Consider the following 57,671-nt stretch of genomic DNA (forward strand, 5'->3'; position numbering starts at 1 on the left):
GCCATGTTTTCCCGAAGCTGGTTTTTATCGATATCACCGTATTCCGCCAGACGCGCGCGGAACTGGTCCAGCGTGTAGCCTTCTTCAGCACCCGGCAGCCCGGCAATGATGTTGCGGGTTAGCTTTTCAATATCCGCTTCACTTGCCGCGTGGAACCACGCAAGCGCCTGCTGCTGCTCTTCTGCGGTGTAATCCGCTTCTGCGCCTGGACGCTTCAGAATGTGCAGTTCAAACGCGGCAAACGCGATCTGGTCGAAACGCAGCGCTTTTGAACCATCCGCCATCTGGTACTCGAGATCGGTTCGCGTCCAGTCCAGGATAGGCATAAAGTTATAGCAGACCGTATCAATGCCGCAGGCCGCCAGATTACGGATACTCTGCTGATAGTTGGCAATCCAGGCCTGGTATTCACCCGAATGGGTTTTGATATCCTCGTGGACCGGAATACTTTCCACGACTGACCAGGTTAACCCCTTCTCCGCCAGCAACGCCTGACGCTTTTGAATTTCCTCAACCGGCCACACCTGCCCGTTAGGAATATGATGCAGTGCCGTGACAACGCCTGTCGCGCCAGCCTGACGTACATCATCAAGAGAAACCGGATCGTTCGGCCCGTACCAACGCCAGGTTTGTTCCATTGCCTCACCCTCTCAAGTTGTTATACCAATATGATTTACTGCAATGACGACTACCATACATGTTTACCGCGAAGGGTCAACACAGCGCCACACATTGATTGATCAAACTCACAGAACGGGGATAATTACGGCTTACCAATTCAATTTGTTGTCATATAACTTTACACTGCCGTTGTTAATTAATGGTTAATCAGGTGTGTATTTCATGAAGACAATTGCCTCCACCTCGCTTCCTGCCCGCGTGCAGCAGCCTCGCTACGATCGCCAGCAATTACGCTCGCGCATTGTTCATTTTGGCTTTGGTGCCTTTCACCGCGCGCACCAGGCGCTGTTAACAAACCGGGTGCTGAATGAAAAAGGCGGCGACTGGGGGATTTGTGAAATTAGCCTCTTCAGCGGCGATGTGCTGATGAGCCAGCTGCGTGCGCAGGATCATCTCTTTACCGTGCTGGAGAAAGGTGCGGAGGGGAACCAGGCTATTGTTGTCGGCGCGGTACATGAATGTCTGAATGCCAAACTCGATTCGCTGGCGGCCATTATTGAGAAATTTTGCGAGCCGCAGGTTGCGATTGTCTCCCTTACCATCACGGAAAAAGGCTACTGCATCGATCCCGCGACCGGCAAGCTGGATATGCACAATACCCGCATCCTGCACGATCTGGAAAACCCGACCGAGCCGCATTCCGCACCGGGGATACTGGTCGAAGCCCTTCACCGCCGTCGCGAACGTGGCCTGCCGCCGTTTACCGTTCTCTCCTGCGACAATATCCCGGACAACGGCCACGTCGTAAAAAACGCCGTGCTTGGGATGGCGCAAAAACGTTCTGCTGAGCTGGCCGGGTGGATTGATGCTCACGTGAGTTTTCCGGGCACGATGGTCGACAGAATTGTCCCCGCCGCAACGGAGACCTCGCTTGCGGAAATCACGCAGGAACTTGGCGTTGAAGATCCTTGCGCCATCAGCTGCGAGCCGTTTATTCAGTGGGTGGTCGAAGATAACTTTGTCGCCGGACGCCCTGAATGGGAAGTTGCGGGCGTGCAGATGGTGAAGGATGTTCTACCGTGGGAACAAATGAAGTTGCGGATGCTCAACGGTAGCCACTCTTTTCTGGCTTATCTGGGGTATCTCGCCGGATACGCACATATCAATGAATGCATGGAGGACGCGAGCTTCCGCGAAGCCGCCCGCCGCGTAATGCTGTATGAGCAGGCTCCCACTTTGCGCATCACAGACGTCGATCTCACGGCCTATGCCGACAGCCTGATCGACCGTTTTGCGAATCCCGCATTGCAGCATCGTACCTGGCAGATCGCGATGGACGGCAGCCAGAAGTTGCCTCAGCGCATGCTGGATGGGATCCGTGTTCATCTTGAACGTAACAGCGCGTGGCCGCTGCTGGCGCTGGGGGTTGCAGGCTGGATCCGCTACGTCAGCGGCACGGATGAACGTGGTGACGCGATTGATGTTCGCGACCCGCTTAGTGATAAAATCCAGTCAATCGTCAAGGCCAGCAGTGAAGCGGACCGCGTGAACGCCCTGCTGACGCTGAGCGAAGTCTTTGGGCAGGATCTGCCTCATAATAGCGTCTTTGTCAATGCGGTAAACGAAGCATATCAGCGCCTCACCCGCTCCGGTGCGCGTCAGGCTGTTATTGAAACGTTAAAAATTTAACGTTTCTTGCCCTTAAGGCGAACGGAAAACCTCTCCGTTCGCCCTTCCCCCTTCTCATAACGCCTTTTTTTCGCCAGGATGATGGTTAATTGTTATAGCATCACAGTAAGTCATCGGAGCGCATGTGACCAAAACCAACCTCATTACCGGTTTTCTCGGTAGCGGAAAAACCACCTCAATTTTGCACCTGCTCGCGAATAAAGATCCGGCAGAAAAGTGGGCCGTACTGGTCAACGAATTCGGCGAAGTGGGCATCGATGGCGCATTGCTGTCTGACAGCGGGGCAGTGATCAAAGAGATCCCGGGCGGCTGTATGTGTTGTGTGAATGGTTTACCCATGCAGGTCGGGCTGAACACGCTGCTGCGCCAGGGTAAACCGGACCGTCTGCTGATAGAACCGACCGGGCTGGGCCACCCTAAGCAGATCCTCGATTTGCTGACCGCACCGGTTTACGAGCCGTGGATCGACCTTCGCGCCACGCTGTGTCTTCTGGACCCGCGCCAGCTTCTGGACGAGAAGGCTGTGGCCAATGAAAACTTCCGCGATCAGCTCGCCGCGGCAGATATCATCGTGGCGAATAAAGAGGATCGTGCAACAGCTGAAAGCCAGGCCGCGTTCGATGCCTGGTGGCAACGCTTCGGCGGCGATCGTCAACGGGTTCGCACCACTCAGGGCAAAATTGACGGTGCCCTGCTCGATCTCCCCCGTCTGAACCTGGCGGAACTGCCCGTCAGCGCGGAACACGCCCATCACCACGCGGTGAAGCAGGGTCTGGCAGCCCTGAGCCTGCCGGAACATCAGCGCTGGCGTCGTAATCTCAACAGCGGTCAGGGCTACCAGGCTTGCGGATGGATCTTTGATGCCGATACGGTTTTCGACACCATCGGTATTCTTGAATGGGCCAGACTTGCTCCGGTCGATCGCGTCAAAGGAATTATGCGAACCCCGGACGGGCTGGTACGCATCAATCGACAGGGCGCAGATTTCTTTATCGAAACGCAAAATGTTGCCCCCCCGGACAGTCGGATAGAGTTAATTAGTGCGGTTAACGCCGACTGGAACGCGCTGCAGACCAGCCTGTTGAAGCTTCGTTTAAGTTCAGACGGCTAACGTTGCCCCAGATTTCAAACGATGCTGAACGTTATGACGACTCGATATCCCTTAATACTGCTGCTGAATGCTGCCGGTCTGGCACTCTTTTTATCCTGGTATCTGCCGGTGAACCATGGTTTCTGGTTCCCGCTGGATTCCGGTATTTTCCACTTCTTCAACCAGGCGCTGGCGAAGAGTGAAACCTTCCTCTGGCTGGTCGCGATTACCAACAACCGCGCCTTCGACGGCTGTTCACTGCTGGCCATGGGCTGCCTGATGCTCTCTTTCTGGCTGAAAGAAGATAAAACAGGACGACGTCGCATTGTGATCACAGGTCTGGTCATGCTGCTGACTGCGGTGGTGATTAACCAGCTGGCGCAACATTTGATGCCGGTAAAACGCGCAAGCCCTTCGCTCTATTTCCCGGATATTCACCGCGTCAGCGAATTACTGCATATCCCGACTAAAGATGCGTCAAAAGACAGTTTCCCCGGCGATCACGGTATGATGCTGCTTATTTTTTCAGCATTCATGTTGCGCTATTTTGGCAAGAAAGCCTTTGCGACGGCGCTGGTAATTGTGGTGGTGTTTGCTTTCCCGCGCGTCATGATCGGCGCTCACTGGCTGACGGATATTGTCGTGGGTTCGCTCTCTGCGGTGCTGATTGGTTTGCCGTGGGTGCTGATGACGCCGTTAAGCGATCGATTAATCGCCATTTTTAATCGTTATCTGCCCGGCGATAAGTAACAAGTTCTAAACAAATAACCCATCGTAATTAACGCAAACTATCAGGGATCATTTCGTTCCCTGATAGTCACCCCTCTTCAATTGCCCCTCGCCGTCATATTCTTGTCATCTCATTCATGATGAAAATGAAGCGATTGCATGATTTGGAGCCGCTTCTGACGGCATTTTGGGGCATTTACGTTTTTTTACTCTCGGTATCACAATTTCTTATAAAAAAACGGACTTTTTTGCTCGCAATGCCCTTTGCAATCGGTTAACCTCGAACTCGTTTTGCCCCACTGAGATAATTATTATCATGGTGAATAAATTTGTGCACTGCGCCACAAATCTGACCAGAAAGAATTGTCTCAATGTGAACAGCTAATTAGTCTCGTCACGTTTGGCATTTTTATAACGATATTTATCGTTAAGGACTTCAAGGGATAATAAACAAAATGGTCAAATCTCAACCGATTTTGAGATATTTCATGCGGGGGATCCCGGCGATAGCAGTAGCGGTTCTGCTTTCGGCATGTAGTACATCGAACACCGCTAAGAATATGCATCCTGAGACGCGTGTTGTGGGAACAGAAGATTCCTCGTCACTGCAAGCCTCTCAGGATGAATTTGAGAATATGGTGCGTAATCTGGACGTGAAGTCCCGTATTATGGACCAGTATGCTGACTGGAAAGGCGTGCGTTATCGTCTTGGCGGCAGCACGAAAAAAGGCATTGATTGTTCCAGTTTCGTACAACGAACCTTCCGCGAACAATTTGGGTTAGATCTTCCGCGTTCAACTTATGAACAGCAGGAGACAGGCAAGTCGATTTCACGTTCCAAACTGCGTACCGGTGATTTAGTTCTGTTCCGTGCGGGTTCTACGGGTCGACATGTTGGCATCTACATTGGCAACGACCAGTTCGTTCATGCTTCCACCAGCAGCGGTGTGACCATTTCCAGCATGAATGAACCGTACTGGAAGAAGCGCTACAACGAAGCGCGCCGTGTATTGACCCGCAGTTAATATGATGATTGTATCGTTGGTTATCCCTTGGCTGGCGATATAATAAAAAAAAGCACTGCTTCGGCGGTGTTTTTTTTTGCCCGTTACACTGAATACATCCAGCGGCATTTCAGGAATCACGACGTTTATGCTCACCCGCTACTTCTCCAGTCACAGAAAGATACTGATCCTCAGCATTATTACCGGCCTGGTCACTGCCCTGCTCCTGGGTTCATTGCAATTTTTTTGGAGCTACCACAAGCGGGAAGTCCGGTTTGATACGCTAATTAAGGATGTGCGCATTTACATGGAGAACTATTTCGAGGAGCTAAAAACCTCTGTCGACGTGCTCCAGCCGCTCACGCTGAATAATTGCCAGGACGTTAACGCAGAGCTCACCTCGCGTGCGGCCTTCAGCATCAACGTGCGCGCCTTCCTCCTGGTGAGAAACAAACTGGCCTTCTGCTCGTCAGCCACAGGGCCGATGAATGCCCCGATGGAGGAGTTGATACCCGAACTGCATATCAACAAGCCGGTTGATATCGCCCTGCTGCCCGGCACGCCCATGCTGCCCCATAGACCTGCAATCGCCATCTGGTATCGTAATCCTTTAGTAAAAGACGGCGGCGTGTTCACCTCGGTGAATCTCAATCTGACACCTTACCTTCTTTATACCGCGCGCCAGGACGAGTTTGCCGGCATCGCGATTATCATCGGCGACAATGCGTTATCCACCTCGTCGAGCAGCATTGTCAGGGCGAGTGATTTACATCAAAGGCCTGCGCGAACCGCGACGCTCAAAGAAGTCCCTCTGACCATCAACCTGTACGCCAGGGAGTGGACAAGTGATGAGATCCTTTTTGCCCTGTTCTTCGGGCTGGTGTGCGGTATAGCCGCCGGAACGCTCAATTTTTATATCCTGACCATACGTCTGAATCCGGGTAAGGAAATTTTAACCGCGATTAAGCACAATCAGTTCTATGTGGTGTATCAGCCCGTGGTCGATGCTAAAGAGCTGAAAATGCGTGGTGTGGAAGTGCTGATGCGCTGGAAGCACCCGACGATGGGTGAGATCCCGCCGGACGCCTTTATCAATTTTGCCGAAGCGCAAAAGCTGATTGTCCCGCTGACGCTGCATCTTTTTGATCTCATTATTCGTGACGCCCCCGTATTACAAAGCGTATTACCTGCGGGAGCCAAGCTGGGGATAAACATTGCGCCTGGGCATTTGCATGCGGAGAGTTTTAAAGAAGATATGCAAAACTTCAACGCCTCGCTGCCGCCCGATCATTTCCAGACGGTGCTGGAAATCACCGAGCGCGATATGATTAATCAGCGCGAGGCCAACCAGCTTTTTGAGTGGCTGCACAATGAAGGCTTTGAAATCGCGATTGATGATTTCGGGACCGGCCACAGTGCTCTGATTTATCTCGAGCATTTCACAATGGACTACATCAAAATCGACCGGGGTTTTGTCAATGCCATTGGAACCGAAACCGTTACATCGCCCGTACTTGATGCCGTATTGACTCTCGCAAGGCGACTGAATATGTCCACCGTCGCCGAAGGGGTGGAAACGCCTGAGCAGGCGGCCTGGCTGCGCGAGCATGGTGTTAACTTCCTGCAGGGATACTGGATCAGCCGCCCTATGCCGCTGGCGCAGTTTCGCACATGGCGACCCGATATGATGTCCGGTGAATAATTTCACAATGGCGGCGACGTCACTTATTATTCAGTTTTAATGTGAACGAAGGATCCGCCACGAGATGTTTATGCGCGTCGTAGTGATGTTAATGGCAGTGGTGAGCCTGTCCAGCCAGGCGCAAACCATCAAAGAGAACACGGCATTCGCGGTGATTGGCGAACCTAAGTACGCGGTTAATTTTACCCACTACGATTACGTCAACCCCGCCGCGCCTAAAGGCGGAAACGTGACGCTCTCGGCCACGGGCACCTTCGATAACTTTAACCGCTTTGCCCTGCGCGGCGTGGCAGCGGCGCGAACGGAATCTCTCTATGACACGCTGTTTGTGACGTCAGACGATGAGCCGGGCAGCTACTACCCGCTGGTGGCGGAAAACGTACGTTACGCGGATAACTTCGCGTGGGCCGAAATTTCACTCAACCCGCAGGCGCGTTTTCATGATGGCACGCCGGTTAGCGCCCGCGACGTAGCCTTCACCTTTCACAAGTTTATGACTGAAGGGGTCCCGCAGTTCCGTCTGGTGTACAAAGGCACCACCGTGAAAGCTATCGCCCCGCTGACCGTGCGTATCGAGCTGAGCGAACCAAACAAAGAGAATATGCTGAGTCTGTTCTCGTTGCCCGTCATGCCTGAGTCCTTCTGGAAAAACCACAAGCTAAGCGACCCGCTCTCCACGCCGCCGCTGGCGGGTGGCCCGTATCGCATTACCGACTGGCGAATGGGGCAGTATGTGGTCTATTCCCGCGTCAAAGACTACTGGGCTGCAAATCTTCCGGTAAACCGTGGCCGCTGGAACTTTGACACCCTTCGCTATGATTATTACCTTGACGATAACGTGGCGTTTGAGGCGTTCAAGGCGGGTGCGTTTGATTTGCGCGTGGAGAGCAGTGCCAAAAACTGGGCTACGCGCTATATCGGGAAAAACTTTGCCAACGGTTACATCGTTAAAGACGAGCATAAAAATGAATCAGCCCAGGATACCCGCTGGCTGGCGTTTAACATCCAGCGCCCGGTATTCAGCGACCGTCGGGTGCGCGAGGCGATTACCCTGGCGTTCGATTTCGAGTGGATGAACAAGGCGCTGTTTTACGGCGCCTACAGCCGCGCTAACAGCTATTTCCAGAACACTGAATATGCCGCTCGAGACTATCCTGATGCCGATGAGCTGGTCCTGCTGGCTCCGCTGAAGGCGGAACTCCCGCCAGAAGTCTTTACGAGCGTGTTTGAACCGCCTAAATCGGACGGTAAGGGCTTTGACCGTGACAACCTTCTGAAAGCCAGCGCGCTGCTGGATGAGGCGGGATGGCACCTGAAAAATCAAAAACGGGTGAACGTGCAAACGGGCAAACCGCTGAGTTTCGAACTGCTGCTCGCTTCAGGGGCGAATGACCAGTGGGTACTGCCGTTTAAGCAGAATCTCGCCCGACTGGGGATCACCCTGAACATCCGCCAGGTAGATATTGCGCAGCTCACCAACCGTAAACGCAGCCGGGATTACGATATGATGCAGAGCCTGTGGGCCGCGCAGCCGTGGCCAAGCTCAGACCTGCAGATTTCATGGGCCTCCAGCTATATCGACTCCTCCTACAATGCCCCCGGCGTTAAGAGCCCGGCGATCGACGCGCTTATCGCGAAAATCGTCGCCGCGCAGGGCGATAAAACGAAACTTCTGCCGCTTGGCCGCGCGCTCGACAGGGTGTTAACCTGGAACTACTACATGCTGCCAATGTGGTACATGGGCGAAGATCGCCTTGCCCGTTGGGACAAATTCTCGCTGCCTTCTGTACGCCCTGTCTATACGCTGGGTTTCGATACCTGGTGGTATGACGTGAACAAAGCCGCCAAACTTCCCGCAGAGCGGCGTTGAGGAATAACAATGGGTGCTTATCTGATCCGCCGCTTGCTGCTGGTTATCCCGACGCTGTGGGCCATCATCACGATTAACTTTTTCATCGTCCAGATTGCCCCTGGCGGGCCGGTGGATCAGGCTATCGCCGCCGTGGAATTTGGCCACAGCGGGGGAATGCCCGGTGGCGGCGGTGAAGGGATGGGCGCGAGTCACGCAAGGACCGGCGTGGGCAATATCAGCGAAAGCCACTACCGCGGCGGGCGCGGGTTAGATCCAGAGGTGATCGCCGAGATCACCCATCGCTACGGCTTTGATAAACCGCTGCATGAGCGTTATTTCAAGATGCTCTGGGATTACGTGCGCTTTGATTTTGGCGATAGCCTGTTTCGCAGCGCATCCGTGCTGACGTTAATTAAGCAAAGTCTGCCGGTTTCCGTCACCCTTGGTCTGTGGGGGACGTTGATTATCTATCTGGTCTCCATTCCGTTGGGCATTCGAAAAGCGGTCTATAACGGCAGCCGCTTTGATATCTGGAGCAGCACGTTCATCATCATCGGCTATGCGATTCCAGCATTTCTGTTTGCGGTTCTGCTTATCGTCTTTTTCGCCGGGGGGAGTTATTTCGATATTTTCCCGCTCCGGGGATTGGTGTCAGCTGATTTCAGCACCCTGCCGTGGTATCAAAAAATCACCGATTATTTCTGGCACATCACGCTGCCGGTGCTCGCGACGGTTATTGGCGGTTTTGCAGCGCTGACGATGCTGACCAAAAATGCCTTCCTTGATGAAATCCGCAAACAGTATGTTGTCACCGCGCGTGCAAAGGGCGTGGGTGAAAAACAGATCATGTGGAAGCACGTTTTCCGCAACGCGATGCTGCTGGTGATTGCCGGATTCCCGGCCACCTTCATCAGTATGTTTTTTACCGGCTCGCTGCTGATAGAGGTGATGTTCTCCCTGAACGGTCTGGGACTGCTGGGCTATGAGGCCACCGTCTCGCGCGATTACCCGGTCATGTTTGGCACACTCTATATTTTCACCCTGATTGGCCTGCTGCTGAATATCATCAGTGATATCAGCTATACGCTGGTCGATCCCCGAATCGATTTTGAGGGCCGCTGATGCCGCGTTTAAGCCCCGTCAACCAGGCCCGCTGGGCACGCTTTCGCCACAACCGACGCGGCTACTGGTCGCTGTGGATCTTCGCCGTGCTGTTTATCTTAAGCATGTGCGCCGAGCTGATTGCAAACGATAAGCCGCTGCTAGTGCATTTTAACGACCGCTGGTATGTGCCTGTGTTGAACAACTACAGCGAGAGTGATTTTGGCGGCCCGTTTGCGACCCCGGCTGAATATCAGGATCCGTGGCTTCGCGATCAAATCGACACGCACGGTTGGGCGCTCTGGGCACCCATTCGCTTTGGCGCAAACAGCATAAACTTTGCCACCTCAACCCCCTTCCCTTCACCTCCCTCCGCGCAGAACTGGCTGGGAACCGACGCGAACGGCGGTGACGTGCTGGCACGCATTCTCTACGGCACGCGGATCTCCCTGCTCTTCGGGCTGATGCTGACGCTCTTTTCCAGCGTGATGGGCGTCGTCGCGGGTGCCGTTCAGGGCTATTACGGCGGGAAGCTCGATCTCTGGGGGCAACGCATCATTGAAGTCTGGTCGGGTATGCCAACGCTGTTTCTGATCATCCTGCTTTCCAGCGTAGTGCAGCCTGGCTTCTGGTGGCTGCTGGGGATCACCGTCCTGTTTGGCTGGATGGCGCTGGTGGGCGTGGTGCGTGCGGAATTTCTGCGCACGCGGAACTTTGACTATATCCGCGCCGCACAGGCGCTGGGGGTCAGCGATCGGGCGATTATTATCCGCCATATGCTCCCCAACGCCGTGGTCGCAACCCTGACCTTTCTGCCCTTTATTTTGTGCAGCTCCATCACCACCCTCACCTCGCTTGATTTCCTTGGTTTTGGGCTGCCGCTCGGCTCGCCATCGCTCGGCGAACTGTTGCTGCAAGGCAAGAACAATCTTCAGGCGCCGTGGCTTGGCATCACTGCGTTTCTCTCAGTGGCCGTGCTGCTTTCGCTGCTGATCTTTATTGGCGAAGCCGTGCGCGATGCCTTTGATCCCGACAAGGCGGTATAGATGACGCAACCTCTTCTGAGCATTGAAAACCTGTCTATTGCCTTTTCGAAACAGGGCGAGACCCGCACGGTGGTGAATGACCTGTCACTGCAGATCCAGCGCGGCGAAACGCTGGCGCTGGTAGGGGAATCGGGTTCCGGTAAGAGCGTTTCGGCCCTCTCCATCCTGCGTCTGCTCCCTTCCCCGCCGGTCAGCTATCCGCAGGGTGACATTCTGTTCCACGGCAGTTCGCTGCTACATACGGATGAGCAAACCCTGCGCGGGATCCGCGGCAATAAGATTGCCATGATATTTCAGGAGCCGATGGTCTCGCTCAACCCGCTGCATACGCTGGAAAAACAGCTCTACGAAGTGCTGTCACTCCACCGGGGCATGCGCAAAGAGGCGGCGCGGGGTGAAATTCTCGATTGCCTTGAACGCACGGGCATTCGCAATGCCGCCAAACGGCTGACCGACTTTCCGCACCAGCTCTCCGGTGGGGAACGTCAGCGCGTGATGATCGCCATGGCGCTGCTGACGCGCCCTGAGCTGTTGATCGCCGATGAACCGACAACGGCACTGGACGTGACGGTTCAGGCGCAGATATTGACGCTGCTGCGGGAACTGCGTGACGAGCTGAACATGAGCCTGCTGTTTATTACGCACAATCTGAGCATCGTGAGAAAGCTGGCTGACAGCGTGGCGGTGATGCAAAACGGACGATGTGTGGAGCAAAATACGGCGGCCTCGCTGCTGACGGCACCTCAACACCCCTATACGCGACGCCTGCTCAACAGCGAACCCTCCGGCGATCCCGTTCCCCTGGATGCCGACAGCGAGCCGCTGCTGCGCGTTGAGGGGCTGGGCGTTTCTTTTCCCGTTCGTAAAGGCATTTTACGGCGCGTTGTCGATCAGAACCCGGTTCTGAAAGATATCCGCTTCTCTCTGCGTCCGGGTGAATCGCTGGGGCTGGTTGGTGAGTCGGGTTCTGGCAAAAGCACCACCGGTCTTGCGCTGCTGCGCTTAATCGCCTCGCAGGGTGAGATCCTCTTTGACGGCATGCCGCTGCACACCCGGAACCGTCGCCAGATGTTGCCCGTGCGTCCACGCATGCAGGTTGTTTTTCAGGATCCTAACTCCTCGCTTAACCCAAGACTGAGTATTTTGCAGATTGTCGAAGAGGGTTTACGCGTTCATCGTCCCACGCTGAACGCTGAGCAACGCGAAAAAGAGGTCATGCTCGTCATGGCTGAAGTGGGATTAGATCCCGCCACGCGCCACCGCTATCCTGCAGAATTTTCCGGCGGTCAGCGCCAGCGCATCGCGATTGCCCGCGCGCTGATCCTGAAACCTGAGTTGATCATTCTTGATGAACCCACCTCTTCGCTGGACAGAACCGTACAGGCGCAGATCCTGACGCTGTTAAAAGGGTTACAGGAAAAGCATCGGCTGGCCTATATCTTCATCAGCCACGATTTACAGGTGGTACGGGCGTTGTGCCATCAGGTGATTGTGTTGCGGCAGGGAGAAGTCGTCGAGCAGGGAGAGTGCCAGCGCGTATTCACTGCGCCGACGCAGAGCTACACGCGCCAGCTACTGTCAGCAGACTAGCGCTCAGAAAGGATATTGACCAGAGAAAGGCTCGGCAATCGCCACGCCGAAGTTTTTCAGACGGCAGGTGGCAGCAAATTCATCCTGGCTGTTCACAAACAGGCAAGGCTCGCCTTCGCATTCCAGCACGGAGCTATCCACTTCGATATCCGTCAGCGCCTGACTGAGGCGCTCCATGACCGGCCAGGCATTTTCGTCGCTCGGACTCAGCAGTTTGAGCGCAACCAGACAATTCTCGCACCCTGCGCCGCTTTGCGGAATCGGTTCAACTTTCGAACCTGCAAAACCCGCCGACCAGCGATAGCTCTGGGGCAAGCGATGGACAATGGAGAGTTGTAATGTATTCACGTTCGTTCCCCGGAAGCAAAATTACTTCACAATTTATTTACATTTATAGTAACACATGATTGCAAGCCTGCACTCTTTAGCGGTTTTTATAGGCATTGCAGGCTCGCGTGGGCGCTATATGTACCCGTTTCTGCGATCTAACTCAACCTTTTTAAATACAATGATGTGACTTTTTACATAAATAGATTTTACATAAAAGAAACAAACACAGGGTAAACGAACAGCGCTTTGGTTGATATGCATCAACAAAAAGGCCCGATTCGGGCCTTCAGTGTGCTTTAGTGAGCGGCTTTACGCGGCCGACTGGCATAAAGATAGAAGAGAATGGAGCTGGTTGCGCAGAAAGCGATTGCCCACAACATCGGCCATGCGGTGTTAAACGTGGCCATTGAGAGCAGCGCCCCTACGATAGCGCCAATCCCAAAGCGGAACGTCCCCGCCAGTGACGACGCCGTGCCTGCCATATGCGGGAATTCGTCAAGGATAACCGCCATCGCGTTGGAAGAGATCATCGATACGCAGCCGACAAACGCCGCTACGCCCACCACCAGCGCCCAGAAGCCAATCCCCAGGAACGCGCTCACCACCATCCATAAAGCCATAATGAACTGGATCCACAGCCCGGCGCGGAACATATTGATCGCCCCTACCCGCCGAACAAAGCGGCTGTTGATGATGGTCATAACAAACAGGAACACGATGTTCAGCGCAAAGTAATAACCAAAGTGCTGCGGTGAAACGTGATTAAGTTCGATATAAACAAACGGCCCGGCGCTCAGGAAGGAGAACATCCCGGCAAAGCTGAAGCCGCTCGCCAGCATGTAGCTCAGCACGCGCTTATGGCGAAACAGCGAGGCGAAATTCCCCATTGTGGTACGAATGTGGAACTTCTGTCGACGTTCGACGGGCAGCGTTTCATCAATAAAGAAGAAAATCATCGCCGAGGCCAGCAGCGCGGCAACCGCCAGGATCCAGAAAATGGCGTGCCAGCTGAACCACACCAGCACGGCACCACCGACCATCGGTGCCACAAGCGGCGCAATGGTGGTGACCAGCATGACGAACGACATCATGCGTGAGAACTCTTCTTTCGGGTAGACATCGCGCATCAGGGCGTTGATCACCACGCTCGCGGCGGCGGCGGCCAGACCGTGGAAAAAGCGCATGATAATCAGCTGATCGATACTCTGCGCCAGCGCACAGGCGACAGCTGCGCCCGCAAAGACCAGCGTTCCGCCCAGGATAACAGGCTTGCGCCCGAGGCTATCCGCCATCGGCCCATACAGAAGCTGACCGATAGCAAAACCGAGAATATAGGTACTGAGCGTCATCTGCGCGCTGCCCGCCGGTACGCCAAACTGCGCGGAAATCACTGGCAACGCGGGCAGATACATATCGATGGAGAGCGGCATCAGCATCGCCAGCAGGCCAAGGATGAAAACGATCTTGAAAGATGAGTGTGGCCTGGTGGTCACAGAGTTCTCCTGAAATTTAGCGTGAAGGCAGACCGACGCTGGCGATCTCTTCTTCCGTTAACGGACGGTATTCGCCTGGCTCGAGTTCCGGATCAAGCTCAATCGCACCAATACGTTCACGATGCAGGCCCACAACGTGGTTGCCTACTGCGGCGAACATCCGTTTCACCTGATGATATCGACCTTCGCTGATGGTCAGACGTACTTCCGTCGGGGTGATGACTTCAAGCACCGCCGGTTTGGTCAGATCTTTTTCATTATGCAGCTGAACGCCTTTGGTGAATTGCTCTGCCGTGTCATCCGATACCGGCGACTCCAGCGTCACCCGATAGGTTTTCTCGCAGTGATGGCGCGGAGAGGTGATGCGGTGAGACCACTGACCGTCATCGGTCATCAGCACCAGACCGGTGGTATCGATATCCAGACGGCCCGCGGCATGCAGCTTGTGCGCCACTGGCTCATCGAGGAAATAGAGCACCGTCGGGTGGTCCGGATCGTCCGTTGAACAGACGTAGCCTTCCGGTTTGTTGAGCATGAAATAGCGCGGACCGTGCTGCTGGGTCAGCGGATTGCCATCATATTCAACCTGATGTTCAGGCTGGAGTTTGAAAGCGGTGTCTTTCACAATGTCGCCATCCACGGTAACGCGGCTGGCGCGAATTTCGCGCCCGGCAATAGCGCGGCTTACGCCGAGTTGCTGAGCGATAAACTTATCAAGTCGCATGAAATCTTTTTAGCCTTAGTGGTGCTGGAAGTCGGACAACGCGCCCGAAAAAGAAGCAGTCAAGAAGGGTTCAGTATAATGGTCTGGTTGCGCCACTCAAGGGAAAAAGTTTCGTGGCATACTATCTATACCCTAAATAATTCGAGTTGCATGAAGGCGGCAAAGGAGTGAATCCCTGGGAGCTTACATAAGTAAGTGACCAGGGTGAACGAGTGCAGCCAACGCACAGGCAACTTGAAGTATGACGGGTATATGTGCGGAATAACGAAACCGAGACACCATGACTTTTACACTTCGCCCCTATCAGCAAGAAGCCGTCGACGCTACCCTCGCCTGGTTCCGCAAACATCGGGAACCGGCAGCCATCGTGCTCCCGACAGGTGCAGGCAAAAGCCTTGTCATCGCCGAGCTGGCGCGTCTGGCACGCGGGCGCGTGCTGGTGCTGGCGCACGTTAAAGAGCTGGTGGCGCAGAACCATGCCAAGTATTGTGCGCTTGGACTCGAGGCCGATATTTTCGCCGCCGGGCTGAAGCGCAAAGAGAGTCACGGCAAAGTGGTGTTTGGCAGCGTGCAGTCTGTTGCCCGTAACCTGGATCTGTTTCGCAGCGAATTTTCACTGTTGATTGTCGACGAGTGCCACCGCATCAGCGATGACGACGACAGCCAGTATCAGCAAATCCTGACGCATCTGAAAGAGGTGAACCCTCACATACGGCTTCTTGGCCTGACGGCCACGCCGTTTCGTCTGGGTAAAGGCTGGATTTATCACTTCCATTATCACGGCATGGTGCGCGGAGACGAGAAAGCCCTGTTCAGCGACTGCATTTATGAGCTTCCGCTGCGCTACATGATTAAACATGGCTATCTGACGCCGCCGGAGCGGCTGGATATGCCGGTCGTTCAGTACGACTTCAGCCGCCTGCAGGCGCAAAGCAACGGGTTATTCAGCGAGGCCGATCTTAATCAGGAGCTGAAAAAACAGAAGCGCATTACCCCACACATCATCAGCCAGATTGAAGAGTTTGCGCAGACGCGCAAAGGGGTGATGATCTTTGCGGCCACCGTTGAGCATGCGCGAGAAATTACCGGATTGCTGCCCGCTGACGACGCGGCACTGATCACCGGGGAAACGCCCGGTCCGGAGCGCGACGACCTGATTGACGCCTTCAAAGCGCAGCGGTTTCGCTATCTGGTCAACGTGTCGGTGTTAACCACCGGGTTTGATGCGCCGCACGTTGACCTGATTGCTATTTTACGCCCGACCGAATCGGTGAGTCTCTATCAGCAGATAGTCGGCCGCGGCCTGCGCCTCTCGCCGGGAAAAACCGACTGCCTGATTCTGGATTACGCCGGGAATCCGCACGATCTGTACTCCCCTGAAGTCGGCACACCGAAAGGCAAAAGTGACAACGTGCCGGTCCAGGTGTTTTGTCCCGCCTGCGGGTTTGCCAACACCTTCTGGGGAAAAACCACCGCTGACGGTACGCTGATCGAACACTTTGGCCGCCGCTGTCAGGGCTGGTTTGAAGATGATGACGGGCATCGCGAGCAGTGCGATTTTCGTTTCCGCTTTAAAAACTGTCCGCAGTGCAATGCCGAAAACGATATTGCCGCCCGTCGCTGCCGGGAGTGCGACACGATCCTGGTCGACCCTGATGACATGCTTAAGGCTGCGCTGAAGCTGAAAGATGCACTGGTGCTGCGTTGTTCCGGCATGGCGCTTCAGCCCGGAGCGGATGAAAAAGGCGAGTGGCTGAAAATCACTTACTACGATGAGGATGGCGCAGACGTCAGCGAGCGTTTCCGGGTGCACACACCGGCGCAGAGAACGGCTTTTGAGCAACTCTTTATCCGCCCGCACACCCGCACGCCGGGGGTGCCGCTGCGCTGGATAACCGTTGCCGATATCGTTCATCAGCAGGCGCTGCTGCGCCACCCGGATTTCGTTGTCGCCCGCAGGAAAGGCCAGTTCTGGCAGGTGCGTGAGAAGGTCTTCGACTACGAAGGACGCTTCCGCCGGGCAAATGAATTGCGCGGTTAACGGGACTTTTCGTTGATGTGAGGGGCATTTGAGTATAAAATGCCGCCCGCTTCACATCCGTGAGGCAGAACACTCACCTGCTGCTGGGTCGCCTGTAGCAGGGTTTTAAATACAGAGAGAAATCAATGTTCACTATCGAAGCAGAAGTACGTAACGTGCAGGGTAAGGGTGCGAGCCGCCGCCTGCGTAACGCTAACAAGTTCCCGGCTATCATTTACGGTGGCGAAGCTGCTCCAGTTGCAATCGAACTGGATCACGACAAAGTGTGGAACATGCAGAACAAAGCTGAATTCTACGGCGAAGTTCTGACCCTCGTTGTTGGCGGTAAAGAAGAAAAAGTGAAAGTTCAGGCTGTACAGCGTCACCCGTTCAAGCCAAAACTGACTCACATCGACTTCGTTCGCGCGTAATCGCAAACTTGTCGAGAAAAACCCCGCAGCTGCGGGGTTTTTTTATGGCGGTTATTTACCGCCAGAGGTTCGACGCTGAAGCTGATCGCGCAGGTTCGGCGGCGTACCTTTGATGGTCAGGGTGTCGGTGGCCGGATCCCAGAAGATGCGTTCCCCCAACAGCATGGCGTCAAAGTTGATGGTTAATCCACCGCCGCTACCGGCAAATTTGGTGAGCTGACGCAGCGTACTGCGATCCGCCGGGAAGCTCTCTTCCAGTTCATAGCCTTTTTCAGCCGTAAATTCCTGGAAGCTGACTTCGCTCACACCTGCCAGCTCTTTTGACAGTGATTCCAGCTCAATCTCTTCGCCTGCCTGCAGCTGCTCGTTGCAGTAGCTGTAAACCTGCTGACGCACGGTCTGACGCTCGGATTTATCGAGCTGCGCTTCCGCCGTAAAATCATCAACCGCCTGCAGCAGACCTTTGTTCTGCGCTTTGGCGTTCAGACCTTCGCTGGCGCCGAGGAAGTCCATAAAGAAATCGGCGACTTTGCGCCCCACGCGCCCTTTCAGGAAAGTCAGATAGCGGGTCGATTCCGGATTGGTTTCCCACTCGGTCAAATCGATACGCGCCACGATATCCGCATGGTTGATATCCAGGTAGTGCGTCGAGCTGATGTCCAGCTGCTCGTTCACGCGCATGCTGCTTAAGTTATTCAGCACGGTCACCAGCAGGTATTCCACCGCCAGGTAACGGTATTGGCAGAACAGGACGATACCGCCATCGGCGAACGGATATTTTGCCAGCTCGTCACGCAGACGCCCGGTTGCGGCACGGCTGAATGCCAGGAAATCCTCTTCGCCCTGACGCTGAAGACGCAGGCTATCCGCCAGTTCGCTCTCTTCGCTGAACAGACCATAGGCTTTATTTTTAGCACTGTAGACGCGGTGCAACTCCGCCATCATTTCCACAACGGTCGCCGTGGGTTCAAGTAACGAATCGCGCAGCACCACTTCAAGGGTTTGCTCATCACGCTTGATAAGCTGGTGCAAGGCAATCTGGTTGATTTCCAGACTCATGATAAACTCTCCTTTTAGACCGGGCGGTATTCAACCACCACCAGCGCATGTGTGCAACAGAAGATAAAAAAGGGGAAAAAAAGCTGTTGCTACGGTAATATGTCGCCCTTCTCTCAACAAACTGATTTTGATTTATGCCACAACATTCCCGCTACAGTGACGAACACGTTGAACAACTGCTCAGTGAGCTGGTCAACGTACTGGAAAAACATAAAACGCCAACCGATCTCTCCCTGATGGTTTTGGGAAATATGGTTACCAACCTTATCAACACCAGCGTTGCTCCGGCTCAACGTCAGGCGATCGCCAAATCTTTCGCCCAGGCACTGCAGTCCTCGGTTAGCGACGACCAGGCACACTAAGGGAAACGAACAACAGTTTATGGTGACGAATCGTCAGCGCTACCGTGAAAAAGTCTCCCAGATGGTCAGCTGGGGGCACTGGTTTGCCCTGTTCAACATTCTGTTGGCGATAGTTCTCGGCTGCCGTTATCTGTTTGTGGCGGACTGGCCAACCACGCTAATCGGACGTGTTTACTCCTGGATAAGCCTGGTCGGTCACTTTAGCTTTCTGGTATTCGCCACCTATCTGCTCATCCTGTTCCCTCTGACGTTTATCGTCATGTCGCAGCGTCTGATGCGGTTCTTGTCCGCCATCCTTGCGACCGCGGGCATGACGCTTTTGCTGATCGACAGCGAAGTCTTTACCCGTTTCCACCTGCATCTCAACCCTATTGTCTGGGAACTGGTCATTAACCCCGATCAGAACGAGACCGCACGTGACTGGCAGCTGATGTTTATCAGCGTGCCCATTATTCTTCTGATTGAGATGCTGTTCGCCACCTGGAGCTGGCAGAAGCTGCGAAGCCTCACCCGGCGGCGCCATTACGCGAAGCCCGTTGCCGCGCTCTTTTTCGTCTCATTCATCAGTTCGCACCTCATGTATATCTGGGCGGATGCGAACTTCTATCGTCCTATCACCATGCAGCGCGCAAACCTGCCGCTCTCGTATCCGATGACGGCACGTCGTTTCCTTGAGAAACACGGTCTGCTGGATGCGCAGGAGTATCAGCGCCGCCTGGTCGAGCAAGGTAATCCGGAAGCGGTCAGCGTGCAGTATCCGCTGAGCGATTTGCGCTATCGCGACATGGGCCGTGGGCAAAACGTTCTGTTGATCACCGTTGATGGTCTGAACTATTCGCGCTACGAGAAGCAGATGCCCGCACTGGCGGCGTTCGCGGATAAGAACATCACGTTTACGCAGCATATGAGCTCGGGCAACTCAACCGACGCGGGTATTTTCGGCCTGTTCTATGGGATATCGCCGAGCTACATGGATGGCGTACTCTCTTCACGCACGCCAGCAGCATTGATTACCGGGCTTAATCAGCAAGGGTATCAGCTGGGGCTGTTCGCGTCCGATGGCTTCAACAGTTCGCTTTACCGCCAGGCTCTGCTCTCTGATTTCTCACTGCCTGCCGCGCAGAGCCAGTCTGACTCCCAGACGGCAAACCAGTGGATTAACTGGCTGCAGCGCTACGCTCAGGAAGATAACCGCTGGTTCTCCTGGGTTGCGTTTAACGGCACAACGGATGACAGCAATCAGAAAGGCTTCACCCGTCGTTACACTCGTGCGGCAGGTGATGTTGATGCACAAATTGCGCGCGTGCTGACCGCCCTGAACGACTCGGGCAAGCTGGATAATACGGTGGTGATTATCACTGCGGGCCATGGCGTACCGCTGGGCGACGATATGGAGAGCATGGCCTGGTCACGTCCGAACCTGCATGTACCACTGATCATTCACTGGCCGGGTACCCCTGCGCAGCGCATTAATATGCTTACCGATCATAAAGATGTGATGACCACATTGATGCAGCGCCTGTTGCACGTCAGCACGCCAGCTAACGAGTACTCTCAGGGGCAAGATCTCTTTAGCGCCACTCGTCGGCACAACTGGGTAACTGCCGCAGGTGGCAATACGCTGGCGGTCACGACGCCTGAGCTGACGCTGGTACTGAACAGTAACGGCAGTTATCAGACCTATAACCTGAAGGGCGAGAAGCTGAAGGACCAAAAACCGCAGCTCAGCCTGCTGTTGCAGGTTCTGACGGACGAAAAACGGTTTATCGCTAACTGATTAATAATAAACCAGTTAGCGCGTTCTTCCCCTTGCATTCAAAAAGGAATCGAGTAGTATTCCTTTCATGCGTCGGCACGTAGCGCAGCCTGGTAGCGCACCGTCATGGGGTGTCGGGGGTCGGAGGTTCAAATCCTCTCGTGCCGACCAAAAACTTTCTAAACCAGCCTTCCGGCTGGTTTTTTATTGCAGCTCGTCCGGCGTTTTATGCAAGTAAACCAGCGTAGCCAGACAAATCACCGCCCCGGCATAAAACGTATATTCTGCGCCTGCTGTTTCCCAGATCGCTCCTGCCCCCACGCTGGCAATAAGCAAGCCAACGCCACTGACCATACTGAAAATGCCGTAGGCGGTGCCGCGTAAATCCGCTGGTGCGGTTTTCGCTATCATTGCGGCCAACAGCCCCTGGGTCATCCCCATGTGCAAGCCCCACAGCGCGACACCTAAAATAATCCCGCCCCAATGGGAACTTAACGCCAGCACAACGTCGGCACCTATCAATACCACCAACCCCCACTGCAGCAGCCGGGTGTGGCTCATTGAGTCTGAGAGCTTGCCAAAAGGATATGCTGAAAGGAAATAGAGCAGGTTCATGGCCACCATCACCAGGGGGATCAATGCCAGCGGGACGCCCGACTGCTGCGCGCGAAGCACCAGAAACGCTTCACTAAAGCGAGCCAGAGTGAAGACGGCCCCCAATCCAATTACCCACCAGCAGCCTTTGCCCAGCCGCTTCAGGTTCTCTTTTTTAATCGGATTGGTTCGCTTATGTTCGACAGGGGTTTTCGGTTCACGAAGACCGAAGAAAAGTAACGCTACGGCGAGTACGCCGGGGATCACGGCGATCCAGAATATGGTGCGAAAATCGTCGTTCCACAGCAGCATTAACCCGACGGCCAGCAAGGGGCCAAGAAATGCACCGATGGTATCCATAGACTGGCGCAGACCGAACGCCGCACCGCGCAGTTCGGGCGGCGTCACGTCAGCGACCAGCGCGTCCCGCGGTGCGCCGCGGATGCCCTTCCCCACCCGGTCGATTAATCGTGCCCCCAGAATCATGCCGGATGATGAGGCGATAGCGAACAGCGGTTTGCTCAGCGCGCCCAGCCCGTAGCCCAGAACGGCCAGCCCTTTTCGCTTGCCGAGATAGTCGCTGATTGCACCGGAAAAGACTTTAATAAACAGCGCAGTGGCTTCTGCTAAACCTTCAATAAGACCGATGAAAATCACGCTGGCACCGAGCGTTGTGACCATAAACAATGGCAGCAGGCTGTGAATGATCTCCGAGGAGATATCCATCAACATACTGACTCCCCCCACAACCCAGACTCCTTTCGGGATCCGGCTGAGCGTTGCAAACCGGGATAACATCGGGCATCTCCTGCTTTCTGTAGAACAATCTCGTTCGAAACAGAATATCCTGGAAATGCGAATAAATATCATCAGACATAAAAAAAGCCAGCCCGAAGGGCTGGCTTGCTTCTCGCCGATAAAGGATCAGTGCTTATCGCGCCCGCCCAGGAAGAAAATACCCAGCGGAATGGCAAGCAGAACGGTGAACACCAGGCTGTAAACAAAGATCATCGCCGATTGCAGAACGTACATGCTGGTCGTCCATGCAGAGAGGGGAATGTTGTACTGTTCAATGACGCCAACAATGGTTGCCCGTCCAACGCATGCAGCGGCAATCATAAACACAACCAGCAGCGCCAGCAGGAATTTACGGCCTTCAGGTGTTTTCAGTTTTGCGCGAACCATCTCTCTTCCCTTTACAGATGAATAACATTATCTGACGCTTAAAATAACACGATCTCCCCACCGACTCCACACCAGCATTAAAAACCATTTTTAATGCAAAAATACAGTTTATTACACTGCTCACAATGAAAATATAAGTAAATCACTCCAGTTATTCATGGTGGTTATGTTAATCTCGGCAGGATCGTTTTGACTTAAAGGAATGACTGTGAAAAACGCACCTAAATTTGCTATCGCTCTTATCGCCGCCTGTGTCAGCACCGGGGCTTTCGCCAGCAACACGCAAAGTGAACAGCCGCTTGAGAAAGTCGCGCCGTATCCGCAAGCGGAAAAAGGGATGAAGCGTCAGGTAATTCAGTTACCGGCGCAGCAGGAAGAAGCAAACTTTAAAGTCGAGCTATTAATCGGCAAGACGCTGGAAGTAGACTGCAACCAGCACCGTCTGGGCGGTCAGCTGGAAAGCAAAACCCTGGAAGGCTGGGGTTACGACTACTATGTTTTCGACAAAGTGACGTCGCCGGTTTCCACCATGATGGCCTGCCCGGACGGCAAGAAAGAGAAGAAATTTGTCACCGCGTATCTGGGCGATAACAGCCTGCTGCGCTACAACAGCAAGTTGCCGATCGTGGTCTATACGCCTGAAAACGTGGAAGTGAAGTATCGCGTGTGGAAGGCAGATGAGACCGTCGGACAAGCGGTAGTACGTTAAAAATAAGTCGGGTGGCGGCTTCGCCTTACCCGACCCGGAAAGGGGGCGTTCTGGTGCCCTCACCCCAACCCTCAGCCCACCGGGAGAGGGAGAAAACACTAAAAACGGTAACGAATGTTACCGTTTTGCTTTTACCTTACAGCGCGATATCCGCAACCGGTTTGTTTTCCGCCTGAGGCTTCAGCTCCGCTTTTGGCGCAGCATCCGCAGCCTGCGGCTTCACGTACTGCAGCTGCAGTACACGGCTGGTGTACTCCAGCTCCTGCTCTGTCGCATCCACGTTACCGTTTAGCTTCGTACCGTAAGATGGAATGATGGTTTTCAGTTTCGCCTGCCATTCCGGGCTGGCGACTTTGTCTTTAAACACTTTTTCCATCAGGTGCAGCATGATTGGCGCAGCGGTAGACGCACCCGGTGACGCACCCAGCAGCGCGGCAATGGTGCCGTCCTTATCGCTTACCACTTCGGTACCCAGACGCAGCACGCCGCCTTCTTTCGGATCGCGCTTGATGATCTGTACGCGCTGACCCGCCTGCCATAAACGCCAGTCTTCTTTCTTCGCCTGCGGATAGTACTCTTTCAGCGCCGCGAAACGATCGTCATCAGAGAGCATCACCTGGCTAATCAGGTATTTCACCAGATCGAAGTTATCCAGCCCCACGTCCATCATTGGCTTCACGTTAGAGGTAGTGGTTGCGCTGAGCAGATCCCACAGGGAGCCATTTTTCAGGAACTTGGTGGAGAAAGTCGCGAACGGCCCGAACAGCACGACGCGTTTGCCATCAAGCATACGGGTGTCGATGTGCGGAACGGACATCGGTGGCGCGCCCACGGAAGCCTGACCGTACACTTTCGCCAGATGACGGTTCACCACTTCCGGGTTTTCAGAGACCAGGAACTGGCCGCCGACCGGGAAGCCCGCATAGTCGTCAGCTTCAGGAATACCAGACTCCTGCAGCAGCTTCAGCGCCGCACCGCCCGCACCGATGAAGACAAATTTCGCCTTGATCACGTGTTCGGCTTCATTGTTTTTCAGATCGGCAACGGTCACGCTCCAGCTGTTGTCCGCGTTGCGCTTAAAGCCGCGCACTTCGGTGCTGAGCTGCAGATTGAAGTTCTCTTTTTTCTTCAGAGACGCGACCAACTGACGGGTAATTTCACCGTAGTTGACGTCAGTACCAATTTCGGTACGGGTCGCCGCCACTTTCTGATTCGGGTCACGACCTTCCATCACCAGCGGCGCCCACTCTTTGATCTGGGCATGATCTTCAGAGTATTTCATCCCGCGGAACAGCGTGCTCTGCTGCAACGCGGCGTAGCGCGCGCGCAGGAAGTTGACGTTCTGGTCACCCCACACAAAGCTCATGTGCGGTACGGTGTTGATGAAGGAGTGCGGATCGTGCATCACGCCGCTGTTAACCTGGTGAGACCAGAACTGGCGCGAGATCTGGAACGCTTCGTTGATCTCTACCGCCTTCTCGATACTAATGGAACCGTCCTTTTTCTGTGGCGTATAGTTCAGTTCCATGAGTGCCGAGTGTCCGGTACCGGCGTTGTTCCAGCCGTTAGAGCTTTCCTGCGCCACGCCATCGAGGCGTTCAACCATGGTCATGGACCAGTCCGGCTGCAGTTCGTGCAGATACGTTCCCAGCGTGGCGCTCATGATACCGCCACCAATTAATAGGACGTCCGTTTCCTGCTCTTTGGGTGCGTCTGCTTTCGCCGCCATTGAGACGGTGTTAAGCCCCACGGCCAGAGAAAAGAGCATGGCAGTCATTTTTTTCATAATTTATGCCTTAGTGTAAAAGTGCTTGATGCGTGGAAATTGCAGGTGAAAAACGCTGCGGTGGCACGGTAACAACTTTTAAATATTGTTTAAAGGTTACGAAATTATTGTAATTGTGAAATTTAATGATGGATTGTTTGTAGGGGATTACGCTTGCAACTGGCAATCACTGAATTTTGTGGATACTATGCTGCACTTTGTGATCGCGCGCACGGAAGCCTGCCCTAACCAGCGAACTGTTATGTCCTTACTCCATTCTGCTGTTTCCCCCGAAGACCGCGTAGCTAACGTGCTGCGCTCCCCTAAGCTGCTGACGCGTGAAATGCTGGCGGGCGTGATCACCGCTCTGGCGCTGATCCCCGAGGTCATCTCATTTTCCGTGGTGGCGGGCGTTGACCCGAAGGTCAGCCTAATCGCCTCCGTGGTGCTGTGTTTTGCCCTGTCTGTACTCGGTGGTCGTCCGGCAATGGTCACGGCCGCGGCCGGTTCCGTGGCGCTGGTCATTGGCCCGATGGTGCATCAGCATGGCGTACAGTACATCCTTCCCGCCGTGCTGATGGCTGGCGTGATTCAGATTCTGTTTGGCGTACTGGGCATGGCAAGACTGATGCGCTTTATACCTCAGTCGGTCATGACCGGATTTGTTAACGCCCTGGGCATTTTGATCTTCTTCGCACAGGTGCCGCATTTCTGGAGCCGAAGCCCGCTGATTGTAGGCCTGTTCGTGCTGACGCTGCTGATCGTGCTGTGGGTGCCGCGCTATATCAAAAGCATCCCTTCTCCGCTGATTGCGATTGTGCTGTTAACCTTGTTCACCGTTTCAACCGGTCAAATCCTGCCGACAGTGGGGGATGAAGGCTCCATGAGCGGCGGATTGCCGGGGCTTACCGAGCTGCTGGTTCCGCTCAATGTGCAGACGCTGAGCATTATCTGGCCGTGCGCGTTGAGCATCGCGTTTGTCGGCCTGCTGGAATCCCTACTGACGGCAAAACTGGTGGATGAACTGACCGCAACGCCGTCGAGCAAACGCCGTGAGAGCATCGGTCTGGGCGTGGGGAATATTCTGTCTGGCTTTTATGGCGGCATTGCGGGCTGCGCGATGATCGGACAAACCATCGTCAACGTGGAGATGGGCAAAGGCCGAAGCCGTATTTCAACGCTTGCGGCGGGCATCGTGCTGCTGATCCTGGTGACGGCGCTTAGCGACGTGATGGCCAAAATCCCGATGGCGGTGCTCGCGGGGATCATGGCGATTGTCGCCGTTAAAACCTTCAGCTGGCACAGCCTTCAGCCTGCAACGGTAAAAAATGCCCCGATAGCGGAAACGGTCGTCATGCTGGTCACCGTTGCCGCCACGGTATCAACCGGTAATCTGGCGATTGGCGTGCTGGGCGGGATTATCGTCATGGTACTGCTTCCCGCCCGCATTAAGCGTCGGGCTATAGAAGAAAAATCGTCGCCAGCCCAAGAAAAATAAAGAAACCACCGGTATCGGTGATGGCGGTAATCATCACGCTCGACCCCACCGCGGGGTCGCGCCCCAGTTTGGTCATCGTCAGCGGGATAATCACTCCCATTATCGACGCCACCAGCAAGTTCATCACCATCGCCAGCATCATCACGCCACCCAGCGCCATATCGTCGTACAACCACCAGGTGATGCCGCCCATAATCCCGCCCCACACCAGGCCGTTAATTAGCGCGACGCCCATCTCTCTAAAAATGAGCCACGAAAAGTTACCAGGCTGAATGTTTTCCAGCGCCAGCGCGCGGACAATCATGGTGATGGTCTGGTTTCCGGTGTTGCCGCCAATCCCGGCCACAATCGGCATCAGCGAGGCCAGCGCCACCAGCTGCGAAATGGTGTGCTCAAAGCCGTCAATCACGCGGGAGGCGATAAACGCGGTACAGAGGTTAACCGCCAGCCACGCCCAGCGGGTTTTCACCGCCTTGCCGACCGAAGCATGGACGTCATCTTCCGCGCTGATCCCCCCGAGCGCGCGCAGGTCGTTGTCGGTCTCTTCATAAACCACGTCAACGATCTCATCGACGGTCAAACGCCCCATCAGTTTGCCGACGGAATCCACGACCGCCGCGCTCACAAGGTCGTCACGTTCGAAGGTTCGTGCCGCTTTTTCCGCATCGTCTTCCGGGGAGAAGACCATCGGCTCGGTCTCCATCACCTCGCTCACCCGCCGCTGGGTGCTGTTCAGCAGGATGGTTTTCAGCTCCAGCTCGCCGAGCAGCGTTTTGTCCCGGGAGGTAACGAACAGTTTATCGGTGTTGTCCGGCATACTGCCCAGACGTCGCAAATAACGCTGCACCGTACCGAGCGTGACGTCAGGACGCACCGTGATGACGCCGAACTCCATGATCGCGCCGACGCTGTTTTTCTCGTAGTGCATCACCTGACGTACGCGCGCGCGTTCATCGGCAGGCAGTGACGCCAGCAGGCGTCCGGTCAGGTTTCGAGGCAGATGCTGAACCAGGTAAATCTGCTCGTCGATATCCAGCGTTTGCAGGGCATCGAGAATGTCCCGGTCGCTCATCTCGTCGATCAGGTCTTCCCAGACGTTTTCGGAGGCCTCAAGCAGCACCTGTCCGCGCTCGTGATCCTGCACCAGACGCCACAGGGCGTGGCGTTCTTCCGAGGGAAGCGCTTCCAGCGTATCCGCCAGATCCGGCGGGGGTAAATGAGCAACCAGCGCACCTACCTCAGCAATATCGTCGGCCAGGGTGCCGACATCATATTGCTCAGCCAGGGTCAGTTTGCCTAATAGCGCAGAAGTGACCGCTTTATCGGTCGTGAGAAGCCAGATAAGTCGCGCACGCTCCTGGTCACGCTGTCTGGCGCTGTTTTTCTTTAATACCGACATCAATCATAAATCCATTAAATGAGTTGGCATTAAGCATAGCGCGGGGATATGTAAATAAGAATAAACAACGGGGCGAGGTGGAGAAAAAAACGGCATATCGTACAAATCATTGTGCCCGGCGGCGCTCCGCTTGCACGGGCCTACAAAATCGTAGGCCGGGTAAGGCGAAGCCGCCACCCGGCACATTGGCATCAGGCCGTGCGCGCCACCGCGTCACGCGATGCTGCATCGCGCTCGTCGCCGGTCAGCTCGCTCAGCTTACCGTCGCGCATCTCCAGCAGACGGTCGGCGTGAATGAAGTAATGATCGTCGTGGCTGATGGCGAAAATGGTTTTGCCCATCTCCTGCATCAGCGGCAGCAGCACCTGGTAAAACTCGCGGCGGAAATGCGGATCCTGATCTGCCGCCCATTCATCCAGCAGGATGATGTCACGCTCTTCCGCCAGGGCCAGCAGCAGCGCCACGCGCTTTTTCTGCCCTTTCGAGAGCTTAAGGTTCAGGATCTTGCCGCCCTGAAGCTCAAGCTTGTGCGACATCTGCAGATACCCAAGCCACTTCTCCACCAGCGCTGGATTGGCCTGCTGGCCTTCCGGCCCCAGCAGTTGATCAAACAGCCAGACGTCGGTAAATACCGCCGAGAAAAGCTTGCGGTAATCCTCCGGTTTCTCTGCGCTCAGCGCCTTACCGTCCAGCAAAATCTCGCCTGACTGCGGCTGATAAAGCCCGGTCAGCAACATCGCCAGCGTGGATTTGCCGCTGCCGTTGCCGCCAATCAGGAACAGCAACTCGCCGCGGTGAATCGTCAGGTTAACCGGCCCCACGGAGAAGGCGTTGTCCTGATAGCGGAACGTAACGTTACGCAGTTCCAGGGTCTGCCAGTTCGGGAAAGCCTGCGGACGCGGAAATTCAGCCTTAAACGGCGCGAGGTCGAACTTCTTAAGCTTGTTAAACGCCACCTGCGCACTTAGCAAGGTTGGCAATGCGCCCACAGCCGAGAGCAGCGGCGTGCGCAAAAACAGCAGCGTCAGCGAGTAGGTTGCCGCCACGTTGGTATCAGCCCACCCCAGACTGTTCGCCATCCAGAACACCAGGCCAATGGCACCTAGCATCATGATGTTCGACCAGTTCACCGCGCTCAGGTGGAAGGTATCGGCGCGAATGATGTGATGCCGGTATTCGCGCGCATCCGGGATATAGAGATTATTGAAGATATGCTCGGCGCGCTCGCGGTTCAGGGTCAGCTCTTTGCGCCCTTCCAGCACCGTCTGATAATCGTTGTAAAGTTTATCTTCGGTTTCGCGCAGTACCGCCATATGTTTGTAGACACGCGACACCAGCAGGAACCCGCCCCAGATGGTGATGACAATCCACAGCGCGGTTACTGCCAGCATTTTAGTGGAGAGCCAGGCAAGATAGGCCGCCGAACCGAAGGTCAAAATGATACCTTGCACGAGTTCAGGCAGACGCACAAAGGCAATGGTAATCGCACGCACGTCGCTGGTTAGCCCTGCCAGCAGGGAGGCACTGCCGAGCTGCTCCACGCGCTCAACCTGCGTGTCGAGGATCCGCTTGATAAATTCACTGCGCAGACGGAAAACGAAGTGGTGGCCGAGCGCGGTCAGGGCCAGCTGTGAACCAAGCGTAACCGCCATCAGCAGCAGCAATAAACCCAGGAATTCCGGCAGAACGGCCAGCGAGGTGTCGACCATTTCAATCAAACGGACGTTGATAAAGGCGATCAGGCCGATACCCAGCGCGGCGCTGGCAAGGCTTAACGCCATCACCGCAATAAAAGGCCAGCGATACTGACGCCAGACAAGAAGAAGTAGTTGCATGCAGAGCAATCCGGACAAGAAAATCAGCCCGCAGTGTAAACTGCCTTGCGTGTACATCAAGAATAATTCTTATTTTTATTCGCCATAAGACGCCTGACGGAACGTCAGGTTAAAGCGAAATGCCCCCGTTTGCGGGTGAACACCGGGTTTAAGCGGTTGAATGCCGTGATAAAAGAGCCTCGACTCGCCGCCCCAGACCACCACATCGCCGTGCTCCAGCATCAGACGCTTAAGCGGATCGTTACGACGTAATCCACCAAACTGGAAGACAGCGGGCAGACCCAGAGAGACCGAAACGATAGGCGCGCGCAGATCCGGCTCATCCTTATCCTGATGCAGCGACAGTTTTGCCCCGACGGCATAGCGATTGATCAGACAGGCATCCGGCTGAAAATCGGCATATCCGGCGGCAACCGCAGCCTCGTGGCAGAGTCGCTGAAACGCATCCGGCATCGGCGGCCACGGCCTTCCGGTGGTAGGATCATTCGGTGCATACAGGTATCCGCGTTCGTTGGTCGCCCAGCCGAGTTGACCGCAGTTGGTCATCGCCACCGACATGGTATACCCACCCGGCGTCACCATATGGCGAAATGGCGAGACGGCCGCCACCTCATCAATGCCTGTCAGTAACGCCGCTGCGCGGGAAAGCGCAAAGCGGCGCAGGATCACCGCCCCCGCCGCCAGCGGCTCCTGCCAGGGCTCCGCATCGGCAAAAAGATCGAGCATTATTCCTCCCGGCGGCTCGCCTCACGTTTAAGCAATATCGCTTTTCGTGCCGTCCCCCAACGATAACCCGAAAGCGCCCCGTCGTTTCGCACTACGCGATGGCAGGGAATGACGATCGCCAGTTTGTTTGCTGCGCAGGCACCTGCCACGGCGCGTACGGCATTGGGTTTACCCATCGCCTGAGCCACCTGTTGATAACTTGCCGTCTCACCACAGGGTATCGCGCGCAGAGCCTGCCAGACCTGCTGCTGAAAAGCGGTACCGCGAATATCCAGCGGCAGCGCAAGCGGTACGTCGCGGTTATCAATACTGGCAATCACCTGCTGGATGCGCTGCGCGAACGGACCTTCAAGCACTTCTCGCTCCGCACGGGGAAACAACGTCAATAGCTCCCTTTCTAAGGTCGCATTGTCGTCACCCAGCAGGATTGCGCAGATCCCGCGCTCGCTTTCGCCAACCAGACAACGCCCCAGGGAACAGTCGCTGATGGCGTAACGAACCGCGACATCCCCGCTGCGGTACTGCTTCGCCGTCATCCCCAACGCCTCATCGGCTTTCCGGTAATAGCTGCTGCTATCGGGAAACCCAGCCGCCAGTACAGCGTCGGTAATTTTATCCCCCTGCGCCAGCGCGCTGCGCAGACGCTGTTCCCGCACGGCCTGCTGCCAGGCTTTAGGCGTCATGCCGGTCACGGATTTAAACAGACGGTGGAAATGGAAAGGACTGCTGGCAACCTTTTGCGCCAGCGCCTCCAGCGTTAACGCCGGATCCTGCTCCAGCAGACGGCAGGCCTGTTCAACCTTCGCCAGCGTCTGCTGATGTGGGTTGAGCTTGTCCGGCATACAGCGTTTGCAGGGGCGAAAGCCGTCATGAACAGCGTGCTGAGCGTCAGGATAGAAGCGGACATTTTTACGCAGCGCGTGGCGGGCACGACAGGACGGGCGGCAATAAATCCCCGTCGTCTTAACCGCAAAGACAAACTGATTATCGGCGCGAGGATCGCGGCCAAGCACGGCTTGCCAGCGATCTTCATCGGTAGTAAAGGTTACGTTTTTCATCATCGGCTCCTCTTACAAGCATAATCCTACCTTGCCCGAGTGCCACCGAACAAAAACCCGCAACCTTGCTTTTTAATTTTTTTCGCTCACCAGGAAGCCAGTAAACTGCGGCGAGCTCCAGGTTTTGAATTCCTCGCCCTCTTTGGTGATCATGTAGACCGCGAGCTGTTCCTGCCGCGCCACCTCTTTGGCCTTTTCCGGGCCGAGAACCATCAGGCCGGTATCCCAGGCATCCGCTTCCAGTGCCGTCGGCGCGATCACCGTAACCGACACAAGATTATGGGTAATCGGACGGCCGGTCTGCGGATCGATGACATGCGAAATGCGTTTGCCGTCGAGCTCATAATAGTTTCGATAGCTTCCCGAAGTACTGATCCCGTGGCCGTTGATATCCACAATCGCCTGCACCGCGTTTTGCCGATCGGTGGGTTTTTGAATGGCCACCCGCCACGGTTTGCCGCTGGCGTTCATCCCCCGGCTGACGAGCGCACCGCCCACCGAGACCAGATAGCGCGAAATGCCTTCCCGCTCCATCAGCGCCGCAAGATGATCTGCCGCATACCCCTCACCTACCGTGGAGAGATCGACAAAGAGATCGGGAATGTCTTTTTGCAGATATTGTTGGCCGTACTGGTTAATGACCGTCAGGTGTTGCAGCCCGGTGCGCGCGCGCGCGTCATCAATCGCCGCCTGGTCTGGCGTGGTCACGGGCTGCTTGTTGGGGCCAAATCCCCACAGATTCACCAGCGGCCCGACGGTCACGTCCATCGCGCCGTTGGTTTTATACCCCACGCGCATCGACTCCGTCACAATATCGGCCATGGCTTCACTCACCGGCCACAAAGAGGTGCTGGTTGAAAGGTTAAAACGCATGAGCGCTGAGTCGTTTTTATAGGTTGAAAGCAGCTGGTCGTCAGCGTCGAGCTGGGACTGAATTTTGCCGCGAAGTTCGTCAGCCCGCGCCGTGTCGAGATGCATGACGCTCACGCGCCAGAAGGTGCCCATCGTTTTCCCTTCCAGCACCGTCGCCGCTGGCGCGTCAGTTTGTGCTGAGGGTGCAGGCGCGTCACACGCTGTCAGGAAAAAAAACGTAGCCAGAACGCTGGCGCGTAAAAAAGTCATATCCATTCATTATTATCCTCATGCCAGGGCGGCAAGAGTACACCAAAATGGTCTCGTTGTAAGACCCAAAAAAAGGGGCCAGAAGGCCCCTTAGTCACGCAATGAAGCGATTAGAACTGGTAAACCAGACCCAGCGCGACGACATCGTCAGTGCTGATGCCAGCGCTACGAGTGAAGTCGTTCTCGTCCAGCAGGTTGATTTTGTAATCAACATAGGTGGACATGTTTTTGTTGAAGTAGTAGGTCGCGCCCACGTCAACATATTTCAGGATATCCTGGTCGCCGTAGCCGTTTTCCAGATCCTTACCTTTAGACTGCAGGTAAGCCACGGATGGACGCAGGCCGAAGTCGAACTGGTACTGTGCAACCACTTCGAAGTTCTGTGCTTTGTTAGCCCAGCCCAGATCGCCCGCGCGGGTCGCGTTGTAGGTCTGGGTGTACTGTGCAGCCAGGTAGAGGTTGTTCGCATCGTATTTCAGGCCACCGGTGTAGGTGTCAGCACGATCGCCGGTACCGAAGCCCATGTCGTTCTGGGAGTTGGTACGTTTAGAGCTGGTCAGAGCAGTACCGATACCGAAGCCTTCGCCCAGATCGTAAGTGATAGAACCACCGTAGCCATCACCGTTCTGACGGAGTGCAGAACGACCGTTGTTGGTCTGATCTTCACCGCTTACGCTACCGTTTTTACCCTGATACTGCAGCGCGAAGTTCAGGCCATCAACCAGACCGAAGAAGTCCTGGTTACGGTAAGTCGCGAAGCCATTACCACGCTGCTGCATGAAGTTGTCAGAACCGTAGGTGTCGCCGCCGAATTCTGGCAGTACGTCAGTCCAGGAAGTGACATCGTAAACAACACCGTAGTTACGACCGTAATCGAAAGAACCCGCGTCAGCAAATTTCAGACCCGCGAACGCCACACGCGTCCAGGAGTTGTTTTCGTTTTCGCCGGAGTTACCCTGAATCTGGTATTCCCACTGGCCGTAACCGGTCAGCTGGTCATTAACCTGAGTTTCGCCCTTGAAGCCAAGACGCATGTAGGTCTGGTCGCCGTCAACGCTGTCGTCATCAGAGAAATAGTGCAGACCATCAACTTTGCCGTACAGATCTAATTTGTTGCCGTCTTTATTATAAATTTCAGCCGCATTTGCTGCGCCTGCTACCAGCAGTGCTGGTACCAGGAGGGACAGTACTTTAACTTTCATTTTATTAACCCTCTGTTATATGCCTTATTATTGCCACTGCTTACTGATTAACCCTCTTAACCAGTCGGCAACTTCATTCTCCTCAAAAATACAGAATAATCCAACGGGAATATGATACGAAAACTTTGAAGATGTTTCATTTCTCTACCAAGGTGTTTCAATTTGTAAATTTCAAGGAACTTTTACAAAGCACTGAGGGTTTAAAAATATAGCACTAAAAATCAAACCAAAGATATATTATCTAAAAATCAATAGATTATCTCAAACAGTATGACAGCACTGAATGACAAAACAAAAACGACCAATATCACTAAAATAACTCTCGCTATCATCATTAACTTTATTTATTACCGTCATTCAGCTTTGAATGTCTGTTTATCCCTAATTGAACCGGATGCCTCGCATTCGGTTTTTTTTTACCTTTCTTTACGCAATTATATTTTTCTTGTGCTACCGCCCCGAAATCGTAACGACTATTAACTAAATCAGTCTCTCACCCTTCGCAGACCCGCATCATTTCTACAAAACTCAATTTCTTGTTTATTCGTGCTATTCCCGGAAAGATGTCGATTTATATTTATACACTCCGCCGTCATTTGTACATATTTTACGCATAAAGCCTTGCCAACATTCTTCGTGGAAAAAGTCCGTCATTCTCAGACCATGACGCTGGAAATTCAGGTTTTACCCTTTATACTGCCGTATCCCCTTAAAGCACGGCCATCACGGGTTAACGATATCAATGAGTCAGACTGAAACTACCGCCCTGAGCAAATTCTCCCTCCTTCCGGGGAGCATCACCCGTTTCTTTCTTCTATTGATCGTTGTGCTGTTGGTCACGATGGGGGTCATGGTTCAAAGTGCGGTCAATGCCTGGCTGAAGGACAAGAGTTACCAGATCGTTGACATCACCCACGCGGTACACAAACGAATCGACACATGGCGCTATGCGACCTGGCAGATCTACGACAACATTGCCGCCGCGCCCGCCACCACCACCGGGGAAGGATTACAGGAGACACGCCTTAAGCAGGATGTGTATTATCTGGAAAAACCTCAGCGTAAGACAGAAGCCCTGATTTTCGGTTCACATGACAGCGCAACGCTTGAGATGACGCAGCGCATTTCAACCTATCTTGATACGCTCTGGGGCGCAGAGACCGTGCCCTGGTCGATGTACTACCTGAACGGTCAGGACAACAGCATGATCCTGATCTCTACCCTGCCGCTCAAAGACCTCTCATCCGGATTTAAAGAGACGACGGTAGGCAGCATTGTGGATTCACGCCGCGCAGAAATGTTGCAGCAAGCCAACGCCCTGGATGAGCGCGAGAGTTTCTCCTCGTTGCGTCGTCTGGCCTGGCAAAATGGGCATTACTTTACGCTGCGCACGACGTTTAACCAGCCGGGACACCTCGCAACCGTGGTGGCATTCGATCTGCCGATCAATGACCTGATCCCGCCGGACATGCCGCTGGACAGCTTCCGCCTGGAGCCTGACAACAGCACACAAAACCTACGCAACCCGCCGGATAAAGAAGGGGCAGAGAGCGTCTCAATTTCATTTAACGGCTCAAAAATTGAAATTGCGTCATCGTTAAATTCAACCGGCATGCGTCTGGTGTGGCAGGTGCCGTTTGGCACCTTGCTGCTTGATACATTGCAAAACATCCTGCTGCCGCTGCTGCTGAACATCGGTTTGCTGGCGCTAGCGCTGTTTGGCTACAGCACGTTCCGCTTCCAGCCGGGACGTCAGAGTGACACATCTGCTGTATCTGCGGGCACCAGTAATGAACTTCGCGTATTGCGCGCTCTGAATGAAGAGATTATTTCGGTCCTCCCGCTCGGGGTGCTTGTTCACGATCAGGAAGCCAACCGCACGGTGATGAGCAACAAGATTGCCGATCACCTTCTGCCCCACCTCAATCTGCAGAACATCACGGCGATGGCGGACCAGCACCAGGGCGTGATTCAGGCGACCATTAACAACGAGCTGTATGAGATCCGTCAGTTCAGCAGCCAGGTTGCTTCCCGTACGCAAATCTTTGTTATTCGCGATCAGGACCGTGAAGTGCTGGTCAACAAAAAGCTCAAGCAGGCGCAACGGCTTTACGAGAAAAACCAGCATGGCCGCACGGCGTTTATGCAAAATATCGGTGATGCGTTCAAACAACCGCTAAAAACGCTGGCCGCTCAGGCTGCTGGTCTGAATACGCCAGAAGGCCAGCAGTTGACGAGCCAGGCCGAGTCGCTGGTACGTATGTTCGACGAAATCCAGCTTGCAAACATGCTGGAAAATGACATCTGGAAAGGCACCCCAACGCTCTTTTCTATCCAGGATCTCATCGATGAAGTGGTTCCGGAGGTGCTCCCGGTCATTAAGCGAAAAGGGCTGCAGTTGCTGATCAACAACCGCCTCCCGGCGAATGACGAGCGTCATGGCGATCGCGAAGCGCTGCGTCGGATCCTGCTGATGCTGATCCAGTATTCGGTCACGACCACCCAGATCGGCAAGATCACTCTCGAAGTCGGCACCGACGAATCGACGGAGGATCGCCTGACGTTCCGTATTCTGGACACTGGTGAAGGCGTCACGGTAAGTGAAATTGATAATCTGCACTTCCCGTTCCTGAACGATACCCAGAGTGACCACTACGGCAAAGCGAATGCCCTCACCTTCTGGCTGTGCGATCAGCTGGCACGTAAACTGGGCGGTCATCTGAATATCAAGGCGCGTGAATCCCTCGGCACACGCTACTCGCTTCATGTCAAAATGGCGGCGAATCCACAGGAAGAAGATGAAGAACGCCTGCTGGATGATGTGGTGGTGATGGTTGATGTAACCTCAAACGAGATCCGCAATATCGTGGTTCGCCAGTTAGAAAACTGGGGTGCGGCCTGCATCACGCCGGACGAAAGGCTTGCGAGTCAAGAATTTGATCTATTTTTAACTGATAATCCGTCTAATCTTACTGCCACAGGCTTGCTTTTAAGCGATGATGAGCCAGGCGTGCGAAAAATCGGCCCAGGCCAGCTGCGCGTCAACTTTAATATAAGCAATGCGATGCAGGAAGCTGTACTACAACTTATAGAAGAGCAACTGGCGCAGGAAGAGATAGCGGAATCACCGTTAGGCGGCAATGAAAATGCCGAGCTCCATGCCAGCGGATACTATTCACTCTTTGTTGATACAGTACCAGATGATGTTAAGCGGTTGTATACTGAGTCCGCTGCGAATGATTTTGCAGCGCTGGCACAGACAGCACACCGGCTTAAAGGGGTGTTTGCCATGCTTAATCTGGTTCCCGGCAAGCAGTTATGTGAAACGCTGGAACATCTAATTCGTGAGAAAGATGCCTCTGGCATTGAAAAATACATCAGCGACATTGACACCTATGTCAAGAGCTTGCTGTAGCAAGGTAGCCTTATACATGAACAATATGAACGTAATTATTGCCGATGACCATCCGATTGTACTGTTCGGTATTCGCAAATCACTTGAACAGATCGAGTGGGTGAATGTAGTCGGTGAATTTGAAGACTCTACAGCACTGATCAATAACCTTCCTAAACTTGATGCACACGTGCTCATTACCGACCTGTCCATGCCTGGAGACAAATACGGTGATGGGATCACGCTCATCAAATACATTAAACGTCACTTCCCGGACATCTCGATCATCGTTCTAACCATGAACAACAACCCGGCGATTCTGAGCGCTGTGTTGGATCTGGATATCGAAGGGATTGTGCTGAAGCAAGGTGCGCCAACCGACCTGCCAAAAGCGCTCGCAGCGCTGCAGAAAGGCAAGAAATTCACGCCTGAAAGCGTCTCCCGCCTGCTGGAGAAAATCAGCGCGGGTGGCTATGGCGACAAGCGCCTGTCTCCAAAAGAGAGCGAAGTTCTGCGTCTCTTCGCAGAAGGTTTCCTGGTAACCGAGATTGCCAAGAAGCTGAACCGCAGTATTAAGACCATCAGCAGCCAGAAGAAATCAGCAATGATGAAGCTGGGTGTGGACAATGATATTGCGCTGCTCAACTATCTCTCCTCCGTCACGCTGAGTGCAACTGACAAAGATTGATCTCCGCTGTCCATGCCGGGTGGCGCTCACGCTTACCCGGCCTACAGACCCCGTAGGCCCGCGCAAGCGCAGCGCCGCCGGGCAAATAAAAAAGGCCCTTTCGGGCCTTTTTTTATATCCTCGTTTTTCGAACGCGTTCTGCGTAGATAGACAACGTCTGCTTCAATACGTCCAGCGTCACCGGCTTCGACAGGCAGCTGTCCATGCCAGACTCCAGACAGCGTTGCTTCTCTTCCGCCAGGGCGTTAGCCGTCACGCCAACAACCGGCAGCGTCAGGCCAAGCTGACGAATGCGCTGCGTCAGACGGTAGCCGTCCATATTTGGCATATTCACGTCGCTCAGCACGATATCAATATGGTTTTTACTCAGCACGTTCAGTGCATCGACGCCATCGTTGGCGGTTTTACACTGATATCCGAGCGAGCCAAGCTGGTCGGCCAGCAGGCGACGGTTAATCGGATGGTCGTCCACCACCAGAATCATCATATCGTCATTCATCGACGCCAGCGCATCCGGTGACGGGAGTGCCGTTGCGCCATCGCTGTCTTCAAGCTGTACGCTGTAAATGCGCGCCAATAGCCCTAACAGCTCATGCGGGGTCGCCACGCTGTGCACCCATTCCCCCGGCGCGCGCTCCAGCGGAATACCAATATGGCGACGGCAGAACATGATCACCCCTCTTCCCGGCCACGCGTGTTCCAGCATGTCGTCAGCGATCAGCATATCGTCCACGTCCGGGGTCTGGCCTTCATATCGGCATACCCGTACGCCGCTGTGGTTAAGCAGCGCCGTCAGATAATCATTGAGCGAAGCGTTATGCACCGCCAGCCAGCAGCGCTTGTCGCTCAGCCCATCGACCGTCGTTTTAGCCGGATACTGCGCCGAGTAGAGCGGAATCCGGATAGTGAACTGGCTTCCCATGCCCGGTTCGGTATCGACGGAGATATCCCCGTCCATCATGCTGATAAGCTTTTCACAAATCGCCAGACCCAGCCCGGTGCCCTGGAAGTTGCGCTGCACGCCCGTCCCGACCTGGAAGAACGGGTCGAACAGACGGACTACCTCCTTCGCCGGGATACCCACGCCCGTATCACGCACACGGATAGTCAGATAGTCCCCTACGCGGCAAACGTGAAGCACAATACAGCCGATATCGGTGAACTTGATGGCGTTGCTCAGCAGGTTGGATATGACCTGCTGCAGGCGCATCGGATCGCCGTGCAGCGTCAGCGGCACGTCCGGTTCGATAAAGCAGTACAGCCCCAGCTGTTTACGCACCACCAGCGGCAGATAGTTGGCGCTAATGTGGTTCATGACCTCGCGCGGGGAAAACTCGCGCGGCTCGATTTTCAGCTGCTCGGACTCAATTTTTGAGAAATCGAGAATATCGCTGATGATTTTCAACAACAGGCTTGAAGAGTTGTTCATCGCCGTGACCAGACGATCAACCCCTTTCGGTAACTCTTTCGTCTGCAGCAGATCGAGGTTACCGATGATCCCGTAAAGCGGCGTGCGCAGCTCGTGGCTTACGGTGGCAAGGAACATGGATTTAGACTGGCTGGCCTGCTCGGCAGCCTGCGCCATCTCCTGCAGCGACTCTTCCATTTTCACGCGTGCGGAGACATCAACCAGCACGCAAATGGCCACGTTTTCATTGCGATAGCGCGAATGCACAAAGCTGATTTGCAGGTTGGTGTGGGTGCTGGTCAGCACGTCAACAAAGTTAACCTGCTGCCCGCAGATAATCTGCGTCAACCGCTGCCTGTCCTCATGCGTCAGCATGTTCAGGTAGTTATGCGCCAGCTCGTTACTGAGGATATTGGTGCCGTCCTGGGTGCGCAGGATACAGATCCCCACCGGCGCAGAGGCGACAATCTTACGGTTGAACTGCTCATGTTCTTCGAGACGCTGGGCGTCTGCCTCTGCCGGAATAAATATCCGGCGCTCATACATGCGCGCCAGCATAAACAGCGCCACGCCCACCGCGATATTCAGCAAAATGGCATTCAGAATCAGGATACGAATGCGTTCGAGCACCATATCCACCGGCACCGAATAGACAATGCTGAGAGACGACGGCGGCAGACTTTTCTTCAACACCAGCTCGCGGAAACCGGAGGTGTAGCCAAACCACGACCGCTCCTGCATCCAGTGCGGATCAACGTTCAAACGGTTATCCGGCCCGGCGAGGGAGATCAGGGAATGACCGTTTTCATCGAGAATGGTCACCCCCATCGGCAGGCTGCCCGGCGTGAAGAAGTTTTCCATGCGGATGGTTTGTTCAATGCCCAGCAGCGCCTGAAGGCGGTTGCCCAGATACACCGGCGTCAGGGCATAGAAATAGCCCACGCCCGTGCGCGGGCCCTGGCTAATCCAGAAGATGTTATTCCCGCGCTCGTCCTGCGGCGCATTGCGGTATTTCACAATACGCTCATGCAGGCTTTTCAGCGCGTCATCGCGCTCTACGGGCATGTCGCGCAGGCCAAAATCGGCCATGCAGAGATTTTCGCTGCCAATCAGGTAGACGCGATTCAGGTCATAGGCCGCGGAGAAGTTGTCACGCCAGTAGCGCATAAACCACGCCAGCGATTCCAGCGAGCCGCGCCAGGTACTGCCCATTGCGGAACAGTCAGAGTCCGGGAACAGGGGCTCAAAGTCGGGCACTTCGGCTTTATCATTGCGCCCACGAATGGCAAGAATACCGTTTTCCGCCGTCAGGCGATTCTCGGCAATGTACTTCAGCTCCTTCATGACGTCAGAGGTGCGCTGAATGTAGCGCTGGGCCTGATCGGAGCTAAGATTAAACTCCTGGCGGATCTCCGCTTCTTTCTGGTGTAGCGCGTTAACGATGAAAAACACCGAGAACAGGGCCACCAGCAACCAAAGCAGTAGCGCCAGCGCCCGGAACAGATAGCGAGAGACTTTCAGCGTGGTACGAAAGGAGACGAGGTATTTCAAAGGGGCGAGGCTCCGCCATCGGGGTCAAAAAGAATGTGGTTAAGGTAGCGGTAAACGCGGCTTGTCGCAACGTTCACTTGTCTGCTTGTGCAAAAGAAAAGGGCCGGAAACCGGCCCTTTTAGCATCAGGAGACATTACTCGTCAGCATCATCCGCTGCATCTTCGTCGGTGTCCGCTTCCGGCGCGATTTCATCATCGCCTTCCGCTACCGTACCATCGATGGAGTCGAGTTCTTCGTCATCCACAGGCTCAGCAACACGCTGCAGGCCCACCACGTTTTCATCTTCCGCTGTACGGATGAGGATCACGCCCTGGGTGTTACGGCCTACCACGCTGATCTCAGATACGCGAGTACGCACCAGCGTACCGGCATCGGTGATCATCATGATCTGGTCGGCATCGTCCACCTGCACCGCGCCGACAACGGAACCGTTGCGCTCGGTCACTTTGATAGAGATAACGCCCTGCGTGCCACGGGACTTAGTCGGATATTCGCTTTCCGCTGTACGTTTACCGTAGCCGTTCTGCGTGACGGTCAGGATCGCCCCTTCGCCGCGTGGAACGATCAGGGAAACAACGGCGTCTTCACCCGCCAGTTTGATCCCACGAACGCCTGTTGCCGTACGGCCCATTGCGCGGACCGCGTTCTCTTTAAAGCGCACCACTTTACCGGCGGCAGAGAACAGCATCACTTCATCGGAACCGGAGGTCAGATCCACGCCGATCAGTTCGTCGCCTTCGTTCAGGTTCACGGCGATAATACCGGCCGAACGCGGACGGCTGAATTCGGTCAGCGCGGTTTTCTTCACGGTACCGCTCGCGGTCGCCATAAAGACGTTCACGCCCTCTTCGTACTCGCGTACTGGCAGAATAGCGGTGATACGTTCATTCGCTTCCAGCGGCAGCAGGTTGACGATTGGACGGCCACGCGCACCACGGCTTGCTTCCGGCAGCTGATAGACTTTCATCCAGTAGAGACGACCACGGCTTGAGAAGCAGAGGATCGTGTCATGGGTGTTCGCCACCAGCAGACGGTCAATAAAGTCTTCTTCTTTAATACGTGCCGCAGACTTCCCTTTACCGCCACGACGCTGTGCTTCGTAGTCGGTCAACGGCTGATACTTCACGTAGCCCTGGTGAGACAGGGTCACCACAACGTCTTCCTGGTTGATCAGGTCTTCGATGTTGATGTCCGCGCTGTTGGCGGTGATTTCAGTGCGACGCGCATCGCCGAACTGATCGCGGACCAGCTCCAGCTCTTCACGGATCACTTCCATCAGGCGCTCTGCGCTACCCAGGATATGCAGCAGCTCAGCAATCTGTTCCAGCAGCTCTTTGTATTCGTCGAGCAGTTTTTCATGCTCAAGGCCGGTCAGTTTCTGCAGACGCAGATCCAGAATCGCCTGTGCCTGCTGCTCGGTCAGATAGTACTGACCGTCGCGCACGCCGAATTCAGGCTCCAGCCACTCAGGACGCGCAGCGTCATCGCCCGCACGTTCCAGCATAGCGGCGACGTTGCCCAGTTCCCACGGACGCGCAATCAGGGCTGCTTTCGCTTCCGCCGGTGTCGGCGCACGGCGAATCAGCTCGATGATCGGGTCAATGTTTGCCAGTGCAACGGCCAGTGCTTCAAGGATGTGGGCACGGTCGCGGGCTTTGCGCAGTTCGAAGATAGTACGGCGAGTCACCACTTCACGGCGGTGGCGCACGAACGCGCTCAGGATCTCTTTCAGGTTCATGATCTTCGGCTGGCCATGGTGCAGTGCAACCATGTTAATACCGAAGGAGACCTGAAGCTGAGTCTGGGAGTACAGGTTGTTCAGCACAACCTCGCCCACCGCGTCGCGTTTAATTTCAATCACGATGCGCATACCGTCTTTGTCAGACTCGTCACGCAGCGCGCTGATGCCTTCAACGCGTTTTTCTTTTACCAGCTCGGCGATTTTTTCAATCAGACGCGCTTTGTTCACCTGATACGGGATCTCGTGAACGATAATGGTTTCACGGCCGGTTTTGGCGTCCGCTTCCACTTCGGCGCGGGCACGGATGTAAATCTTGCCGCGACCGGTGCGGTACGCTTCTTCAATGCCACGACGGCCGTTGATGATCGCCGCCGTCGGGAAGTCCGGGCCCGGGATGTGTTCCATCAGCCCTTCAATGCTGATCTCTTCATCGTCGATATAGGCCAGACAGCCGTTGATCACTTCGGTGATGTTGTGTGGCGGAATGTTGGTTGCCATACCGACCGCGATACCGGACGAACCGTTCACTAACAGGTTCGGGATCTTAGTTGGCATAACATCAGGAATGCGCTCGGTGCCGTCGTAGTTATCGACGAAATCAACGGTCTCTTTTTCCAGGTCGGCCATCAGCTCGTGGGCGATTTTCGACATACGGATTTCCGTATAACGCATCGCCGCCGCGGAGTCGCCGTCAACAGAACCAAAGTTACCCTGACCATCTACCAGCATATAACGCAAGGAGAATGGCTGCGCCATACGGACGATGGTGTCATAAACGGCGGTATCACCATGCGGGTGATATTTACCGATGACGTCACCCACGACGCGGGCAGATTTTTTATAGGCTTTATTCCAGTCATTGCCCAATACGTTCATGGCGTATAGTACGCGACGGTGTACCGGCTTAAGGCCATCGCGGACGTCCGGCAGCGCACGGCCAACAATGACCGACATCGCATAGTCCAGATAGGAGCTCTTCAGCTCTTCCTCGATGTTAACCGGTGTAATTTCTCTCGCAAGGTCGCTCATCTAACCGCTATCCCTCTACTGTATCCCGGATTCAAAGGTCGCAAATTATAACACAGCCGCGGTGATTGAGGTAAACCAATAAGCTTTATTCACCCGCGCGGGCTGATATACTCCTTTGTCTTGCTAAATAAGGAGTAAAAGCGCCCATGAATGCCGAAAAATCCCCGGTGGCTCACAACGTTGACCACGAAGAGATTGCCAAATTTGAAGCGGTGGCGTCCCGCTGGTGGGATCTCGAAGGTGAGTTCAAACCGCTGCATCGCATTAACCCGCTGCGTCTGGGCTATATCGCGGAGCGTTCCGGCGGTCTGTTCGGTAAGAAGGTGCTCGACGTCGGTTGCGGCGGCGGCATTCTGGCTGAGAGCATGGCGCGCGAAAGGGCCACCGTTACCGGCCTCGATATGGGCTTTGAACCGTTGCAGGTCGCCCGCCTTCACGCGCTGGAGTCCGGCATTCAGGTGGAATACGTGCAGGAAACCGTGGAAGAGCACGCGGCAAAACATGCCCATCAGTACGATATCGTGACCTGTATGGAGATGCTGGAGCACGTTCCAGACCCGCAGTCCGTGGTGCATGCCTGTGCAAAACTGGTGAAACCGGGTGGTCAGGTCTTCTTCTCGACCATCAACCGCAACGGAAAAGCCTGGCTGATGGCCGTTGTTGGCGCAGAATATGTGCTGCGCATGGTGCCCAAAGGCACGCACGACGTGAAGAAATTCATCAAGCCGGCGGAGTTATTAAGCTGGGTTGACCAGACGTGGCTCAAGGAGCAGCACATCACCGGCCTGCATTACAATCCATTAACGGATAAATTCAAGCTCGCACCGGGCGTAGATGTTAATTATATGTTGCACACAACCACCAAAAACACCTAACGTCATTCGTTATTCTTATAAAGATTGCGCGACATCATGTTGCGCAATTCTGACCTCTCGTTGAAGAAATCAGCACTCGATCAAATTTTGAATTTTTTTTCTTAATTATTGACAACTCGTCCAGGCCTTACGGTACGAGGACTTACGCTTTTTTACCCATTCACAACCTCAATTTAACGTCAAAATCAACCCTTGTGCTGAAATGATTCGATACTAGAATACTCACCATATAGCGTTTTTCTTATCGCAAACCCCCTATATGTAGTATTTATCCACAGAGTTAGTCACAAGACGGATCTGTGGATAAGCGGGGGATATTTTTTATTTCACGGACAGGTAAAACCCACATGAATCAGAGTCTGCTGGTGACAAAGCGCGACGGTACTACCGAGCGTATCAATCTGGACAAAATCCATCGAGTTCTCGACTGGGCAGCAGAAGGACTGAACAACGTATCTATCTCCCAGGTTGAACTGCGTTCTCACATTCAGTTCTACGACGGCATTAAAACGTCTGATATCCACGAAACCATTATCAAAGCAGCGGCAGATCTGATCTCCCGCGAAGCACCGGATTATCAGTACCTCGCTGCGCGTCTGGCCATCTTCCACCTGCGTAAGAAAGCCTACGGCCAGTTTGAGCCGCCGAAGCTGTACGATCACGTGGTGAAAATGGTTGAGCTGGGCAAATACGATACGCATCTGCTGGAAGACTATACGGAAGAAGAGTTCGAGCAGATGAACGAGTTTATCGATCACTGGCGCGACATGAACTTCTCCTACGCGGCGGTGAAGCAGCTCGAAGGTAAATACCTGGTTCAGAACCGTGTGACGGGCGAAATCTACGAGAGCGCCCAGTTCCTCTATATTCTGGTGGCCGCCTGCCTGTTCTCTAACTACCCGCGTGAGACCCGCCTCTCCTACGTGAAGCGTTTCTACGATGCGGTCTCCACGTTCAAGATTTCTCTGCCGACGCCAATCATGTCTGGCGTGCGTACCCCAACCCGTCAGTTCAGCTCCTGCGTACTGATCGAGTGTGGTGACAGCCTGGATTCCATCAACGCCACCTCCAGCGCCATCGTGAAATACGTTTCCCAGCGCGCCGGTATCGGCATCAATGCCGGTCGCATCCGTGCGCTGGGCAGCCCGATTCGCGGTGGTGAAGCGTTCCACACCGGCTGTATCCCGTTCTATAAGCACTTCCAGACGGCAGTAAAATCCTGCTCTCAGGGCGGCGTGCGCGGCGGTGCTGCGACGCTGTTCTACCCAATGTGGCACCTGGAAGTGGAAAGCCTGCTGGTTCTGAAGAACAACCGCGGCGTGGAAGGCAACCGCGTGCGTCACATGGACTACGGCGTGCAGATCAACAAGCTGATGTACACCCGTCTGCTGAAAGGTGAAGACATCACCCTGTTCAGCCCGTCCGACGTCCCGGGCCTGTACGACGCGTTCTTCGCCGATCAGGACGAGTTCGAGCGTCTGTACACCAAATACGAAAAAGACGACAGCATCCGTAAGCAGCGCGTGAAGGCGGTAGACCTGTTCTCCCTGATGATGCAGGAACGTGCTTCTACCGGCCGTATCTACATCCAGAACGTGGACCACTGCAACACCCACAGCCCGTTCGACCCGGTCGTCGCACCCGTGCGCCAGTCTAACCTGTGCCTGGAGATCGCTCTGCCAACCAAGCCGCTGGAAGACGTGAACGACGAAAACGGCGAAATCGCCCTGTGTACGCTGTCCGCGTTCAACCTGGGTGCAATTAAAACCCTGGACGAGCTGGAAGAGCTGGCCGTGCTGGCGGTTCGCGCGCTCGACGCCCTGCTGGATTACCAGGATTACCCAATCCCGGCGGCAAAACGCGGTGCAATGGGCCGTCGTACTCTGGGTATCGGCGTGATCAACTTCGCCTACTGGCTGGCGAAAAACGGCAAGCGTTACTCCGACGGCAGCGCTAACAACCTGACGCACCAGACGTTCGAAGCCATTCAGTACTACCTGATGAAAGCCTCCAACGAGCTGGCGAAAGAGCAAGGCGCGTGCCCGTGGTTCAACGAAACCACCTACGCGAAAGGCATTCTGCCGATCGACACCTATAAGAAAGACCTGGATGCGATCGTCAGCGAGCCGCTGCACCTCGACTGGGAAGGCCTGCGTGAGTCCATCAAGACCCACGGCCTGCGTAACTCAACGCTCTCTGCCCTGATGCCGTCCGAGACCTCTTCGCAGATCTCCAACGCCACCAACGGTATTGAACCGCCGCGCGGCCATGTCAGTATCAAAGCCTCGAAAGACGGCGTGCTGCGTCAGGTCGTACCGGACTACGAAACGCTGGGCAACAACTACGAGCTGCTGTGGGAAATGCCAAACAACGACGGCTACCTGCAGCTGGTGGGTATCATGCAGAAGTTTATCGACCAGTCGATCTCTGCCAATACCAACTATGACCCGACGCGCTTCCCGTCCGGCAAGGTACCGATGCAGCAACTGCTGAAAGACCTGCTGACCGCGTATAAGTTTGGCGTGAAAACCCTGTACTATCACAACACCCGTGACGGTGCGGAAGACGCGCAGGACGATATGGTGCCGTCAATTCAGGACGATGGCTGCGAAAGCGGCGCATGTAAGATCTAAGCACTTCGCCGGGTGGCGCTACGCTTACCCGGCCTACGGTTTTGTAGGCCCGGCAAACGCAGTGCCGCCGGGCAATAAAATCTCAACAGGACTCACCGCAATGGCATATACCACCTTTTCACAGACGAAAAACGACCAGCTCAAAGAGCCGATGTTCTTCGGCCAGCCGGTCAACGTGGCACGCTACGATCAGCAAAAATATGACATCTTCGAAAAGCTGATTGAAAAGCAACTTTCCTTCTTCTGGCGCCCGGAAGAAGTGGACGTTTCCCGCGACCGTATCGATTTCCAGGCGTTGCCGGATCACGAAAAGCATATCTTCCTCAGCAACCTGAAGTATCAGACGCTGCTGGACTCCATTCAGGGCCGTAGCCCGAACGTGGCGCTGCTGCCGCTGATCTCCATTCCTGAGCTGGAAACCTGGGTGGAAACCTGGGCGTTCTCCGAGACGATCCACTCCCGTTCTTACACCCACATCATCCGCAACATCGTGAACGATCCGGCGGTGGTGTTTGACGATATCGTCACCAACGAACAGATCCAGAAGCGCGCGGAAGGCATTGCGCACTACTACGACGAGCTGATCGAGATGACCAGCTACTGGCATCTGCTGGGCGAAGGCACGCACAACGTGAACGGCAAAACCATTACCGTGAACCTGCGCGCGCTGAAAAAGCAGCTGTACCTGTGCCTGATGAGCGTCAACGCGCTGGAAGCGATCCGCTTCTACGTGAGCTTCGCCTGCTCCTTCGCCTTTGCCGAGCGCAAGCTGATGGAAGGTAACGCCAAAATCATCCGCCTGATCGCCCGTGACGAAGCCCTGCACCTGACCGGGACTCAGCACATGCTGAACCTGCTGCGCAGCGGTACGGACGACCCGGAAATGGCTGCGATTGCCGAAGAGTGCAAGCAGGAATGCTACGATCTGTTCGTGCTGGCGGCCCAGCAGGAGAAAGAGTGGGCAGACTACCTGTTCCGCGACGGCTCCATGATTGGCCTGAACAAAGACATCCTGTGCCAGTACGTGGAGTACATCACCAACATCCGCATGCAGGCGGTCGGTCTCGACCTGCCGTTCCAGACGCGCTCTAACCCCATCCCGTGGATCAACACCTGGCTGGTGTCCGATAACGTGCAGGTCGCGCCGCAGGAAGTGGAAGTGAGTTCTTACCTGGTCGGGCAGATTGATTCTGAAGTCAACACCGACGACCTGAGCGACTTCCAGCTCTGATGAGCCGCGTAACGTTGAGTCTTTCTGGTACAGAAGTGATGTGCCAGGAAGAGCACCCTTCTCTGCTGGTGGCGCTTGAAGCCCATCAGGTTGAAGTGGAGTACCAGTGTCGTGAAGGCTATTGCGGCTCGTGCCGCTGCCGTCTGGTCGCAGGCCAGGTGGACTGGCTGACCGAACCGCTGGCCTTTATCAACGAAGGGGAAATTTTGCCCTGCTGCTGCCGGGCAAAAGGCGATATTGAGATTGAGATGTGATGGTGTCGGGTGGCGCTTCGCTTACCCGACCTACAAAACCACAGTTCGTAGGCCGGGTAAGGCGCAGCCGCCACCCGGCAATTTCAGCGTTAATCTTTCAAAAAGCTCACCGCTTTATCCGGGAAATCCGTAAACAACCCGTCCACGCCCGCCTGGTTATACAACACCTCATAAAGCTGATTCACATCCGTGGCATACTCCGGCAACTGGTCTGCACGCACCGTATACGGATGCACCTGCATCTTGCTGGCGTGCGCCTCATTCACCATCGCCGTCAGCTTCACGTGGCCCGGCGCTGAGCCTTCCGCCACCAGCATGTGGTAATCCGGCCCAATGCCGTCGGCGTACTGCGCAATCTGCTTCATCGCGCCCGGCTTAAACATCCAGTCGTAGTTATAGTTCACCCACTTGCCGTCCGGCTGCTTCTCCTGGGTTTCATTCCAGTCGGTGTAGGCAATCAGCTGTACCAGATTGAGATCCATCCCCATCTTCGGCTCCAGCTCGGTTTTGATGCGCTTCAGCTCGGCGGCGTCAAAACACTGCAGGTAAACTTTGTCCTTCTTGCTGGTGTAGCCGTACTGTTTCAGTACCTCCAGCGTCTTCGCGGCAATATCCTTCCCTTCCTGATGGTGGAACCACGGCGCTTTGATTTCAGGATAGATTCCAATGTTTTTACCGGTTGAGTGGTTCAGCCCCTGAACAAACTCAATCTCTTCCTGGAAGGTATGAATGCGGAAGTCAGATTTGCCCATCGGGAAACGTCCCGGATAGACCTGCACCTTCTTGCCGTTTTCAATCTCGAAGCCTTCGGTAAACTTCAGGGAACGGATCTCCGCCAGCGTGAAGTCGATGGCGTAGTAGCGGCCATCTTTTCGCGCGCGGTCCGGGAAACGCTCCGCCACGTCCGTCACGCGGTCCAGATAGTGGTCATGCAGAACAACCAGCTGGTCGTCCTTCGTCATCACCAGATCCTGCTCCAGGTAATCCGCCCCCTGCGCATAGGCCATCGCTTTTGCCGGCAGCGTATGCTCTGGCAGATAGCCGCTCGCACCGCGGTGGGCAATAACGATTTTATCCGCCGCCAGCGCGGAGCCTGTCATCAGGCCCGCCAACAGCAGGCCAGTCGCTAACTGAGTTAATTTCATCACAAAGCTCCTTATTGACGACGCGCCAGCACTTCCGCGTGGTGACGTTTTTCACCGATCATCACCACAATCAGCAGCAGAACCGCCAGCACGCTGCCGCCGATCATCACCATAAACCCGCCGTCCCAGCCGAAGAAGTCAACGGTGTAGCCCACGATGGCGCTCGCCGCGACCGAACCGCCGAGGTAGCCGAACAGGCCGGTAAAGCCCGCCGCCGTACCTGCTGCTTTTTTCGGTGCCAGCTCCAGGGCATGCAAGCCGATCAGCATCACCGGACCGTAAATCAGGAAGCCGATAACGATCATGCAGGCCATATCTACTGATGGGTTGCCCGGCGGGTTGAGCCAGTAAACGACGGTGGCAATGGTCACCAGGGTCATAAAGAACACGCCCGTCGCACCGCGGTTGCCTTTAAACACCTTGTCCGACATCCAGCCGCAAAGCAGCGTGCCCGGGATCCCGGCATATTCATACAGGAAATAGGCCCAGGAGGATTTATCCAGCGCGAAGTGCTTCACCTCTTTCAGGTAGGTTGGCGACCAGTCGAGGATGCCGTAGCGCAGCAGGTAAACGAACACGTTGGCGACCGCGATGTACCACAGCAGCTTGTTGGGCAGCACGTACTTCATGAAGATCTGTTTTGCGGTCAGCTCTTCTTCGTGCTCTTTGCTGTAATCATCCGGATAGTCGTTTTTGTACTCTTCAATCGGCGGCAGGCCGCAGGACTGAGGCGTGTCGCGCATCAGCGCGAAAGCGATAATCGCCACGACGATGGCGCCGAAGGCGGGCATATACAGCGCGGCTTTCCAGTCGTTAAACCAGGCCATCCCCAGCAGGAAAAGCAGAGGCGGAAGCCCACCACCGACGTTATGGGCACAGTTCCACACCGACACGATACCGCCGCGCTCTTTCTGCGACCACCAGTGCACCATGGTACGTCCGCACGGCGGCCACCCCATTCCCTGGAACCAGCCGCAGAGGAACAGCAGCACGAACATAATCGCAATACTGGACGTCGCCCACGGCACAAAGCCCATGAACAACATCACCGCAGCGGCCAGAATCAGACCGGCAGGCAGGAACACGCGCGGATTCGAGCGATCCGACACCGAGCCCATGATGAATTTAGAAAAACCGTAGGCGATGGAGATCCCGGACAGTGCGAACCCCAGATCGCCGCGGGAGAAGCCCTGCTCCACCAGATAGGGCATGGCGAGCGCAAAGTTTTTACGCACAAGGTAGTACGCCGCGTACCCGAAGAAGATCCCCAGGAAGATTTGCCAACGCAGACGGCGGTAAAGCGGATCAATTTCTGCCTCTGGCAGACGCGCCCGATGCGACGCGGGTTTGAAGATACTGAGCATGACAGCCTCCGTGGCCTTGAATTGAATGGGCAGGTGGCTCGCACCTGAATTCCAGTGGCGGGATGTTAAGAAATCGCAGTGATTGTTACTGTGAATCAACGCACAGATTGTTACAGAAATATGACAGAATGCGCAAAAAAGCGCATGAAATCACGTTTCACTTTCGAATTTCGCGCGTTTATGTTCGAAATCAAACAAACCACACAATTGATATGGCTAAATGATAAAAAAACGAACATAGAGGGTAAACAATGACCATTCACGATCCTCGTTATAGCGATGTGATAATCATTGGTGGTGGTGCAACCGGCGCCGGGATCGCTCGCGACTGCGCCCTGCGCGGCCTGAGCGTCACGCTTCTGGAGCGTCATGACATTGCCACAGGCGCAACCGGGCGTAACCACGGCCTGCTGCACAGCGGTGCGCGGTATGCGGTCACCGACGGTGAATCCGCGCGCGAATGTATTGCTGAAAACCAAATCCTCAAGCGCATCGCCCGCCACTGCATTGAGCCGACCGACGGCCTCTTTATTACCCTGCCCGAAGATGACCTCGCTTTTCAGAAGACCTTTATTACCGCCTGCACCACAGCGGGCATTCAGGCTGAGGCCATGGATCCTGCACTGGCGCGACGGCTGGAACCGTCGGTTAACCCGGCGCTTATTGGCGCGGTAAAAGTACCTGACGGCACCGTCGACCCGTTCCGCCTGACGGCCGCCAATATGCTGGACGCCCGCGAGCACGGCGCGCGCATTCTGACCGGGCACGAAGTGACCGGGCTTATCCGCGAAGGTCATCGCATCTGTGGCGTGCGGCTCCTTGATACGCAGTACAACGAACACAGCGAGCTGTATGCCGCCGTAGTGGTCAACGCGGCGGGGATCTGGGGGCAGCGCATTGCGGAATACGCCGACCTGTCGGTGCGCATGTTCCCGGCGAAAGGCTCGCTGCTGATCCTCGACCACCGCATCAATAACCACGTGATCAACCGCTGCCGCAAACCGTCCGACGCCGATATCCTCGTCCCGGGCGACACCATTTCGTTAATCGGTACCACCTCAACCCACGTCGACTACAGCGAGATTGACTACAACCGCGTGACCGCCGAAGAGGTCGACATCCTGCTGCGCGAAGGGGAAAAACTCGCGCCGGTGATGGCGCAGACGCGTATTCTTCGCGCTTACGCGGGCGTGCGTCCGCTGGTCGCCAGCGACAACGATCCGAGCGGGCGCAACGTCAGCCGGGGCATCGTGCTGCTCGATCACGCCGCGCGCGACGGCATGGACGGGTTTATCACCATCACCGGCGGCAAGCTGATGACCTACCGCCTGATGGCCGAATGGGCGACCGATGCCGTCTGCCGCAAGCTGGGGAATACCGAAGCATGCGTGACGGCAGACCAGCCGCTGCCCGGCTCGCGGCAGTCCACCGAAAAAACCCTGCAAAAAATCATCTCCCTGCCCGCGCCGCTGCGCGGATCCGCGATTTACCGCCACGGTGACAGAACGCCACAGTGGCTCGGTGAAGGACGACTGAGCCGCAGCCTGGTGTGCGAGTGCGAAGCCGTCACCGCCGGCGAGGTGCAGTACGCGGTGGAGAGCCTGACGGTCAACAGCCTGCTCGATCTTCGCCGCCGCACCCGCGTGGGCATGGGCACCTGCCAGGGCGAGCTGTGCGCCTGTCGTGCCGCCGGTCTGCTGCAGCGTTTTCACACCACCACCGCCACCCAGTCGCTCGATCAGCTCAGCGCGTTTTTAAACGAGCGCTGGAAAGGCATTCAACCTGTCGCCTGGGGGGACGCCCTGCGCGAAAGCGAATTTACCCGCTGGGTCTACCAGGGGCTTTGCGGTCTTGAGAAGGAGCAACACGATGAAATTTGATACCGTGATTGTCGGCGGCGGGCTGGCAGGCTTGCTCTGCGGCATCAAACTCACGAAGCAAGGGCTGCGCTGTGCCATTATCACCCGCGGTCAGAGCGCCCTGCACTTCTCATCGGGATCGCTGGATCTGGTGGACGAAACGTACCGCGATAAGCTGCCGCCTGAGCATCCCTATCACCTGACTGGCGCACACAACGTTGACCGTTTTGCGCTGGAAACCGAGGCGCTGCTGGCGGACTGCGGCGCGCGTTTGAAGGGAAGCGCCAGGCAAAATCACCAGCGCGTCACGCCGCTCGGCACCCTGCGCTCCGCGTGGCTCAGCCCGGAGGAGGTGCCCGTAGCTCCCATCACTGCCGCGCGCGTGCGGGTGGTGGGCATTAGCGGCTTTCTGGATTTTCAGCCCCATCTCGCGGCGGCGTCACTTCGTCGCCAGGGCGTTAACGCCGAAACGGCAGAGATAGAACTGCCTGAACTGGATGTCCTGCGCGATAACCCGAGCGAGTTCCGCGCGGTGAATATCGCCCGTTTTCTGGATAACGAGGACAAATGGCCGCTGCTGTATGACGCTCTCAGGCCGCTCGGCGAAGCCTGCGATGCCCTGTTGATGCCCGCCTGCTTTGGTTTAAACGACAACCGGCTCTGGCGCTGGCTGTCCGATCGTCTGCCCTGCTCGCTCGGCCTGCTGCCTACGCTTCCCCCTTCCGTGCCGGGCATTCGTCTGCACACCCAGCTCCAGCGCCAGTTTGTTGCGCAGGGTGGCGTATGGATGGCGGGCGATGAGGTGAAAAAAATCACCCTGACCGACGGCGCGGTGAGCGAAATCTGGACGCGGAACCATGATGATATTCCGCTCCGCGCGCGCTACGCGGTATTGGCAAGCGGCAGTTTCTTCAGCAACGGGCTGCTGAGCACACGCGACGGCATCCGGGAAGCCATTATGGGGCTGGATGTCCGACAGAGCGCTTCCCGTGCGGACTGGTATCAGAGTGATTTCTTCACGCCGCAGCCCTGGCAGCAGTTCGGCGTCATCGCCGATACGCATCTGCACCCGCAGCTTTCCGGTAAATCAATCGGCAATCTCTTCGCCATCGGCTCCGTACTGGGTGGATACGATCCCATCGCACAGGGCTGTGGCGGCGGGGTTTGCGCCGTCACGGCGCTTCACGTTGCAGAGCAGATTATTCAGCGCACGGAGGCTGCACAATGAACGACACCCGTTTCGAAAGCTGCATCAAATGCACGGTCTGCACCACCGTCTGCCCGGTCAGCGGCGTGAATCCACGCTATCCCGGTCCGAAGCAGGCCGGGCCGGACGGCGAGCGCCTGCGTCTGAAGGACGGCAAGCTGTACGACGAGGCGCTGAAATACTGCATCAACTGCAAACGCTGCGAAGTGGCCTGCCCGTCGGATGTTAAAATCGGCGATATCATCCAGCGCGCCCGCGCGCGCTACAGCACGCAGAAACCCACATTACGCGATGCGATCCTGAGCCATACCGACCTGATGGGCAGCGTCTCGACACCATTTGCTCCGCTGGTGAATGCCGCGACCTCTCTCAAACCGGTGCGCCAGCTGCTGGATGCCACGCTTAAAATCGACCATCACCGCAGCCTGCCGAAATATTCCCACGGCACCTTCCGCCGCTGGTACAAATCCGTCGCGGCGGAACAGGCGCAGTACGCCGACCAGGTGGCCTTCTTCCACGGCTGTTACGTAAACTACAACCATCAGCAGCTGGGTAAAGATCTGCTAAAAGTGCTGAACGCCATGGGAACGGGCGTTCAGTTACTGAACAAGGAGAAGTGCTGCGGCGTCCCGCTGATTGCCAACGGATTTACCGATAAAGCGCGTAAGCAGGCGAAAAGTAACGTCTCGTCACTGCGCGAAGCCATCGTCGACAAGGGGATCCCGGTACTGGCCACCTCGTCCACCTGCACCTTTACGCTGCGCGATGAGTATCCGCACCTGCTGGATGTCGATAATACCGGACTGCGCGAGCATATTGAGCTGGCAACGCGCTTCCTGTGGCGCAAGCTGGACGGCGGACAGACGCTGCCGCTGAAGGCATTACCGCTGAAGGTGGTCTATCACACGCCGTGTCATATGGAAAAAATGGGCTGGTCGCTCTATACGCTGGAGCTGCTGCGGCTTATTCCGGGGCTGGAGCTGACGGTGCTGGACTCGCGCTGCTGCGGGATTGCGGGCACCTACGGCTTTAAGCGTGAAAACTACGAAACGTCGCAGGCGATTGGCGCCCCGCTGTTCCGCCAGATTGAAGAGAGCGGCGCGGATATCGTGGTAACGGATTGCGAAACCTGCAAGTGGCAGATTGAGATGTCCACAAGCCTTCGCTGCGAACATCCCATTACCCTGCTGGCGAAAGCGCTGGGGTAAGCATTGCCGGGGCGAGAGCCCCCGGCAAACGCATCATTCGATGAACAGCGACTCCACGACGTTAATCCAGCCGTGCTCGCTGGCCACCTCTTTACCGTGAAGCCAGCGGCGCAGCATGTTCAGCGCCATCATCGCGCAGACCTCCTGACGCACCGCCAGGCTGTGGCGCGTGATGCTCATTTTCACCCGCAGCGCATGCGTACCTTCCGGCGTCGCCAGCGCAAAATTAAGATGTTCCTCATCCAGCCCGCCCACAAACATCGCCAGACCAGCAAAGTGTTTCACCCTGCGTTCTGACGCCCAGCGCGCGGTCTGCGCCAGCGTCTCCTGCTGGAACGGCACCACTTCACTGGCGAGCAGCGGCGCATTCACGCGGGAAAGCTGCAGCGCCAGCAGGCCGCCGGTGAACTGTTCACTTAGGGTGACGCTCAGCTGACGGGACTGAAGGCTCTGGGCAATCTGCGCGGGCAGCCCTTCCGTGCCTTCAAAGATCAGGCTCTCGCCCGCGACGCGCTGCACTTCAGGCCACAGCGCCAGCATGGCGGCTTTTTCCGTCGCCGGGCCGGTCAGCTTGAGTTCGATAATTGGCATCGACGAACGGTAGCCCATCGAGACCCCCGGCGGCAGCTGCAGGTGGTCAAGGCTCTGGGCCAGGTCGCTTTCCGAGCGGCCAAAGGTGGTCAGGCGCAGACACAGCGGCGGCTCAGGCAGCGTAAAGCGCGCGCGCAGGCGCGGCAGGATTTGCTGCTCGACCATCACTTTAAATTCAGAAGGCACGCCGGGAGTGAAGAACATCAGGCAGCGGTTAAGCTGAACGGCGAATCCGCAGGCGGTACCGACCGGGTTATCAACCAGTTCCGCACTGGCCGGGATTTCAGCCTGCTTGCGGTTGCTGGGTGCCATCACGCGGCCGCGATCGGAGAAGAAGCGTTCCATCTGCGCCAGCCACGCCTCGTGCAATACCAGCCCCTCGCCTTTCGCGGTGGCGGCAGCCAGTGCGCTGAGATCGTCGCTGGTGGGGCCGAGTCCACCATTCACAATCAACACGTCGCAGTGCTCGCTGCGCTCGCGAAGAACGTTCACCAGTGACTCAAGATTGTCGCCCACGGTGTTGCGGCGCGTTAACGGTAATCCTTGCTCAAAGAATAAATCGGCAAGCCAGGCTGCATTGGTGTCAATAATTTGCCCATGCAGCACTTCGTCGCCGGTGGATAACATCTCCACGTTAATCATTGTGTTCTCCCGCTTATATGGTCGAAACACTATAGCGCAATTGAATGGGGGGAGCAGAGAGAAACTGGCGCGACAGAACGCCGCGCCGAAGAGATTAGAAGCCTGCGCTCACGCCCACGTAAGGGCCATCAGCCAGCGCGTTGTCGCGGTTGCCGTCTTTACCAGCCAGGTTCAGATAGCGATAACCCGCTTCGATAGTGATCGGACGCATGATAGTCCAGCGCGCACCGGCATTGGCTTCTTCATAGCTTTCGATACCGCTGGAGAGCGAATCCGGGGAGTAGTAGTACTCGCCGAAAAGACCGAAGCTGTCGCCAATTTTCCACTGCAGGCCGCCGCCGACCGCCGCTGCGTAGCCTTCGTCACCGTCGTTCGGGTTGGTGTAGATCCCTTTACCGCCTACGGTCGCCAGGAATGGCCCCAGCGGAATGTTCAGACCGAGGCCGAGGCTTGCCGCATCGCCGTCGTCATCGTTATGCGTCCAGCCGCCGGTCATCGCCAGGCCGGAAGTTTCCGTGCCCAGACCAAAGCCCAGATGGGTGTAATCCTCACCTGCCGAGCCGTTGAAGGAAATAGCGTTGGCCGCTGCCGAAACAAATATCAGGCCTAAGCCCATTAATGCCACTTTTTTCATTGTCGTGATCCCGCACAATTTATAGATAATAAATCCCAAAACCGCGCGATTTTAACCTGCCTCACTGCGGGATCAAGCACTCTGCGTGCGTCAGACAATTAGTTTGTAACGATTTGATAATATCTGCCTTCATCCCATCAGCAGAAAGCGCATTTTCACACTCAGCCCGCCTAAATGTTCACTGCGAGACAGTTGCAGATGGCTGCGGTGCAGCCGGGCAATATCGCTCGCCAGCGCCAGCCCGATACCGGACCCAGCCGCGTCACCGACGTTATCCAGACGGCGAAACGGCAGCATAGCCTGCGGGATCAGATTTTCCGCAATCCCCGGCCCGCTGTCTTCCACGCTCAGGTCAACCGCGCCGTTATCCACGCGCAGGTAAACCGTTACGATCCCCTGCTCCGGTGTGTATTTGATGGCGTTCTCCAGCAGGTTTGCGCACAGCTCGCCCAGCAAAACCTCATCGCCTTCGACGATCATCGGCTGCTGCTCACCGTCATACCCCAGGTCAATCGCTTTGCTG

The 57,671-nt window shown here is 55.5% G+C and carries 45 protein-coding genes and 1 tRNA gene (2 of these 46 cut by a window edge); 25 read left to right on the forward strand and 21 right to left on the reverse strand.

Annotated elements, in window-relative coordinates:
- On the reverse strand, positions 1-638 hold the 5' portion of the coding sequence (gene uxuA / locus N2K86_RS14905) for a mannonate dehydratase (RefSeq protein WP_260659124.1). It extends 553 nt beyond the left edge of the window; only the first 638 of its 1,191 coding nucleotides appear in the window; it begins with the start codon at positions 636-638; its stop codon lies beyond the left edge, outside the window.
- A gap of 205 nt (positions 639-843) precedes the next feature.
- Between uxuA and N2K86_RS14910 the strand changes: the two genes are divergently transcribed.
- The 9 genes from N2K86_RS14910 to yejF all read left to right on the forward strand — a co-directional run bounded on the left by N2K86_RS14910 (position 844) and on the right by yejF (position 12,424).
- Positions 844-2,310: a mannitol dehydrogenase family protein gene (locus tag N2K86_RS14910; RefSeq protein ID WP_260659125.1), complete on the forward strand. Its 1,467-nt coding sequence runs from the start codon at positions 844-846 to the stop codon at positions 2,308-2,310.
- A 124-nt stretch (positions 2,311-2,434) separates the two neighbouring features.
- Positions 2,435-3,421: a CobW family GTP-binding protein gene (locus N2K86_RS14915; protein WP_260659126.1), complete on the forward strand. Its 987-nt coding sequence runs from the start codon at positions 2,435-2,437 to the stop codon at positions 3,419-3,421.
- 33 nt (positions 3,422-3,454) lie between these two features.
- On the forward strand, positions 3,455-4,150 hold the full coding sequence (locus tag N2K86_RS14920; protein ID WP_260659127.1) for a phosphatase PAP2 family protein: 696 nt from the start codon (positions 3,455-3,457) through the stop codon (positions 4,148-4,150).
- A gap of 434 nt (positions 4,151-4,584) precedes the next feature.
- Entirely contained in the window at positions 4,585-5,154 is a 570-nt protein-coding gene (mepS, locus tag N2K86_RS14925) for a bifunctional murein DD-endopeptidase/murein LD-carboxypeptidase (protein WP_010433488.1), read from the forward strand.
- 127 nt (positions 5,155-5,281) lie between these two features.
- Positions 5,282-6,835: a cyclic di-GMP phosphodiesterase gene (locus N2K86_RS14930; RefSeq protein WP_260659128.1), complete on the forward strand. Its 1,554-nt coding sequence runs from the start codon at positions 5,282-5,284 to the stop codon at positions 6,833-6,835.
- A 64-nt stretch (positions 6,836-6,899) separates the two neighbouring features.
- Entirely contained in the window at positions 6,900-8,705 is a 1,806-nt protein-coding gene (locus N2K86_RS14935) for an extracellular solute-binding protein (RefSeq protein WP_260659129.1), read from the forward strand.
- A 9-nt stretch (positions 8,706-8,714) separates the two neighbouring features.
- Positions 8,715-9,809 (forward strand): microcin C ABC transporter permease YejB, encoded by a 1,095-nt coding sequence (locus tag N2K86_RS14940; RefSeq protein ID WP_042714263.1) that lies wholly within the window; start codon positions 8,715-8,717, stop codon positions 9,807-9,809.
- Positions 9,809-10,834 (forward strand): ABC transporter permease, encoded by a 1,026-nt coding sequence (locus tag N2K86_RS14945; RefSeq protein WP_260659130.1) that lies wholly within the window; start codon positions 9,809-9,811, stop codon positions 10,832-10,834. Before N2K86_RS14940 ends, N2K86_RS14945 begins: the two co-directional genes overlap by 1 nt.
- On the forward strand, positions 10,835-12,424 hold the full coding sequence (gene yejF / locus N2K86_RS14950) for a microcin C ABC transporter ATP-binding protein YejF (protein ID WP_260659131.1): 1,590 nt from the start codon (positions 10,835-10,837) through the stop codon (positions 12,422-12,424).
- A 3-nt stretch (positions 12,425-12,427) separates the two neighbouring features.
- On the opposite strand, the gene N2K86_RS14955 is transcribed toward yejF, so the two are convergent.
- The 3 genes from N2K86_RS14955 to rsuA all read right to left on the reverse strand — a co-directional run bounded on the left by N2K86_RS14955 (position 12,428) and on the right by rsuA (position 14,971).
- The gene (locus N2K86_RS14955) at positions 12,428-12,772 is read right to left on the reverse strand and encodes a YejG family protein (RefSeq protein WP_010433471.1); all 345 of its coding nucleotides are present in this window, start codon (positions 12,770-12,772) and stop codon (positions 12,428-12,430) included.
- Positions 12,773-13,050: 278 nt separating this feature from the next.
- Complete coding sequence (locus N2K86_RS14960; protein WP_260659132.1) at positions 13,051-14,247, reverse strand: Bcr/CflA family multidrug efflux MFS transporter; 1,197 nt, start codon at positions 14,245-14,247, stop codon at positions 13,051-13,053.
- A 16-nt stretch (positions 14,248-14,263) separates the two neighbouring features.
- On the reverse strand, positions 14,264-14,971 hold the full coding sequence (gene rsuA / locus N2K86_RS14965; protein WP_260659133.1) for a 16S rRNA pseudouridine(516) synthase RsuA: 708 nt from the start codon (positions 14,969-14,971) through the stop codon (positions 14,264-14,266).
- Between the two features lie 280 nt (positions 14,972-15,251).
- On the opposite strand from rsuA, the gene N2K86_RS14970 reads away from it, so the two are divergent.
- Both N2K86_RS14970 and rplY read left to right on the forward strand, forming a co-directional pair.
- Positions 15,252-17,012: a DEAD/DEAH box helicase gene (locus N2K86_RS14970; RefSeq protein ID WP_260659134.1), complete on the forward strand. Its 1,761-nt coding sequence runs from the start codon at positions 15,252-15,254 to the stop codon at positions 17,010-17,012.
- 125 nt (positions 17,013-17,137) lie between these two features.
- Positions 17,138-17,422 carry a 50S ribosomal protein L25 gene (gene rplY, locus N2K86_RS14975; protein WP_260659135.1) on the forward strand — a complete coding sequence of 95 codons (285 nt, stop codon included), beginning with the start codon at positions 17,138-17,140 and terminating at the stop codon, positions 17,420-17,422.
- Positions 17,423-17,473: 51 nt separating this feature from the next.
- On the opposite strand, the gene yejK is transcribed toward rplY, so the two are convergent.
- The gene (gene yejK, locus N2K86_RS14980; RefSeq protein ID WP_260659136.1) at positions 17,474-18,481 is read right to left on the reverse strand and encodes a nucleoid-associated protein YejK; all 1,008 of its coding nucleotides are present in this window, start codon (positions 18,479-18,481) and stop codon (positions 17,474-17,476) included.
- 134 nt (positions 18,482-18,615) lie between these two features.
- Here yejK and N2K86_RS14985 point away from each other — a divergent pair, with 134 nt between their 5' ends.
- From N2K86_RS14985 to N2K86_RS14995, 3 genes are all read left to right on the forward strand, one after another.
- A complete protein-coding gene (locus tag N2K86_RS14985) occupies positions 18,616-18,843 on the forward strand; it encodes a YejL family protein (RefSeq protein ID WP_001135586.1) in 228 nt (75 codons plus the stop codon).
- Between the two features lie 19 nt (positions 18,844-18,862).
- On the forward strand, positions 18,863-20,620 hold the full coding sequence (gene yejM, locus N2K86_RS14990; protein ID WP_260659137.1) for an LPS biosynthesis-modulating metalloenzyme YejM: 1,758 nt from the start codon (positions 18,863-18,865) through the stop codon (positions 20,618-20,620).
- 73 nt (positions 20,621-20,693) lie between these two features.
- A tRNA-Pro gene (locus N2K86_RS14995) sits at positions 20,694-20,770 on the forward strand.
- Positions 20,771-20,803: 33 nt separating this feature from the next.
- On the opposite strand, the gene N2K86_RS15000 is transcribed toward N2K86_RS14995, so the two are convergent.
- Both N2K86_RS15000 and N2K86_RS15005 read right to left on the reverse strand, forming a co-directional pair.
- A complete protein-coding gene (locus tag N2K86_RS15000) occupies positions 20,804-21,991 on the reverse strand; it encodes an MFS transporter (protein ID WP_260659138.1) in 1,188 nt (395 codons plus the stop codon).
- A 126-nt stretch (positions 21,992-22,117) separates the two neighbouring features.
- On the reverse strand, positions 22,118-22,378 hold the full coding sequence (locus N2K86_RS15005) for a DUF2534 family protein (RefSeq protein ID WP_010433451.1): 261 nt from the start codon (positions 22,376-22,378) through the stop codon (positions 22,118-22,120).
- Between the two features lie 202 nt (positions 22,379-22,580).
- On the opposite strand from N2K86_RS15005, the gene eco reads away from it, so the two are divergent.
- Positions 22,581-23,087, forward strand: a complete 507-nt coding sequence (eco, locus tag N2K86_RS15010; protein WP_108416617.1) for a serine protease inhibitor ecotin — start codon at positions 22,581-22,583, stop codon at positions 23,085-23,087.
- A gap of 136 nt (positions 23,088-23,223) precedes the next feature.
- Here eco and mqo read toward each other — a convergent pair whose 3' ends face one another.
- Positions 23,224-24,873: a malate dehydrogenase (quinone) gene (gene mqo / locus N2K86_RS15015; protein ID WP_260659139.1), complete on the reverse strand. Its 1,650-nt coding sequence runs from the start codon at positions 24,871-24,873 to the stop codon at positions 23,224-23,226.
- Positions 24,874-25,060: 187 nt separating this feature from the next.
- Here mqo and N2K86_RS15020 point away from each other — a divergent pair, with 187 nt between their 5' ends.
- Positions 25,061-26,350 carry a SulP family inorganic anion transporter gene (locus tag N2K86_RS15020; protein WP_260659140.1) on the forward strand — a complete coding sequence of 430 codons (1,290 nt, stop codon included), beginning with the start codon at positions 25,061-25,063 and terminating at the stop codon, positions 26,348-26,350.
- Here the strand turns inward: N2K86_RS15020 and mgtE are convergent.
- From mgtE to N2K86_RS15050, 6 genes are all read right to left on the reverse strand, one after another.
- Positions 26,313-27,749, reverse strand: coding sequence for a magnesium transporter (mgtE, locus tag N2K86_RS15025; RefSeq protein WP_260659141.1), 1,437 nt, complete (start codon positions 27,747-27,749; stop codon positions 26,313-26,315). The two genes, N2K86_RS15020 and mgtE, sit on opposite strands and share 38 nt — an antisense overlap.
- Positions 27,750-27,940: 191 nt before the next feature.
- Complete coding sequence (locus tag N2K86_RS15030; protein WP_260659142.1) at positions 27,941-29,584, reverse strand: multidrug ABC transporter permease/ATP-binding protein; 1,644 nt, start codon at positions 29,582-29,584, stop codon at positions 27,941-27,943.
- Between the two features lie 75 nt (positions 29,585-29,659).
- Complete coding sequence (alkB, locus tag N2K86_RS15035; RefSeq protein ID WP_260659143.1) at positions 29,660-30,310, reverse strand: DNA oxidative demethylase AlkB; 651 nt, start codon at positions 30,308-30,310, stop codon at positions 29,660-29,662.
- Positions 30,310-31,368, reverse strand: coding sequence for a bifunctional DNA-binding transcriptional regulator/O6-methylguanine-DNA methyltransferase Ada (ada, locus tag N2K86_RS15040; protein WP_260661702.1), 1,059 nt, complete (start codon positions 31,366-31,368; stop codon positions 30,310-30,312). The genes alkB and ada overlap by 1 nt, the downstream gene beginning before the upstream one ends.
- A gap of 72 nt (positions 31,369-31,440) precedes the next feature.
- Complete coding sequence (gene apbE, locus N2K86_RS15045; protein ID WP_260659144.1) at positions 31,441-32,496, reverse strand: FAD:protein FMN transferase ApbE; 1,056 nt, start codon at positions 32,494-32,496, stop codon at positions 31,441-31,443.
- Between the two features lie 104 nt (positions 32,497-32,600).
- A complete protein-coding gene (locus N2K86_RS15050) occupies positions 32,601-33,692 on the reverse strand; it encodes a porin OmpC (protein WP_126816609.1) in 1,092 nt (363 codons plus the stop codon).
- Between the two features lie 742 nt (positions 33,693-34,434).
- Between N2K86_RS15050 and rcsD the strand changes: the two genes are divergently transcribed.
- A complete protein-coding gene (rcsD, locus tag N2K86_RS15055; protein WP_260659145.1) occupies positions 34,435-37,107 on the forward strand; it encodes a phosphotransferase RcsD in 2,673 nt (890 codons plus the stop codon).
- Between the two features lie 16 nt (positions 37,108-37,123).
- Entirely contained in the window at positions 37,124-37,774 is a 651-nt protein-coding gene (gene rcsB / locus N2K86_RS15060; protein WP_003859405.1) for a response regulator transcription factor RcsB, read from the forward strand.
- Positions 37,775-37,886: 112 nt separating this feature from the next.
- Here the strand turns inward: rcsB and rcsC are convergent, their stop codons facing one another.
- Positions 37,887-40,733 carry a two-component system sensor histidine kinase RcsC gene (gene rcsC / locus N2K86_RS15065; RefSeq protein WP_260659146.1) on the reverse strand — a complete coding sequence of 949 codons (2,847 nt, stop codon included), beginning with the start codon at positions 40,731-40,733 and terminating at the stop codon, positions 37,887-37,889.
- Positions 40,734-40,868: 135 nt separating this feature from the next.
- Positions 40,869-43,505: a DNA topoisomerase (ATP-hydrolyzing) subunit A gene (gyrA, locus tag N2K86_RS15070; protein ID WP_260659147.1), complete on the reverse strand. Its 2,637-nt coding sequence runs from the start codon at positions 43,503-43,505 to the stop codon at positions 40,869-40,871.
- A gap of 146 nt (positions 43,506-43,651) precedes the next feature.
- On the opposite strand from gyrA, the gene ubiG reads away from it, so the two are divergent.
- The 4 genes from ubiG to yfaE all read left to right on the forward strand — a co-directional run bounded on the left by ubiG (position 43,652) and on the right by yfaE (position 48,498).
- Positions 43,652-44,380, forward strand: coding sequence for a bifunctional 2-polyprenyl-6-hydroxyphenol methylase/3-demethylubiquinol 3-O-methyltransferase UbiG (ubiG, locus tag N2K86_RS15075; protein ID WP_260659148.1), 729 nt, complete (start codon positions 43,652-43,654; stop codon positions 44,378-44,380).
- 347 nt (positions 44,381-44,727) lie between these two features.
- Complete coding sequence (nrdA, locus tag N2K86_RS15080; protein ID WP_260659149.1) at positions 44,728-47,013, forward strand: class 1a ribonucleoside-diphosphate reductase subunit alpha; 2,286 nt, start codon at positions 44,728-44,730, stop codon at positions 47,011-47,013.
- 100 nt (positions 47,014-47,113) lie between these two features.
- Entirely contained in the window at positions 47,114-48,244 is a 1,131-nt protein-coding gene (nrdB, locus tag N2K86_RS15085) for a class Ia ribonucleoside-diphosphate reductase subunit beta (RefSeq protein WP_260659150.1), read from the forward strand.
- Positions 48,244-48,498, forward strand: coding sequence for a class I ribonucleotide reductase maintenance protein YfaE (gene yfaE / locus N2K86_RS15090; RefSeq protein WP_260659151.1), 255 nt, complete (start codon positions 48,244-48,246; stop codon positions 48,496-48,498). The genes nrdB and yfaE overlap by 1 nt, the downstream gene beginning before the upstream one ends.
- 89 nt (positions 48,499-48,587) lie before the next feature.
- On the opposite strand, the gene glpQ is transcribed toward yfaE, so the two are convergent.
- Both glpQ and glpT read right to left on the reverse strand, forming a co-directional pair.
- Complete coding sequence (gene glpQ / locus N2K86_RS15095; RefSeq protein WP_260659152.1) at positions 48,588-49,643, reverse strand: glycerophosphodiester phosphodiesterase; 1,056 nt, start codon at positions 49,641-49,643, stop codon at positions 48,588-48,590.
- An 11-nt stretch (positions 49,644-49,654) separates the two neighbouring features.
- Positions 49,655-51,007: a glycerol-3-phosphate transporter gene (gene glpT / locus N2K86_RS15100; protein ID WP_260659153.1), complete on the reverse strand. Its 1,353-nt coding sequence runs from the start codon at positions 51,005-51,007 to the stop codon at positions 49,655-49,657.
- 251 nt (positions 51,008-51,258) lie between these two features.
- Between glpT and glpA the strand changes: the two genes are divergently transcribed.
- The 3 genes from glpA to glpC are packed head-to-tail and all read left to right on the forward strand — an operon-like array spanning position 51,259 to position 55,281.
- On the forward strand, positions 51,259-52,887 hold the full coding sequence (gene glpA / locus N2K86_RS15105; protein WP_260659154.1) for an anaerobic glycerol-3-phosphate dehydrogenase subunit A: 1,629 nt from the start codon (positions 51,259-51,261) through the stop codon (positions 52,885-52,887).
- Entirely contained in the window at positions 52,877-54,094 is a 1,218-nt protein-coding gene (glpB, locus tag N2K86_RS15110; protein ID WP_260659155.1) for a glycerol-3-phosphate dehydrogenase subunit GlpB, read from the forward strand. The genes glpA and glpB overlap by 11 nt, the downstream gene beginning before the upstream one ends.
- Positions 54,091-55,281, forward strand: a complete 1,191-nt coding sequence (gene glpC, locus N2K86_RS15115; RefSeq protein WP_260659156.1) for an anaerobic glycerol-3-phosphate dehydrogenase subunit GlpC — start codon at positions 54,091-54,093, stop codon at positions 55,279-55,281. Before glpB ends, glpC begins: the two co-directional genes overlap by 4 nt.
- A gap of 33 nt (positions 55,282-55,314) precedes the next feature.
- On the opposite strand, the gene N2K86_RS15120 is transcribed toward glpC, so the two are convergent.
- The 3 genes from N2K86_RS15120 to N2K86_RS15130 all read right to left on the reverse strand — a co-directional run.
- Positions 55,315-56,514, reverse strand: a complete 1,200-nt coding sequence (locus N2K86_RS15120) for a nicotinamide mononucleotide deamidase-related protein YfaY (RefSeq protein ID WP_260659157.1) — start codon at positions 56,512-56,514, stop codon at positions 55,315-55,317.
- Positions 56,515-56,608: 94 nt separating this feature from the next.
- Complete coding sequence (locus tag N2K86_RS15125; RefSeq protein ID WP_260659158.1) at positions 56,609-57,148, reverse strand: YfaZ family protein; 540 nt, start codon at positions 57,146-57,148, stop codon at positions 56,609-56,611.
- A 129-nt stretch (positions 57,149-57,277) separates the two neighbouring features.
- On the reverse strand, positions 57,278-57,671 hold the 3' portion of the coding sequence (locus N2K86_RS15130; RefSeq protein ID WP_260659159.1) for a sensor histidine kinase. The gene runs 1,016 nt beyond the window's last position; only the last 394 of its 1,410 coding nucleotides appear in the window; its start codon lies off the right edge, out of view; its stop codon occupies positions 57,278-57,280.

It is taken from the genome of Enterobacter mori (genome assembly GCF_025244905.1).
Lineage (GTDB): Bacteria > Pseudomonadota > Gammaproteobacteria > Enterobacterales > Enterobacteriaceae > Enterobacter > Enterobacter mori_A.

Coding starts and splice junctions, on each gene's coding strand:
- N2K86_RS14945 (WP_260659130.1), top strand. CDS start 9,809: ATGCCGCGTTTAAGCCCCGTCAACCAGGCCCGCTGGGCACGCTTTCGC.
- N2K86_RS15050 (WP_126816609.1), bottom strand. CDS start 33,692: ATGAAAGTTAAAGTACTGTCCCTCCTGGTACCAGCACTGCTGGTAGCA.
- ada (WP_260661702.1), bottom strand. CDS start 31,368: ATGAAAAACGTAACCTTTACTACCGATGAAGATCGCTGGCAAGCCGTG.
- rplY (WP_260659135.1), top strand. CDS start 17,138: ATGTTCACTATCGAAGCAGAAGTACGTAACGTGCAGGGTAAGGGTGCG.
- N2K86_RS15125 (WP_260659158.1), bottom strand. CDS start 57,148: ATGAAAAAAGTGGCATTAATGGGCTTAGGCCTGATATTTGTTTCGGCA.
- nrdB (WP_260659150.1), top strand. CDS start 47,114: ATGGCATATACCACCTTTTCACAGACGAAAAACGACCAGCTCAAAGAG.
- rsuA (WP_260659133.1), bottom strand. CDS start 14,971: ATGCGACTTGATAAGTTTATCGCTCAGCAACTCGGCGTAAGCCGCGCT.
- yejM (WP_260659137.1), top strand. CDS start 18,863: ATGGTGACGAATCGTCAGCGCTACCGTGAAAAAGTCTCCCAGATGGTC.
- N2K86_RS14930 (WP_260659128.1), top strand. CDS start 5,282: ATGCTCACCCGCTACTTCTCCAGTCACAGAAAGATACTGATCCTCAGC.
- yejK (WP_260659136.1), bottom strand. CDS start 18,481: ATGAGTCTGGAAATCAACCAGATTGCCTTGCACCAGCTTATCAAGCGT.
- rcsD (WP_260659145.1), top strand. CDS start 34,435: ATGAGTCAGACTGAAACTACCGCCCTGAGCAAATTCTCCCTCCTTCCG.
- glpA (WP_260659154.1), top strand. CDS start 51,259: ATGACCATTCACGATCCTCGTTATAGCGATGTGATAATCATTGGTGGT.
- N2K86_RS15120 (WP_260659157.1), bottom strand. CDS start 56,514: ATGATTAACGTGGAGATGTTATCCACCGGCGACGAAGTGCTGCATGGG.
- gyrA (WP_260659147.1), bottom strand. CDS start 43,505: ATGAGCGACCTTGCGAGAGAAATTACACCGGTTAACATCGAGGAAGAG.
- rcsB (WP_003859405.1), top strand. CDS start 37,124: ATGAACAATATGAACGTAATTATTGCCGATGACCATCCGATTGTACTG.
- N2K86_RS14940 (WP_042714263.1), top strand. CDS start 8,715: ATGGGTGCTTATCTGATCCGCCGCTTGCTGCTGGTTATCCCGACGCTG.
- yfaE (WP_260659151.1), top strand. CDS start 48,244: ATGAGCCGCGTAACGTTGAGTCTTTCTGGTACAGAAGTGATGTGCCAG.
- N2K86_RS14985 (WP_001135586.1), top strand. CDS start 18,616: ATGCCACAACATTCCCGCTACAGTGACGAACACGTTGAACAACTGCTC.
- nrdA (WP_260659149.1), top strand. CDS start 44,728: ATGAATCAGAGTCTGCTGGTGACAAAGCGCGACGGTACTACCGAGCGT.
- N2K86_RS14970 (WP_260659134.1), top strand. CDS start 15,252: ATGACTTTTACACTTCGCCCCTATCAGCAAGAAGCCGTCGACGCTACC.
- mqo (WP_260659139.1), bottom strand. CDS start 24,873: ATGAAAAAAATGACTGCCATGCTCTTTTCTCTGGCCGTGGGGCTTAAC.
- glpT (WP_260659153.1), bottom strand. CDS start 51,007: ATGCTCAGTATCTTCAAACCCGCGTCGCATCGGGCGCGTCTGCCAGAG.
- mepS (WP_010433488.1), top strand. CDS start 4,585: ATGGTCAAATCTCAACCGATTTTGAGATATTTCATGCGGGGGATCCCG.
- ubiG (WP_260659148.1), top strand. CDS start 43,652: ATGAATGCCGAAAAATCCCCGGTGGCTCACAACGTTGACCACGAAGAG.
- yejF (WP_260659131.1), top strand. CDS start 10,835: ATGACGCAACCTCTTCTGAGCATTGAAAACCTGTCTATTGCCTTTTCG.
- glpB (WP_260659155.1), top strand. CDS start 52,877: ATGAAATTTGATACCGTGATTGTCGGCGGCGGGCTGGCAGGCTTGCTC.
- apbE (WP_260659144.1), bottom strand. CDS start 32,496: ATGGATATGACTTTTTTACGCGCCAGCGTTCTGGCTACGTTTTTTTTC.
- glpQ (WP_260659152.1), bottom strand. CDS start 49,643: ATGAAATTAACTCAGTTAGCGACTGGCCTGCTGTTGGCGGGCCTGATG.
- N2K86_RS14935 (WP_260659129.1), top strand. CDS start 6,900: ATGTTTATGCGCGTCGTAGTGATGTTAATGGCAGTGGTGAGCCTGTCC.
- N2K86_RS14920 (WP_260659127.1), top strand. CDS start 3,455: ATGACGACTCGATATCCCTTAATACTGCTGCTGAATGCTGCCGGTCTG.
- N2K86_RS14910 (WP_260659125.1), top strand. CDS start 844: ATGAAGACAATTGCCTCCACCTCGCTTCCTGCCCGCGTGCAGCAGCCT.
- glpC (WP_260659156.1), top strand. CDS start 54,091: ATGAACGACACCCGTTTCGAAAGCTGCATCAAATGCACGGTCTGCACC.
- N2K86_RS15020 (WP_260659140.1), top strand. CDS start 25,061: ATGCTGCACTTTGTGATCGCGCGCACGGAAGCCTGCCCTAACCAGCGA.
- N2K86_RS15030 (WP_260659142.1), bottom strand. CDS start 29,584: ATGCAACTACTTCTTCTTGTCTGGCGTCAGTATCGCTGGCCTTTTATT.
- mgtE (WP_260659141.1), bottom strand. CDS start 27,749: ATGTCGGTATTAAAGAAAAACAGCGCCAGACAGCGTGACCAGGAGCGT.
- N2K86_RS15005 (WP_010433451.1), bottom strand. CDS start 22,378: ATGGTTCGCGCAAAACTGAAAACACCTGAAGGCCGTAAATTCCTGCTG.
- alkB (WP_260659143.1), bottom strand. CDS start 30,310: ATGCTCGATCTTTTTGCCGATGCGGAGCCCTGGCAGGAGCCGCTGGCG.
- N2K86_RS15000 (WP_260659138.1), bottom strand. CDS start 21,991: ATGTTATCCCGGTTTGCAACGCTCAGCCGGATCCCGAAAGGAGTCTGG.
- eco (WP_108416617.1), top strand. CDS start 22,581: ATGACTGTGAAAAACGCACCTAAATTTGCTATCGCTCTTATCGCCGCC.